Consider the following 51,924-nt stretch of genomic DNA (forward strand, 5'->3'; position numbering starts at 1 on the left):
CGGAGGACACCGCCCATTCCCGGATTTATGACCGGCTGCTTTCCATGTGCGTCCCAGTACGTTTTACCGGCGAGAATTTCCGGCAGGAAACCGCGCAGCGGAAAATGGATAGCATGAAGAAACTGATTACCGACTGAAAGGAGTATTGCCTATGAAAGAAGTCCCAATTTGGGAAAAGAGTAATTTAACCTTAGAAGAAGCTGCGGCATATTCAGGAATTGGTATCAACAAGCTGCGCGACCTTACCAGTGAGCAAAATTGTCAATTTGTTTTGTGGGTGGGGAGCAAGCGCCTGATAAAACGCCGTCTATTTGATAAATTCATTGAGCAGGAGTATTCCATTTGAAATTTGTGATGTGAAAGCAGCACTTGATATGATACAATGATTATGTCATATCAAGGCTCTTTCCATCACGGAAAGGAGTTTGACAATGTCCGAGAAACGCAAAGACCATAAAGGAAGAATCCTGCGGACAGGAGAGAGCCAAAGAAAAGACCTGATTTATCAGTACCGCTATACAGACATTCGAGGTAAACGGCAGACCATCTATTCCTCTGATTTGAAGGAACTGCGGGAAAAGGAAAAAGAAATCCAGAAGCAGCTTGATGAAGGGATTGACTATGCTGCTGGAAAGGCAACCGTGATTGCCCTTGTGGAACGCTATATCAGCTTAAAACAGGGCGTGCGCTACAATACCAAAGTCGGTTACAATTTTGTTTTGAACCTGATTAAGAAAGAAGATTTTGGCTACCGGCAGATAGGGGATATTAAGGTATCAGACGCGCAAAAGTGGATTATGAAGCTCCACAGTGACGGGAAAGGGTACAGCACCATTACCAGCGTCAGGGGTGTTGTGAAACCCGCTTTTCAGATGGCGTACAACGAGGATATTATCCGCCGAAATCCCTTTGATTTTAAATTAGTGGACGTGGTTCCCAATGACTCACAGAAGCGGATTGCCATGACGGAGGAACAGCAGGAGATTTGGATGGGCTTTATCCGGGAGGATAAAACCTATGCCAAGTATTATGATGAATTTGTCGTGCTGCTGGGAACGGGTATGCGTGTCAGTGAATTTTGCGGCCTTACAAAAAGTGATTTGGATTTTGAAAACCGGCGAATCCGGGTAGACCACCAGCTTGTCCGGGAACGGGGCGGAAAGTATTATGTCGAGAAAACCAAGACGGAGTGCGGATGCCGCTTTATTCCCATGACAGAGGAAGTCTATCAAAGTCTGAACAGTATCCTTGAACGCCGCAGGAAGATAAAGACGGAAATCATTGTAGACGGGTACAGCGGCTTTCTGCTGCTGGATAAGGACGACAAGCCCAAGGTGGCGTTGCATATCGAAAATGAAATGCGCTGGGCGATGAAAAAGTACAAGAAGCTGTACCCGGACAAGCCGCTGCCGCATATCACGCCCCATGTGTTCCGCCATACTTTCTGTACCAATATGGCAAACGCCGGTATGGATATAAAGACCTTGCAGTATGTGATGGGACACTCTGATGTGGGAGTGACGCTGAATGTCTACACTCACGCCAGCTATGACCGGGCAGCGGAGCAGATGGCGAAAATCATAGATTTCAAGGGAACTGTCACGCCGGAAAAGCAGAGAAAATCAGGCTGAAATTGAACAGAGTTACTACACCATTTGCCCGTGAATTTGCGTAGATTTACGAAGAATAACGTGAATTTAAGGCAAAACACAAAAATTGAAAAAAGCGCCGGAAAGCCCGTAATATCAAGGTTTGAAGGCTTTTGAAAGGATATAAGAGATATGATAAAAATACTATTTGTGTGCCACGGCAGGGAGTGTCATTTTTATTAAATTTCCTTATTTTATGCCGGTTTTTGGATGGTAGAAGGAATTTTACAACAAGTTTACAACTTTTGAAAGGCGTTCTGGTATGGTATTAGCAGTCTTTGGACTGTTTCAATGAAGATTGCATTATACAAAAAGATTCAATGATGGTATAATAGTTGCATTGAAATAACGAGTTTGCAAAAGAGGAAAAATATGGATGAAATAATTATACATTCGTTACAAGAGTATATTGATGTATTGGAGAAGATACCGTTAGATTTTAGTTTGTCCAGAGGACAATCATTAGATAAGAAATTACTGCCAACAGCGTTAAGAGTTGATGAAGATAACAAACGTTTATATTCAAAATCTAAAGTGAATTGCTTTTTGGAAGATTATAAAATAAATTCGGCTATTTATATGCCACAAGGGCAAGAATTAAAAAATGAATATGAATGGATGGTACACGCACAACATTTTGGCGTACCAACCCAATTATTAGACTTTACATATTCTCATATTATATCTTTAATGTTTGCTGTAGAAAAAGCATTCAGCGAAAATGATATGGATAAAAAAGCGGTTGTGTGGTTTTTAAATCCTAAAAAGTTAAATGAATATTCAATGAATAGGACAGAAATTATTAATATATCAATATTTACTAACGAACGCATGGAAGATAAAGAATATCCTATAGTAATAAGTTGTGCAAAAAAGAATAATAGAATATCTGCGCAAAATGGTGTCTTTGTTTATTTTCAACATGAAGCTGCGGCGTTAGATGAATTGGATATAGCAAATGAAATATTAAAAAAAGTAGTAATTCCGTATAAAGATTCAAAAAAAATAATGAAAAATTTGTATTTATTGGGAATGAGATTTAGTAGTTTATATCCTGAACTGTCTTCTGTATCAAAAGATATTATTTTGAAAAATGATGTAATTGAATATATGAAGGAGGGGGAAAGTGAAGATGAGTAATGTTCAAAGTAAATTTATTGTTAAGCCACAAACATTGGATCAATCAATTAAAACAATAGTTGAAGCAATAGATAAAGGATATGAATTGCAAAATAAAGAAGGAACAGGGGAGCTTACAGCAGAAGAAAGGTTAGAATATAACGATTCTATTATTTTGCAACCATTCTACCAAAGAGAGTATAGAGCCACAATAGATGATGAAAGTTCGTTAATCGAATCTATTTTGGTAGGTATACCGATTCCGCCTGTATTTTTGTCGAGTACACGCTATAGAGGAGTGCAAGTTTTAGATGTGGTAGATGGTCAACATCGTCTTAAGGCTTTTTATAGATTTAGAAAGGGACAATATGCTTTAAATAATTTGCCACTTTTAGATGAGTATAATGGGAAATATTTTATAGATTTACCGATAGAGGCTCAAGAGGATTTAATTAGTCATAAATTACCCGCATATGTATTTAGAAATTTTCCTGGGAAGAAGTTTGAGCTAGAGGTTTTTAATAGATATAATAAAGGCACAAAGGCTTTAACGCCACAAGAAATTAGGAATGCTGTTTATAATTCACCATTTAATGAATATGTAAACAAGTTTGTCAAATCATTAATGAATGGTGAAGATACAGTTTTAAAAAATGCATACAATGTTACAAAAGACAGATATTTAAAGAAAAAAGTGCAAGAAGGAATATTTACTATTCTTTGGGTATTGGAGTTTGGAATAAATACTAGTTTTAAGGATTCTACTACTTACGCTAATGAATATATGAAAGTAAAAGCAGAGGATTATGAAAAAGATCCAGACATGACATTTACAAATTTGCAGGAAGTGAAGCAGAATTTTAATATGTTTAATGAATGGATTAGAAAATGTACAAGGTATACATCTTATCCATTTTCAAAAGAGATATATGGCATATCTAGTAAGAGTTACAAATTTCAAACATCTATGGCTTTGATTCTACCAGCTGTCTATAAAAAAGAATATATTGATAATAATTGTGAGATAACCTTTGAGGAACAATTGAAAAAAATGCAAACGGCGTTAGCTAGTTCATTTTTGGAAGACGCAAGTTATAATGCTTCATCAACAAATTCAATCAAGATTAATGAATTTATTAAATCGTATTAAATCAAAAACAATTCTGTTGTTCGCATAAACGCTGGTTTTTAAACAAATATAGAAATTCAAAAATTCAATTATCTTGATTAAAAGAACCTAAATGTGACAGTTATTGAAAAAGGGAGATAGCACAAATATGAGTGTATCTCCCTTTTAATATTTAGGCTATTTCTTTATTTTGACTTCAAATTTCAATATAGCCTTTAACATAGCGGTCTGGATCTCGCCTTTCCATTCTTCATCTACCTGCATGCTGACATTGCCGTTTTCGTGATAAAACGGGCGTAAACATAGCTTGGAGATATAAGCGTCATAAAAATTTAGAATTTCCTTGATGGATGTTTCATCCCCACTTGACGCTTTACAGATAAGGTCAAAAGAGGGATAACCATAGTCTTTTGTCATTTACAATATTTCCTTTTCACTCAACATCATTTTCAATTTTTCTAAGCCTTTGTTCCGTGTATAGCCAACAGCAGAACGTGATACATGGTACAGCTTGGCAATTTCTTTATCGCTCATATCATGGAAATAGTAGAGCAGAATAAACTCTCTTTGTTTTCCTGATAATTTGTTCAACGCTGTACTGATTTTTTCATCAGATATTTGAACAGTGAAATGTAACACCGGGAATATCGTTGCATCGCAAGAATACTTATCAACATTACCTTGCTCATTCAGCTTTGCGTCGCCCATTTCACAAAATAGCACTTCCTGCTTGAAACGTCTGGCAAACAACTTTCTCTTTTGCTTCAACGTGCCTTTTATGGTTATCATCATTAAAGCGTTGAATTGTAGTCTGATGACTTCTTTAAAAGAAGATGACTTCATTCTTTCTAGTGTCCTTTATTTCTTTAAATGAAAATATTCTGAAAAACAAGAGGATGTATTGATAAGGTGATTAAAACTTCCTCTTTCTTTAATGTGACCATTTTCCATATAAAAGATTTCATCATACTTATCCAATAAATTTTGTTCTAAATGATGAGTAATTGTTATGAGTGTTAAATTTTCCATTTTTAATAATCTGTTTTCAATATCGTATGCTGTCTGCATATCAATAGCAGATGTACCCTCGTCTAATATGAGAATAGGTTTGTTTCTGATCAAAGCACGTGCAACGGCAATTCTTTGTTTTTGTCCGCCAGATAGATTAGAGCCATTTTCTCCGACCCGATATTGCAAGCCGGTTGGAAGTTCAGATATAAATTCGGTCAATCCGCTGTCCTTTATAACTTTTTCAACTTGTTCTTCTGGATAATGTTCGTGTAAACAGATGTTGTCATATATGGTTTCGTCAAACATATAGATATTCTGATGAATGATCGAGGATAACTGAACCACACTATCTTTATCCAGCATATGAAATTCCGTATCATCATATAAAATTTTGCCTTTGTATGTGGAGTAATAACCAGATAAAAGTTTAATCAATGTGCTTTTTCCGCAACCGCTTTTCCCAACAATAACGTATTTCTTACCTTTTTCAATAAGGCAGTCTATTCCGCTTAATATATCTGTTGTTCCGTCATAGGAAAAGGACAAATCTTTTGCACTTATATGAGATTGATATGTGGCTATACTTTCTTTTTGGGACAGAAATATGGAATGTTTCGATATAATTTCCAGCTTTTCTACAATAGGATGGACGCTTTTCATCTTAGGAATATTTGTAAATATCATAATAAGAGGATTTGCCAGATTACTGCTCACTTGTACCATTCCTAATAAAGTTCCCACAGTTATGCGTCCTGCGATAATAAAGTAAGCAGATAAGAATAAAACCACAATTTGAACCATAAGGGCTAGGAAAGCAGAAAGCCCCTCATTTAGTGCAAGTAATCTGTCAACGCTATATTTAGATTTGATTGTTTCGGTATTTGCCCTATCAAATCGTTGTATTACGGTTTTTGACATAGAATATGATTTGATGATTTCAAATCCAGACAGAATATCTTTTAAGCTGACTGTGAAATCTGCCAACTTTGAAGAAAACTTATTCTGTCTTTTTTCCAGTGTTCCACCCAGCAGACTTGGCACAAGGAACATAACTGCAATCGCTACTATTACGCAAAGTGTAACAATGATGTCAAAATAAATCATCAATACGAAAGATGATATAAAGATAACGGTGTATTGGACTACTTCAAATAATGGGAGTAAAAAATTGTCCTCCAACATTTTCACATCATTTGTAACGACAGATATATAATCAGCGGTATTCTTCTTTTCAAAATCTTCTATACTGTGATTGATTGTTCCTCGAAAAACATCCGAGCGGATTTGAAGCATAATCTTACAAATCACTTTTTTGCTTAGTAACGATTGGAGATAAAGAAAAAATCCCAACACTACAAAGTAGACAATAGAAAATATAACCATTCTTATAAATTGCTGGATATTTTTATCCATAGCAATATCCAATAGTTGCTGAAGCAGGACAGCCATAAAAACATACCCCAGAGAAGAGATTACGCTGGTTAAAATCGTTAAGATAAATAAGAACTTGTTTTTCTTAATATAGATACTCATAATTTCCTCCTTGTTATACATGTTGCATGTATGTATATTACTAAAAATAAAATTGCCTTTCGACAATCTTATTTTCATATGCAACGCTAAGCGTTTTCTTTGCATAACTTGACAATTTCATCATCAATTACTGGAAGCCCTAGATTATCCATAATCGATTTAATCATTAAAAATTTCTGCCATGCTTCATCATCAGTCATGGGATATATCGTAGGTATGGACCAGAAATTCGTTAAAAGGACAAATAAATCTGCTAATAATTTTGGCTGTTCTGATTTAATAGAACCGTCCTGTATTCCTTCCTCGATCAGTTCTTGATACATAGGTGCTAGTTCTTGATTACTTTCAATCAGCTTTTTTAGAAAAGCTGGACTTCCCATAAGTTGCATGGATGCCATACTTAACTGATGATGCTCTGTTTCATCAAAAGATGTTTTTAATACGAACTTCAACTTTTCTAATCCGTTCAGTTCTTTGTGGCTTTTTGCTTTCTCAAAGGGATTACTCTCATAAAAAAGTCTTTCACATAAAGCGTCAAATACTTCTTCCTTTGATTTGAAATGGTGATAAAAAGCTCCTCTCGTCAGTCCGCCCATTTCGCTTATAATATCTAATACAGTTGTTTCTTCATACCCTTTTTCTAAAAATAATTTTAAAGAAGCGTCCAATATTTTTTGAACTGTTTCTTCTGGATACTTATTACGCGGCAAAAGCTCACCCCCCCATACATACACTTTGCACGTATATAGTATCATGCAATCTGCATGTATGTCAATGAGGTTGTTTTTTGAAAATAGATTATTTTCATTGAAAAAGTTATTGACAAACTGGAAGACATACAAAACCGAACCATGGCGTTTTATAGATTTGGCTATGGCAGAGCAGCGCCGGATATGCTATACTTCAAACGTTATATCAAGACTACTTAAAGTGGAAAGAATTGAATCGTAATACAAAGTTAACATTATCAAGAAAGAGGACTTAAGGAGAAACGCGAACATGATAAAAATACTATTCATCTGCCACGGAAACATCTGCCGATCTCCCATGGCCGAATTTATATTCCGGGACATGGTACAAAAGCAGGGGCTGGGAGATCATTTCCACATTGCCTCGGCGGCTACCAGCCGGGAAGAGCTGGGAAATCCGGTTCACCGGGGAACACGGGAGAAATTAAGGCAGCATGGCATTGAAACAACAGGGAAATACTCTGTGCAGATGACAAAGAAAGATTATCAAAATTATGACTATCTTATCGGGATGGATGACTGGAATATCCGTAATATTATGAGGATCATCGGAAAGGATCCGGACCATAAGGTGCATAAACTTCTGGAATTTGCTCAAAGTTCCGATGATATTGCGGATCCTTGGTATACCGGGAATTTTGACCGGACATATGAGGATGTAGTGAAGGGATGCAGGGGATTGCTGAAAAAACTTGTGGAAGAGAAGCGGGAAGCTATGGTATAATTCAAACTAATAAATCATCTAAATAAGTGACAGAATAATTTTTGTACAGCAAAAGACGCATGCCGCGGATTAAAAATAAAAGGTCCCCGGGGTGTGCTTTTCTGTTGCAGAGAAAAAGAAAAACAAATAAAAAGAAAAAAGCAAAGGAGAAAAGGTGTGTTAACGATCAAGCAGTATGTAAAGGCGTCCAGCCTGGAGGAAGCGTATGAGCTGAACCAGAAGAAAAGCAATGTGGTTCTCGGCGGTATGCTGTGGCTGAAGATGCAGAGGAAAAATGTGGGAACCGCCATTGATCTGTCTGGTCTGGGATTAGATACGATAGAAGAGGATGAAAAGGAGTACCGTATTGGAGCGATGGCAACGCTCCGTCAGCTGGAACAGCATGCGGGCTTAAATGCCTGGACGGGGCATGCGCTGCAGGAGAGCGTGAAGCACATCGTGGGTGTGCAGTTCCGAAATATGGCGACTGTAGGCGGCAGTATTTTCGGACGGTACGGATTTTCCGATGTGCTGACGGTGATGATGGCCCTTGATGCACAGGTAGAGCTGTATAAGCGGGGACGGATTTCTGTGGAAGAATTTGCCGCTCTTCCTTACGACAGGGATATTCTGACCGGGATCGTGATCCCGAAAAAGCCGGTCAAAGCAGTGTACCTTTCACAGAGAAATACAAAAACAGATTTTCCGGTGCTGACCTGTTGTGTATCCCAGATAGAAGATGAGATTCGCTGTGTGATCGGCGCGCGGCCTATGAAGGCAGTCTGCTTAAGAGATGAAAAGGGAATCCTCTCCCAGGGGATCAATAAAGAGAGCGCCGAAAAGTTCGGAAGCTATGTTTCCGAGACTGTGGAGACAGGAACAAATCTTAGGGGAAGTGCGCAGTACAGAAAGCTGATTGCAGGTGTGCTGGCAAAACGTGCGCTTCTTGCTCTGTAAGAAAGTTTATTTTCTATATGGCAGGACTGACTCGCCAGGCAAGGTAAACCAGTAATTTGATGTGAGGATGAAAGAATGCAGATTCAATTATGGATAAATGAAAAAAAGGTGAATGCGGAAATTTCCGCTGATATGCTGCTGATTGATTTTTTGAGGGAGCAGGGGTGCTACAGTGTGAAACGGGGCTGTGAGACATCCAACTGCGGTCTGTGCACGGTTTTTCTGGATGATAAGCCGATTTTATCATGCAGCCTTTTAGCTGCCAGAGCAGACGGACATAAGGTGACTACTTTGGAAGGACTTCAGGAGGAGGCCAAAGGATTTGGCGCTTATATTGCGGATCAGGGGGCGGAACAGTGCGGCTTCTGCAATCCGGGATTTATGATGAATGGAATTGCCATGTTTCGGGAGAATCCGGATCCGACAGACGAGGAGATCAAAGAGTATCTGGCAGGGAATCTTTGCAGATGTTCCGGATATGAGGGACAGCTTCGGGGAATCCGCGCCTATATTGAATATAAGAAGCAAAATGCAAGTCAGGAGAAGGGAGGGGAAGCATAATGCCGGATAAAGTGCCAGGAATGAATTGCCGCTATGTAAATAAGCCGGTGCGAAAGAAAGACGCTATGGCTCTTGTGACAGGTCAGCCGGTTTATACCGACGACATTACTCCCAGAGACTGCCTTGTAGTAAAGATACTGCACAGTCCCTATGCTCATGCCCTTATTGAGGAAATTAATACGGATATTGCCATGAAGGTTCCGGGAATTGAGGTAATCTATACTTACAAAGATGTGCCCAATAAGAGATTTACAATGGCCGGACAGACCTATCCGGAGCCAAGCCCCTATGACAGGCTGATCCTGGATCAGAGAATGCGCTTTGTGGGAGATGCGGCTGCAATTGTAGCTGGTCAAGATGAGAAAGCAGTGGACAAGGCCCTGCGTCTGATCAAAGTAAAATATAAAGTACTGGAGCCGGTATTGGATTTCCGTACGGCAAAAGACAATAGAGTGCTTGTTCATCCGGAGGATAACTGGAAAGCTCTGTGTCCGGTGGGGGCAGATAACACCCGCAACCTTTGTGCCTCAGCAAAGGATGGACACGGGGATGTGGATAAGGTAATGGATGAGTGCGATGTGGTTCTGGAACATAAATATCACACGAAAGCCGACAGTCAGGCTATGATGGAAACGTTCCGCACTTATACCTGCATGGATCCCTATGGACGGCTTCATGTAACCAGCTCTACGCAGATTATTTTCCATGTGCGCCGTATTCTGGCAAACGCTCTTGATATTCCAAAATCCAAAATCCGTGTGTCTAAACCGCGGATCGGAGGAGGTTTCGGGGCGAAGCAGTCCTGTGTAACAGAAGTATTTCCTGCTTTTGTCACATGGAAGACAGGAAAGCCTGCCAAATTGATCTACACAAGGCAGGAGAGTCAGATCGCCGGTTCACCGCGCCATGAGATGGAAGTTAAGGTGCGGATCGGAGCGATGAATGACGGAACGATCCGGGCTTTGGACGTCTATACCCTTTCCAACACAGGGGCATATGGCGAACACGGGCCGACGACAGTAGGACTTAGCGGACATAAATCCATTCCGCTTTACAATAGTAATATGGAAGCTTACCGTTTCTGCTATGATGTTGTCTACACCAACGTGCAGGCAGCAGGAGCATACCGGGGCTATGGGGCGACACAGGGAATTTTTGCAGTGGAAAGTATCGTCAATGAGCTGGCGGATAAGCTTCATATGGATCCGGTGGCGATCCGTGAGAAGAACATGGTAAGAGAAGGCCAGACAGCCATGGCCTATTACAATGAAAAAATGACAGCCTGCGCACTGGACCGCTGCATGGCAAGAGCAAAAGAAATTACCCACTGGGATGAGAAGCCTCTTTCCTGGGATGCCGGCAATGGAAAAATCCGTGCGAAAGGCGTTGCCATGTCAATGCAGGGCTCTGGAATTTCCGGTGTGGATGTAGGTTCTGCTACGATCAAGCTCAACGATGAAGGCTTTTACATCCTTTCCATTGGAGCGGCGGATATGGGAACGGGATGTGACACTACATTGGCACAGGTGGCAGCAGAATGTCTGGAATGCAGCCTGGACAATATTATTGTTTATGGCGCTGACACAGATTCTTCTCCCTATGATTCCGGTTCCTATGCATCCAGCACGATGTATGTAACGGGAAAGGCAGTAGAGAAAGCCTGCAAGGAATTGAAAGAGAAGATCTGCCATATTGCAGCGGATTTAATGGAGTGCGCTGTAGAAGATGTCGTATTTGAAGCAGACCATGTAAGAATGGCAGACGGTTCTGCAAGCGTTTCCCTCGGACAGGTTGCTACGAAATCCATGAGCGGTAACCGGGAAGCGGTTCAGGTGACGGTTACTCATGCTTCGCCTGTCTCTCCTCCGCCTGTCATGGTAGGTATGGCAGAGCTGGAGATTGACAAGGAGACAGGAGCAGTGGAGATCCTTGACTATACAGCTGTTGTGGACTGTGGAACCCCTGTCAATCCGAATCTTACCAGAGTGCAGACAGAAGGCGGTCTGGCCCAGGGGATCGGAATGGCGCTCTATGAAGATATTACTTATAATAAAAACGGAAAAATATTAGAAGATTCTCTTATGCAGTATAAGATTCCAAGCCGTTTGGATGTAGGACGGCTCCATGTTGAATTTGAGAGCAGTTATGAAGAGACAGGACCGTTTGGAGCAAAATCAATTGGAGAGGTTGTTATTAACACCCCCGCTCCTGCAATCGCACATGCAGTCTTTAATGCAACTGGCATCTGGCATCGTGAACTTCCGATCACACCGGAGAAAATACTGATGGGGATTCTTGAAAAAGAACAATAGAGCTCAATAACAAGAAAATAGCTTCAGGCGGCGAAACCTGAAGCTGTTTTCCGTTTTAAAGGATTCTATTGTATGAAAAAAGGTTTTGATTCTTGCACAGCAGTTTTATCGGACATGACCGCTGTGAGAATACTGCGTACCTGGGACGCTGTGAAGAATATGTAGAAAGAAGCGATTGTTAAAAATATATCTATCTTCTTTCTGCATGTATCATATCATGTCAGCAGAAAATAGTAAATATCAATAGGTCACAAAGTTTTCACAGAAAAACCGGAAAAAATTGTGAATAATATAACAAGGCTGTTTTGTAACAAAAAATGGCAAGGTTGACTTGTGGACAGGCAGCAGGTAAAATAGTACAGGAAATAAAGAAAAGCGGCGCCGATGCCGCAGACAATAGGAAAAGGAATAAGATCAATGGGCTTAAGAAAAATAGCGGCCATATGGGCTGCAAAGACAGCAGAAAAGTTAAGTGTCCATATTTTTCACCGACAGGGAGTGACCTGGGCCGGGAAAATTGCACTGAAGATATATCCGCAGATTCTGGAGGATCTGGCATCCCAGGTGAGGAAAGATATTTTTGTCGTGTGCGGAACAAATGGAAAAACGACGACCAACAATATGCTCTGCGCAGCGCTGGAAGCAGAAGGAAATAAGGTTGTGTGCAATCATACCGGCTCCAATATGCTCAATGGAGTGGCAGCTGCATTTGTGCTGGCATCCGGTCTTACAGGCAGGCTGGATGCAGATTATGCTTGTATAGAGGTCGATGAAGCATCCACCCGAAGAGTATTTCCGTACTTCAAACCGGACTACATGGTGCTTACCAATCTGTTCCGGGATCAGCTGGACCGGTACGGCGAGATTGATATTACCATGAATCTTTTAAAAGAAGTGATGCAAAGCGCGCCGAAGATGAAGCTGATCGTAAACGGGGATGACGCCCTTTCGGCTTTCCTTGCCATGGATGCGGGAAATGAGTACATTACTTACGGAATCAATGAAAAAGTACTGGACGACAGCGATTCCAATGAAATCCGGGAAGGACGGTTCTGCAAGAAATGCGGAGCTGCCTTGGAGTACGAGTTTTATCATTACAGCCAGCTTGGAATTTATAAGTGCAGCCAGTGTGATTTCAAAAGACCGGATATTGACTATACAGCTTCTGGTATTGAGATCAGAAACGCCCTTTCTTTCCAGGTGGAAGGAAGGAATCTGACTGCCAATTACCGGGGATTTTACAACATATACAATATTCTTGCGGCCTATGCAGCCGGGCGGACAGCCGGACTTGACCTTGCTCACTTCCAGTCGATGCTGGAGCATTTTAATCCGGAGAACGGCCGTATGGAGCAGTTCCAGATCAAAGATACCAAGGTTGTGCTTAACCTTGCCAAGAATCCGGCTGGTTTTAATCAGAATATTTCTGCGGTGATGCAGGACGAGTCTTTGAAAGATCTGATCATTGTCATCAATGACAATGCCCAGGACGGTATTGATGTGTCCTGGCTGTGGGATGTGGATTTTGACCGGTTTAAAAAGACGGCAGTAGGTTCCATCACCGTGAGCGGCATCCGCTGCCAGGATATGCGCCTTCGCCTGAAGTATGTGGATATTCCGTCCATGCTGGAAGAGGATGTGGAAAAGGCTATTCTGGAACGGGTGGAAAACGGGTGCGGCAACCTTTATGTACTGGTAAATTATACAGCGCTTTTCAGTACAAGAAATGTGCTTAAGAAATTGGAGGGACAGAAGTAATGGAAGGGAATGAACAAAGAAAAATCACCATCGGACATCTGTATCCGGATCTTCTGAACCTCTACGGGGACAGAGGAAATATCGCCTGCCTGATGCAGCGCTGTAAATGGCGCGGTATCGAGGCGGAAACAATAGAGTTTGAGTTAAACGATGAAATTGATTTTACAAAACTGGATATTGTGCTTTTGGGAGGGGGGTCTGACAGAGAGCAGATGATCGTATGCCAGAAGCTGAAATCTATTCAGAAAGATTTTAAAGACTATGTAGAAGACGGCGGCGTGGTAATTGCTGTGTGCGGAGGCTACCAGCTTCTTGGGAAATATTACCGCACGGAAGATGGTATAATAGAAGGCCTCGATCTGGTAGACTTATATACAGAGCAGGAAGAGGGCAGACTGATCGACAACATTGTGCTGAAAAGCGACCTTTTTGACTTGCCAGTGGTGGGATTTGAGAACCATGGGGGAAGAACGTATATTAATGGAAACAAGCCTTTTGGGAAAGTGCTGTATGGGTCGGGAAACGACGGAAAAAGCGGATATGAAGGAGTTGTATATAAAAATGTGATCGGCACCTATCTGCACGGACCGTTGCTTCCGAAAAACCCGCAGGTAAGTGATTACCTGATCGCACGGGCCCTGGAACGCAAGTATGGAGATGACAGTTTGATTCCACTGGATGACAGTCAGGAAATTTCGGCCAATCAATATATTTACGACAGATTTGTAAAGAAAGCAGACGCGGACAGCTAATCCTGGTTCTTTTCCCAGAGTTCGAGAAGCTGAAGATAACGCAGAGTTTCCTCCTTAGAATGAAGGGAAAGCTGACGATACAGCTTCATGACTTTGTCATCCAGGAGACGCTCATGCTGTGTCTGCAGTACAGAAGAAGATAAAAGGGGATTATCGGTATCTTCCAGGAGATAGTCCACAGTTACACCGAAAATGGAAGCCATGTCTGCCAGCTTTTCGTGAGAAGGCTGGCGGTTTTTCGTTTCGTATCCTGTGATCGTGGTTCGGGCAAGGTTCATGCGTGATGCCAGTTCCTTCTGAGTCATATGGTGTTCGGCGCGTAGTGTTTTTAGTCTGGTTGCAAATGACATACCGTATCCTCCTTTGTAGTGATACTATATTTTACCAGTTTCGATTTTCCAGTTGGAGAAAGGTGGCAATATTCAACAAAATGTTGCGTAAATGACGCGAAAAGAGAAAATAGAAAAATGAGGTGTCTAAACCAGTGAAAGGATATCCCGTTGACAGGGGAGAGAAAACAAAATATAATTTTAAGAAAGGGGTTTCATTGAAAAATGAAATCTGAGAGGACTGAGGAAATATGTTAATAGCAAACAATAATGAAGCGGAAAGAAGCAGATTATGGAGAATTGTGATGACAGTCAGCTCTATTGTGATTATTCTGATCGCAATTTTCTTTCTGGTACGTATGTTTACTTCCAATCCTCTGGAGGGGACATGGAAAAGTGAAGATAATGATCTGGTTCTTGAGATAAATGGAAAAGATTCCCTGACGGCAAATATTCCGGAGGTTGGAGAGGCCGGCAATGTACAGGTAGAATTGGGATGTTCCATTGACAAAGAAGAAAAGACAATTGCTATCAGGGCAGATGCAGAGGAACTTACCCGGGCGGCAGAGGCATCCGGAGGAACATATACGGAAGAAAACCTTCAGAATGCTTTGACAAATCTGACGACTACCTTTTCTTACAGTGTAGATCAGCAGCAGCTTACACTGACAGAGAGAGAGTATGGAGAACAGATGATATTCGAGAAACAGTAGAGCAGGTGTATAAAGAAAAGCCCTTTATGTCATACCGGAGCATATGTCTTACGGGAAGGCAGGAGGGCTTTTAGTGGCAAAGGGCCAGATGAAAGGAAAGAAGGAAAATGTTATGACAAGGAACGAGACAAAACAGATCAGAATCGGAGACGTCTGGATCGGCGGCGGAAACAAAGTTGCCATTCAGTCCATGACAAATACAAAGACAGAAGATGTGAAAAGTACGGTGGATCAGATACATCGTCTGGAAAAGGCCGGATGTGAGATCATCCGCTGTGCAGTTCCGACGATGGAGGCTGCACAGGCACTTAAAGAGATCAAGAGACAGATTCATATTCCTCTGGTGGCGGATATTCATTTTGATTATCGCCTGGCCATTGCAGCCATTGAAAACGGGGCGGATAAGATTCGGATCAATCCGGGAAATATTGGTTCTAAAGACAGGGTGCAGGCAGTGATTGACAAGGCGAAGGAATTTCAGATTCCCATCCGTGTGGGAGTAAACAGCGGTTCTTTGGAGAAACCTCTTGTAGAAAAGTACGGAGGAGTTACGGCAGAGGGGATCGTGGAGAGCGCCATGGACAAGGTACATATGATCGAGGAGATGGGTTATGACAATCTGGTAGTCAGTATCAAATCTTCCGATGTTCTGATGTGCGTAAAAGCCCATGAGGAAATTGCGAAGGTATGTCCGTATCCTCTTCATGTGGGAATTACCGAGTCAGGGACGTTGCTCTCCGGAAATATTAAGTCTGCAGTTGGTCTTGGCATTATTCTCAACCAGGGGATCGGGGATACCATCCGCGTATCTCTTACCGGAGACCCGGCAGAAGAGATCAAAAGCGCGAAGCTGATCCTTCGCACGCTGGGCCTGCGAAAGGGAGGAATAGAAGTTGTATCCTGCCCCACATGCGGAAGAACCAAGATCGATCTGATCGGACTTGCCAATCAGGTGGAAAATATGGTGGCAGATATTCCTCTGGATCTGAAGGTGGCTGTTATGGGCTGTGTGGTAAACGGGCCCGGAGAGGCCAGGGAAGCAGACATCGGTATTGCAGGAGGAATCGGTGAGGGCCTTCTGATCAAAAAAGGTCAGATTGTGAAAAAAGTAAAAGAAGAGGAACTTTTAGACACACTTAGATGGGAGCTTATGCACTGGAATGACTAAAACGTTTTTTGAAGTATTTCCTACTTTAAAAGTAAATGAAGAGATCAGAATGATGTTTGAAGGAGTGGAGGTGACAAAAGTCGCCTCCAATTCCACGCGGGATTTTATACGTGTCTACATTTTCAGCCGTCACCTTATACAGAAAAAACGGATCTATGAAGTGGAGACGATGATAAAAGAGCAGCTCTTTGCCCGAACAAAGATCCGCATTGAAGTAAGAGAACAGTATGAGTTGTCTGCGCAGTATACTCCGGAAAATCTGATGCGGGAATATTTTGACAGTCTGCTTCTGGAGGCGGAGAGAAAAAGCGTGGTGGAAAAAAATATGCTGCAAAGTTCCACCTACTCTTTTGAAAACGGAAATATCCTCTGCCTGAAAATGGAAGATACAGTCATTGCTGAAGGCAAAAAAGATTCAGTCGTCCAGCTTCTTCAGACGGTATTCAACGACCGTTTTCATGTACCGGTTGAAGTGCGCGTGATATATGAAAAGCCCAAGGAAAGCAAGCTGAAATACAATGAGCTGAAACTTCAAAAGGAAGTAGAGGCTATTGTAGAGAAAAATCAGTCCCTTCGAAAAGAGCGGCTTCTTAGGCAGCAAAAAGCCGGGGAAGAAAAGGAAGAAAAGAAGGAAGAACAGGCAAAATCCAAGGAGCCGCGGAGCAAGGCGGGACAGGAGAACCCACGCAAAAGCGGAGGTTTCCAAAAAGGCGGCGGCTTTCCCAAACGGGAGTTTTCTTCCTTCCGGAAATCAGACGACCCGAATATCATATACGGACGGGAGTTTGACGATGAGGCCATTGAGCTGGAGAACGTGGTCGGCGAGATGGGCGAGATTACCATTCGGGGAAAAGTCATCAGCTTTGACACACGGGAAATCCGCAATGAAAAGACTATCCTTATGTATGCAGTGACAGATTTTACAGATACTATTATGGTAAAAATGTTTGTGCGCAACGAACAGCTGCCGGATATGCTGGGAGAGATAAAACCGGGGGCTTTTCTGAAGATCAAGGGTGTCACTACTATTGATAAATTTGACGGGGAGCTTACCATCGGCTCTGTGACCGGCATACGCAAGATTCCGGATTTTACTGTATCCAGGAAAGATACAGCGCCGGAGAAGCGTGTGGAGCTCCACTGTCATACGAAGATGAGCGATATGGACGGAGTGTCCGAGGTGAAGGATATCGTGAAGCGCGCCCACGACTGGGGGCATAAGGCAATTGCTATCACCGACCATGGAGTTGTCCAGGGATTCCCTGACGCAAACCATTACATAGAGACTTTGGATAAGGATGACCCTTTTAAGGTTATTTACGGAGTAGAGGCCTATCTTGTGGACGATCTGACCGATGTGGCTGTCCATGAAAAAGGACAGAATGTGCAGGATACGTATGTAGTATTCGATATTGAAACAACAGGGTTCAGCCCTGTTTCAGACAAAATTATAGAGATCGGTGCAGTGAAAGTGGAAAAAGGGAAAATTACAGACAGATTCAGTACCTTTGTAAACCCCAGAGTGCCGATTCCCTTCAGGATCACTCAGCTTACCAGTATCACCGATGCCATGGTTATTGATGCACCGGGGATTGAAGAGGCTTTGCCGGCGTTCCTCGCCTTTGTGGGGGACGCAGCTTTGGTAGCTCATAACGCATCTTTTGATGTCAGTTTTATTGAGGAGAACTGCCGCTGTCAGGGAATCCAGCCGGATTTCACTTCTGTGGATACGGTGGCGATGGCCCGGATCCTTCTGCCGACTCTGGCCCGGTTCAAACTGAATATTGTGGCAAAGGCCCTGAATATTTCTCTGGAAAATCATCACCGGGCAGTGGACGATGCAGGAGCTACAGCGGAAATATTTGTAAAATTTGTGGAAATGCTGGAGGAAAGAGGGATCCATACTTTAAAAGCCCTGAACGAATTCGGCGCCAACAATGCAGATGCCGTGAAGAAGCTGCCTTCTTATCATGCCATCATTCTTGCAAGAAACGACATTGGACGGACAAACCTTTATACACTGATCTCCAAATCTCATCTGGAATACTTTGCCCGGCATCCCCGGATTCCCAAGAGTGAATTTTCCAAATACCGGGAAGGTCTGATCCTGGGAAGCGCCTGTGAAGCGGGAGAACTCTATCAGGCTATTTTAGATGATAAATCAGAGGAGCGGATCGCAGGGATTGTAAATTACTATGATTATCTGGAAATCCAGCCGCTTGGAAACAATGCCTTTATGATCGACAGCGAGAGGATCAGCAAAGTACAGTCCAAGGAGGATCTTAAGGAGATCAACCGTCAGATCATACGCCTGGGTGAGAAGTTCAATAAGCCGGTGGTTGCCACCTGCGACGTGCATTTTCTGGATCCGGAAAATGAGGTTTACCGGAGGATCATCATGGCCGGAAAAGGATTCTCCGACGCTGATGACCAGGCGCCGCTTTACCTCCGGACGACCGATGAAATGCTGGAAGAATTTGAATATCTTGGTTCTGCCAAGGCAAGGGAAGTTGTCATTGACAATCCCAATATGATCGCTGACTGGGTGGAGAAGATATCGCCTGTGCGACCGGATAAATGTCCGCCGGTCATTCCAAACTCCGATCAGATGCTAAGAGATATCTGTTACAACAAAGCCCACGAAATGTATGGTGAGGACTTGCCGGAAGTGGTAACGGAACGGCTGGAGAGAGAGCTTAATTCCATTATTTCCAATGGGTTTGCCGTGATGTATATTATTGCCCAGAAACTGGTATGGAAGTCGGTGGAAGACGGTTATCTGGTAGGTTCCCGTGGATCGGTCGGCTCTTCTTTTGTAGCCACCATGGCCGGAATCACAGAGGTAAACCCGTTAAGTCCCCACTACTACTGCAGCCATTGTCACTACAGCGACTTTGATTCAGAAGAAGTGCGGAAATATGCCGGCGGCTGCGGGATGGACATGCCGGATAAGAAATGTCCGGTGTGCGGCGAAATGCTTAAGAAGGACGGATTTGATATCCCGTTTGAGACATTTCTCGGATTTAAGGGAAATAAAGAGCCGGATATCGACCTTAACTTCTCCGGCGACTACCAGAGCAATGCTCATAAGTACACGGAGGTTATTTTCGGAGACGGGCAGACATACCGTGCAGGAACCATCGGAACGCTGGCGGATAAAACCGCCTTCGGTTTTGTAAAGAATTATTTTGAAGAGAGAGGGGCAAGAAAGCGGATCTGCGAGATTGACCGTATCGTTCAGGGATGTACCGGAATCCGGAGAAGTACCGGACAGCATCCGGGAGGAATTATAGTCCTTCCTTTGGGGGAGAATATCAACTCCTTTACTCCGGTCCAGCATCCGGCCAACGATATGGGGACAGATATCGTAACTACTCACTTTGATTACCACTCCATTGACCACAACCTTTTGAAACTGGATATTCTGGGACACGATGATCCGACTATGATCAAGACGCTGGAGGAATTTATCAGTTCCCCGGCTATGGAAAATGAATACAATGAGACGGACAACCGTTTTGACGCTACGAAGATCCCTCTGGACGATCCGGGAGTGATGAGCCTGTTCCAGGGGACAGAGGTTCTTGGCATTAAGCCGCCAGATATTGGGGGCTGCCCGGTGGGCTGTCTTGGAATACCGGAGTTCGGTACGGATTTCGTTATTCAGATGGTGGTGGACACCAAACCCCAGACATTGTCAGATCTGATCCGTATTTCCGGTCTGTCCCACGGGACGGACGTATGGCTGAATAACGCCCAGGATCTGATCTTAAGCGGCAAGGCCACCATTTCTACTGCGATCTGTACCCGTGACGATATCATGACTTACCTGATCAACAAAGGGATGGACAGTGAGGAATCCTTTACGATCATGGAGAGGGTGCGTAAAGGGGCGGTGGCCAAAGGAAAATGTAAGGAATGGCCGGAGTTTAAAAAGGATATGACGGAGCACGGCGTTCCCGACTGGTATATCTGGTCCTGTGAACAGATCAAGTATATGTTCCCTAAGGCTCATGCAGCGGCCTATGTCATGATGGCATATCGTATCGCTTACTGTAAGATCAACTATCCGCTGGCTTATTATGCGGCTTATTTCGGTATCCGTGCAGACGCCTTTTCCTATGAGTTAATGTGCCAGGGAAAGGAGCAGCTGAATTTCTATATCAACGACTACATGAGACGGAAGGATTCCCTGAGCAAAAAAGAGCAGGATACCCTGAAAGATATGCGTATTGTGCAGGAGATGTATGCAAGAGGATTTGAGTTCGTGCCAATTGATATTTACAAGGCTAAGGCGTCCCGTTTTCAGATCGTGGACGGCAAACTGATGCCGCCTCTCTCCAGCATTGAAGGAATGGGAGATAAGGCGGCAGAAGCGGTGGAAGCCGCTTCCGAGCAGGGACCGTATTTAAGCCGGGACGATTTCCGGCAGAGAACCAAGGTAAGTAAAACAGTGATCGATCTGATGAACGATCTGGGACTTTTCGGGGATATACCGGAGAGCAACCAGTTATCACTCTTTGACTTTTAGTGTTTCTTTTCCCCATGTCCGAAAAAGAGACAGGAGAGTAAGAGACACAGAATGAAAATAGAGGCAGCAGCCGGTATCCATGGCAGAAGGTCAATCTTTTGCGCAGTATCACCGGCCAGCTGCCCATATTTTTGCGTAATTACGTAAAACGGATAGCAGGTCGGGTACAGAAACCATACTTTTGTGTTGATGAAAAGGACGCTGGGAACCATGGTGGCAAGCCCCAGGACCATAGAAAAGACGGGAGTCTTAAGGATTACGGCCAGCATCCAGTATAGAGCTATCATAGGAAGAGCGGACAAAAATACGGAAACTGCAAGTGGAAGAGCTGTCCTTAAGGGACTGGTCAGGTCGGCGCCGGTGTATACGGAGGCGATCCGGGAACAGAGAAGGTAACACCCTGTCATAAGGGCACACTGCAGTGCGGTAAGAGACAACAGCACACTGAATTTGGATAAGGAAAGGGCGGACGGATGAAGGGGGAGAGCCAGCATTTTGAGGATTCCCCGATTTGTCCGTTCCATTTGCTGCAGCATGACTGTACATACAATAATGCTGGCTGGCAGAATGAACCATACGTATCCCATAAAACTCTGGATGAGAAAATTATTTGCCGGAGAAATTCCTTCCATGACAGGTTCTGCACTCATGTGGGCGTTTATCACATTGGGAAGCCACAAAATGATGAGAGGAACCGTCAGAAGCAGCAGGATTTTAGAACGTTTGATCTTATAAAATTCCATTGTGGTAAGGGAAAGAATATTCATATGGTGTACCTCCTTCTACGAGTAAAAATAACAGCGGTTATCCCCAGGATGAGGATTTCGGCAGCAGCGCCGCCGATGTAGGAAAGAGCCTCTCCTTCTGTCTGAACCAGTGTCTGAAAGGGTGTGATGAAGGGACAGAGTCTGAGAAGAAATGGCCCTTCTGTCAGGGAGGATGCCAGAGAAAGGAAAATGACGCCGGTTCCCAGGGACACCCACATATTCTGGCAGGCAGAAGCGATCAGCAGCATAAGCAGGATACTGGGGAGAGAAAGAAACGCGCTGTAGAGTGCACTTTTTAAAAGTAATATCCAAAAATCCTCTGTGATGGTGAACCAGTGTGCCGTGCAGAAAACAAGGGCGCTGCTCTCCAGGATCAGCAGAAAGAGAAGACCAAGAATCAGAATCACGGCTTTTTGCAGGTAAAGACTTTCCGGCGTTATAGGCAGGGAAAGCATTTTGCGCAGGGCGTGTTCGGAATATTCCGTGTGGTACAGGATACAGGAACCGCAGATCATTAAGATCAGATTGAGCATGATCATCATCTGGCTGTTGGCATCCAGAAGAACGACAAGGGGAGAATCAGGCAAAGAGGTAAAAAGCTCCGTGCGAAACCAGGTGTTCAGAACAGGGAGCAGCGCCGCTGCCATACCTCCGGTCAGGATGGCCAAAATCAATCCGGTGGATTTTAATTTTTTAAGTTCGATGGAAAGTTTCATTGCATATGCCTCCGTTTCCTGTTGTCCTCATCGACGAGAGCGAGAAAAGTTTCTTCCAGATTGTCAGAAGGGAATCCCTTCATCGCAGCTTCCTCTCTTAATTTTTCCATACTTCCTTCAAACAGCAGTCTGCCCCGGTTCAGGATCCCCACATCATCTGCCATCAGTTCGATTTCCGGAAGAAGGTGGGATGATACCAGTACGGTACAGCCCAGTTTCTCCGGAAGGGAACGGATCAGAGAGCGGATCTCGTGGATGCCTACCGGATCCAGACCGTTGGTAGGTTCATCCAGAATGAGAAGGGGCGGTCTTCCCAAGAGGGCGCCGGCAAGACCGAGGCGCTGCTTCATGCCCAGGGAATATTTTTTTGCCGGACGGTTGGAAAACTGGGTCAGGCCGGTAAGCTCCAGGGCGTCGTCTACGGAATTTTTTGGAAGCTTCAGGATCCGCCGGATAATTTCCAGATTTTCCCGGCCGCTTAAATTCCCGTAAAAGGCAGGTTCCTCGATCAGCGATCCCACATTTTTGAGAATTGTCATCCGGTCTTTTGGATACTGCAGCCCATTGATCAGAAATCCTCCGGCTGTAGGACGGGTAAGGCCGAGAAACATTTTCATAGTTGTGGACTTTCCAGCGCCGTTAGGGCCAAGAAAACCGTAGACAGTTCCTTTCTTTATATGGAGGTTCAGGCGGTGAACCGCTGTGAAACTTCCGTATGTCTTTGTGAGATTGTGTGTTTCAATGATATTCATATATGATGCCTCCTTTTCTTTTGATAATCTGAGTATAGGGCTCCATCCTTACAGCATCATTTCCCCTGCCTTACATTTACCTTACATTTGCCGCATCTCTTCGCAATCGTGCCGGATATGGTATATAATTGGGAAAGAAAAACAGGAAAGGAAGACTTTAAAGTATGGGTCAGGAATATTTGAAGAGGAAACGGATCCTCCTTGTGGATGACGAGAAGGAACTTTTAGATATGGTATATTCTATTTTAAAGGAGGAGGGCTATAGCAGTATCCGCACTGCTTCCACCCAGAAGGAGGCGGTGGAGACAGCCCGTTCCTTCCATCCGGAGCTGGCTGTCCTGGATGTGATGCTGCCGGATGGAAATGGCTTTTCTCTCTTTGAAAAGTTAAGAGAGATGGAAGACTATCCGGTTCTCTTTCTCACCGCATGCGGGGAGGATGAAGATAAGTTCAAGGGACTGGGACTTGGGGCGGATGACTATCTGGTAAAGCCTTTTCTACCTAGGGAACTGACTTTGAGGATAGGAGCTATCCTTCGACGGAGCTATAGAAATGAGAATCCCCTTGTCGAGCTGAAAGGATGTCAGATTGATTTTGACCGGGCAGAAGTTTTAAAGGATGGGGAGAAGGTTGCGCTTACCGCAAAGGAGTTTGAAATCCTCGGGGCCCTGTATCGGAATGCGGGCAGGATCGTGACCATTGACGCTTTGTGTGAGGCGGCCTGGGGTGAGAATCCTTATGGTTATGAAAATTCTCTGATGGCCCATATCCGGCGTATCCGTGAAAAGATAGAAGCAGATCCCTCTCATCCGGCATCATTGATCACAGTGAAGGGGCTGGGATATAAACTGATGACGGAGGATGGGCAGAGGGGAGCGGTAAGATGAAAAACGTATTAAAACTAGCGCGAAGACTTATTTTGACTTTGCTTTGTGTATTTGGGCTTCTGCCGATCTTAAATCTTGTTGTTCTGTTTAGTGTAACATACGGCTTTCAGTCTAATGGCCGTCCTTACAGTACGGCAGAAGAGGTGGCGGCAGGGCTTACGAAGACTGCAGACGGATATCGCTTGCCGGAGGAGATAGAGAACAGGCTGAAAGAGGAACATGTGTGGGCTTTTTTCGCTGAAGATGCAACGGGGAAAGTGCTGTGGCATACCGACAATCTTCCGGAAGAGATGCCGCTGACCTGTACTCCTTCCATGGCAGCGGAACTGACAAGGGGCTACTTCCAGGACAGCCCCACTTTCCCGGCAGCAGCAGATGGAGGGCTTGTGATTATCGGATATCAAAAGCAGACATTTTGGAAACATCTTTATCCCGCCTGGGATTATAATATGGTCAAATATGCCGTTCCATTTGCTGTTATCATGATCGCTGTGAATATCGGAATTGTAATATTTATTTATCTTTTTACAGATATGAAGCTTTTGAAATCTGTGGGGCCTATTGTGGAAGGGGTAGAGAATCTGGCAAAGGGCAGGTCAGCCTATATTCCCAAGAAAGGGCTGCTTTCTGATATTGCAGGCAGTTTGAATCAGGCTTCTGAGATTCTTCAGTCCAGGAACAGGGAACTGCGGAAAAAAGAAACGGCAAGGGCAAACTGGATTGCCGGGGTATCCCATGATATCAGAACGCCGCTTTTCATGATCATGGGATATGCGGGACATCTTCTGGGAGATGCCAATCTTACGGACCGACAGAAAAAAGAGCTGGATGTGATCTGCCGCCAGAGCCAGAGGATGAAAAATCTTGTCAATGACCTGAATCTTGCCTCTAAGCTGGAATACAATATGCAGCCTACTGATTTGGAGGAAATAAATATTGTTGCGGTTGTGAGACAGACGGTAGTGGATTTTATCAATACAAATCCGGAGGAGAAATATCCGATACAATGGCTGACAGAGGATTCCCTTGGCATCTGTCTGGTAGAGGCGGACAAGGGGCTGATCGGGCGGGCAGCCGGGAATCTGCTTCAGAATAGCATCAATCATAACCCGGAGGGATGTTCCATTTATGTAACAGTAGAGAAAGACAAGGACCGGTGCCGGATCCGGGTGGAAGACGACGGTCAGGGAATTACAGAAGAACAGCTGGAGAAACTGAACCATGAGCCCCATTATATGATGTGCGATGAAAACGTGACGGGACAGCGTCATGGACTGGGCCTTCTGATCGTCCGGCAGATTGCACAGGTGCATGGAGGAACCATGCAGATCGGACACAGCAGATATGGAGGATTTGAAGTCATCATTGATCTGCCCTGCAGGACGGAAACTTCGGAACAAAGAGTTTCCTATTGAATAACCAAGAGCTGCCGCATTGAAGCGGCAGCTCTTGGTACAGCTGGAAATAGAGAAAATTTTTTTAACCTAATTGTCTGTATGTAATGAGCTTATCCAGGTTGTTTAAAAATAAAGAAGCCTGGCTGGTGATTTTCCGTTTTTCCAAAGCAGATTTACATTGTTCCAGATAGCTGTCATACATAGAATAAAGAAGCGCATAAGGAAGATCCCTGTTCTGGCTCCACTGGAACAGCAGCCAGTTCATAGCGTGAGAGAACCAGTATTGCCGGGGAATTTCACCCTGCTCCAGAACCTGTATGTGGGGATAAGCCTCACCGGCAATAGCCGTCAGCCGTTCCTCATCCGGCTCCTGTCTGCCAAAACGTTTCGGTTTCAAAAGAAGAGCGCTTTCGCTCACCAGGCCGTTCAGCTTGTTGCCGGCTTCCCAGTAAGGAGCAAAATTAGGGGACAGAGGTCTGCTTTGCTCCTCAGCTCTTTCGGCCGCTGTCTCTCTTCGGATTGGATTTCTGATGCGGCGGTCGTAAATCCGCCGGCTGTTAGGATCGCTTAAAATCCGATAAGCAGTCAGCACATTTTGTATATAAGAAGTCGTATCAAAGCTGCAATTTACATTAGCATCCGGATGCATTTTTTTCACTAAAAAATTCTTGGCGTCTGCGATTTCTTTTTCGTCTGCATCCATAGGAACACCAAGAAGATCATAATAAGTACAGTCTTTCATATACATCTCCCCTTGAAAAATCCATCTATATACTCCCACTTATTATAATACGTCACGGAAGAAGGGAAATCAACCGCAGATTTGGAAAATGGCTGGTATTTCCAAAGGGGTTGGGGTATTCTTATAGAAGAGTTGCAGTGAAAGGAAGAAGAATATGACAGAGAATCGATGTGAAAATTTTTCCCGGATTACAGATTGGTGTCATGCTCTGATCCGGTCTTTGGCACCGCGGGAGGGAAACTATATTGATGCGACTATGGGAAAAGGGAATGATACCCTCCTTCTTGCAAGGTTGGCGGGAGAACAGGGGCAGGTTCTTGCTTTTGATATTCAAAAGGAGGCGCTGGATATGACAAAGGCGCTTTTGAAAGAAAATGGTGTGGAGAACCGGGCAAAACTGATCCTGGATGGACATGAACAGATGGATCGGTATGCAAAGAAAGAGAGTATGGATGTCATCTGTTTTAATTTCGGATATCTGCCCGGAGGAGATCACAATATTGCTACCGCCGCCAAAACAAGCGTTGCAGCTGTTCAAAAAGGACTTGAGATATTGAAACATGGAGGTTTTATGAGCCTTTGCATTTACAGTGGCGGAGATACGGGATTTGAAGAAAAAGAAACCTTACTTGCTTTTTTAAAGGAGCTTTCTCCCGGAGAATATACGGTAATCCTTCAGGAATACTATAACAGGAAAAATCATCCTCCTCTGCCTGTGCTTATATTTAAAAAGTGATCTGCGTCCCTCTTGTAAGAGGAAGAAAGGGATAGTATAATAGCACTGACAATTTTTTTTGGAGGATAGGATATGCAGAGAAGAAATATTGGGCTATGTGTGGTGTTCGCCATCATCACATGCGGCATTTATATGTTTTACTGGATGTATCAGATCAATGAGACAGCCAGGAGAATCAATCCCCAGAGGTGGAATACAGACGGAGGAATGGTCATTCTCTTTACAATTATTACATGCGGCATTTACGGGTATTACTGGAATTACCAGATGGGAAAAGCGTTTCAGGTATTTCCGGATGTAACGGATAACAGTATTCTGTATCTGATCTTAAGCATTCTTAATCTGGATATTGTAAACTATTGTCTGATCCAGAATGATATTAACCGTTATACGCCGGAATAGGAGGGGAAAACATGAGAAGACCAAAACGTGAGATCAAAGATTTAAAAGATATTCAGGAGATTATAAAGGAATGTAAGGTGTGTCGGATCGGTATGCAAAGCCAGGGGAAGATTTATATTGTTCCCATGAATTTCGGCTGTGAATATGAGGACGGCCAACCGGTATTCTATTTTCACAGCGCAAAGGTGGGACGCAAGATTGAAACCTTTCGGGAGGAGCCGGAAGTTTGCGTGGAGCTTGATTGCCGCCATGGCTTGATGGAAGCGGAAAAGCCCTGTGATCACAGTTATTATTTTGCCAGCCTGATCGGAACCGGGAAAGCAAGAATGATGCAGACACCGGAGGAAAAACTGTACGGTCTGAAAGTAATTATGCGTCACCAGACGGGAAAGGACTTTGATAACTTTGATGAAAAGTGGATCAATGCGGTGGAAGTGATCAAGGTTAAGTTGGAAGAATATGCCTGCAAGCATCATGACGGGACGAACTGATTTTGTGAAACGGATATGAGAGGGAAAGCCGCTGGCTTTCTCTTTTGTGGTTGAAAGGAAATTTTAAAACAATCCTGTTCTGGAAAATTTTACAGCTGATATATATTAGCACTATTACAAAAAAATTTATTTTTCGCAAATTAATGCTTTAACTCGCGAAAGTAATGTGCTATAATATCCGCGTAGGCAATGAGCCGTGCAGAAATACAAGAAGACAAAACGCCTGCTTGCAGGCGGAGTTGGCGTCTTGTATTTCTATAGGGCGAAGCCCGTGAACGAGAACTCGGAGAGTTCGAGGGGCAAGGCGAATGGTAAAAAACCATGAAGGCGAAGCCCGTGAACGAGAACTCGGAGAGTTCGAGGGGCAGGGCAAAGTACTACAAAAGGATCAAGATTCTCAAAAAAGGAGGAACAGTCATGATTTGGGCAAAGGAAGAGACTCTGCCAAGAAGTGAAATAGAAGCAATCCAGTTAAAAAAATTGAAAGAGACAGTTCATTATATTTATGAGAAGGTTGCTCCTTATCGAAAAAAGATGGATGAAGCAGGGGTGAAGCCGGAGGATATCCGTACTTTGGAAGATCTGACGAAACTGCCCTTTACATATAAAGCGGATTTCAGAGACAATTATCCGATGGGACTTTTTGCAGTGGACAAAAAAGATCTTGTACGATTCCACGCAAGTTCCGGGACAACAGGAAAGCCGACCGTTGTAGGTTACACAAGGCATGATCTGGATGTATGGCTGAATAATGTTGCACGTATTGCCTGTATGGGAGGGGCGTCGCCGGACGATGTGGCACAGATTTCTTTCGGCTATGGAACATTTACCGGAGCGCTGGGTCTGCATGGCGGACTGGAGAAGATAGGCGCATCAGTGATTCCCATGTCATCAGGAAATACAAAAAAGCAGATCATGTTTATGCAGGATATGGAAGTAACACTGCTTGTGGCAACACCGTCCTATGCATTGCATTTAGGAGAGGAAATCCGGGCAAGAGGAATAGACCCCGCAAAGGATCTTAACGTACATATTGGTCTGTTTGGCGGAGAAGGAATGACGGAACCTATGCGGGATGAAATGCACAAGGTATGGGGAGAACAGTTCCTGTGCACGCAGAATTACGGTATGAGCGAGCTGTGCGGGCCGGGAGTGGCCGGAGAATGTGAGCAGCTTGCGGGAATGCATGTCAATGAGGATTGGTTTATTCCGGAAATTGTTGATCCAAAAACCGGAGAAGTTCTGCCCCCGGGAGAGAAGGGGGAACTGGTTGTTACCTGTCTTGGGAAGGAGGCTCTTCCGCTTGTGAGATACCGTACCGGGGATCTTACAAGGCTGATGTATGAACCGTGCAAATGCGGAAGAACAACGGTCCGCATGGAAAATCTTTCCGGACGTGCAGATGATATGCTTGTCATCAGAGGAGTCAATGTATTCCCGACGCAAATAGAGGAAGTACTTTTCCAGATTCCGGAGATCGGACCTCATTATGAAATCCTTGTGGAGAGAAAGAACCGACTGGATGTTATGACGATCACAGTAGAGCTTGTAGATGACAGACTGCTTGACAGCTACTCCATGTTAAGCGAGCTGGAGGCAAGAATAAAGAAAGGGCTGAAAGCCCAGCTGGGACTTGCCACTCAGATTAAGCTGGTAGCGCCTTATTCGCTTCAGAGATTTGAGGGAAAGGCAAAGAGAGTAACAGATTTGAGAAAGGATGGACTATAAAATGTCAGAGTCAAAGAAAGTAATCATGCTCGGCAACGAGGCGATTGCCAGGGGAGCATACGAAGCGGGAGTGAAGGTGTCAGCTGCTTATCCCGGAACACCGAGTACAGAAATCAGTGAATATCTGGTACAGTACAAAGACGATCTGTACTGCGAATGGTCACCTAACGAAAAGGTGGCAACCGAGGTGGCGATCGGAGCTTCTGTTGCCGGGACAAGAGCTATGTCCTGTATGAAGCATGTAGGATTTAATGTAGCAGCAGATCCGGCCTATACCGTTTCTTATATGGGAGTTAACGGAGGGCTGGTTATTATTGTGGCAGACGATCCGGGACTTTACAGTTCCCAGAATGAACAGGATACCCGTATGGTGGCAAGAGCAGCGCAGCTTCCTGTTCTGGAGCCGTCCGACAGTTCGGAAGCAAAAGAATTTATGAAGATGGCCTTTGATTTAAGTGAAAAATTTGACCGTCCTTTTGTTTTCCGTACGACAACAAGGCTGGCACATTCCCAGGGAATCGTAGAGCTTCATGAAAGAGAAGAAATCCCGGATAAACCCTATGAGAGGAATATTGCAAAAAATGTTATGATGCCCGGCAACGCAAAGGGACGTCATGTGGAAATTGAAAAGAGAAACAATGAACTTGCGGAAGAAGCAAATAGATTGCCAATTAACCGAGTGGAGATGGGAGATACCAAAATCGGCGTTATTACCAGCGGGATTCCTTACCAGTATGTAAAAGAAGCTTTGCCGGAAGCGTCCGTTCTGAAACTTGGTATGGTGAATCCGCTTCCAAGAAAGATGATCGAGGAATTTGCTTCCAAGGTTGAGAAACTCTATATTGTAGAAGAATTGGATCCGGTTATCGAGGAACAGGTGAAATCCTGGGGAATCCAGGCAGTGGGAAAAGAGATTTTCACTGTTCAGGGCGAATACAGTGCCAATATGATCCGGGAGGCAATTCTGCATGAAAATCTGGAGCTTTCTGCTCCTGCAGCAGTGCCGGGACGTCCGCCGATCCTCTGTCCGGGATGTCCTCACAGAAGTGTATACTATGTGCTGAATAAGTTGAAAATCCATGCGGCGGGAGATATCGGATGCTATACGCTGGGAGCAGTGGCGCCCCTTAGTGTTGTGGATACCACTGTCTGTATGGGAGCCAGCATTTCCACCCTTCATGGTATGGAGAAGGCAAAGGGGAAAGAATACATTAAGAACTGGGTGGCAGTGATCGGCGATTCCACGTTTTTACATACAGGAGTTAATTCCCTGATGAATATGATGTACAACAAGGCTACAGGAACCGTCATTATCCTGGATAATTCCACAACGGGAATGACGGGGCATCAGGATCATGCCGCAACAGGGAAAACGCTTCAGGGAGATCCTACTTATGCTATCGATATTCCGGGACTTTGCCGAGCCCTCGGCGTAAAACATGTCCAGGAGATCAATGCGTTTGATATTGAAACACTGGAAAAGGCAATTAAGGAAGAGGTAGCACGGGATGAAGTTTCCGTTATTATCACAAAGACACCGTGCGTTCTCCTTTCAAAGGAGAAGAAACCTCTGTATATTGCACATCCGGATAAATGTAAGAAGTGCGGGATGTGTATGAAACCGGGATGTCCGGCTATGACAAAGAATGAAGATGGAACCATCCATATTGACGATACGATGTGCACCGGATGCGGACTGTGCGATTCTCTGTGCAAGTTTGGTGCGATTGAATTAGTAAAGGAAGGTGACAGATAATGGCAGTAAAAAATATTATGATCGTAGGCGTCGGAGGCCAGGGAACTCTTCTTACCAGCAGAGTTCTGGGAGGACTTGCCATTGCAGGGGGATATGACGTAAAGCTGTCAGAGGTACATGGAATGGCCCAAAGAGGCGGAAGTGTTGTGACCTTTGTGCGCTATGGAGAAAAAGTGGCAGAGCCTATTGTAGAAGAAGGCCAGGCGGATGTCATTATCGCTTTTGAAAGATTAGAGGCAATGCGGTATGCTCATTTCCTGAAAAAGGACGGAGTACTTGTTATCAATGACTGGAGGATCGATCCCATGCCGGTGGTGATCGGAGCAGCCAAATATCCGGAAGGTATTCTGGAAGAGCTGAAAAAAGACCATAAGGTTTATGCGGTGAATGCTACAGAAGAATCTAAAAAACTGGGCAATCCGAAAGTGTTTAATATGATCGTACTGGGTGTGGCGGCACAGCATATGGATTTCTCAAAGGAAGACTGGTACAAGGTAATTGAAAGTACTGTACCACCAAAGACCATTGAGATCAACAAAGCCGCATTCGATGTGGGATATCACCTTGTTTCAAGATGATATAGAATTAAAGGAACCAAGAAGGAGGTGTCACATGCTAAAGCAACTATCAGTATTCGTGGAGAATAAGCCGGGCAGCCTTATGGAAGTTACATCCAGGCTTACAGAAGCTCATGTAAATATCCGGGCGGTCGCGTCTTTTGATACTCCGGAGTTTGGTATCCTTCGTCTCATAGTCGATAAGCCAGCAGAGGCGAAGGGTTATCTTACTGAACGGGGATTTGTTGTAAGAGTCAGCGACGTGATCGGCGTAGAGCTGGAAGATAAAAAAGGCAATCTCAATCAGATGTTGGCAATACTTGCAGAGAATCACATCAATGTAAGTTACATCTACTCATTTGTAATCCGCGAAGGACGCGCTCCGGTTCTGGTATTTAATACAGACGATTATCAAAAAGCAGCTTCCATTCTTAAGAGTGCAAATGTGAAGACAGTAGATGAATCCGATCTTTAGAACTGGTTTTATACCAGAAGAAATTAAGAATAGGAGTAAAATAAATATGGCAGGAGTATCATTAGAAAATTGGCAGGAAAGGATCAGAGATCCGAAAATTGAGTGTATGAGCAGGGATGAAATGTCAGCCCTGCAGAGTAAAAAACTGGTAGATCTGGTGCACAGAGTATACAATAATGTGGAATTTTACCGAAAGAAAATGGATGACCTCGGTATAGAGCCAGGGGATATCAAGGGAATTGAAGATATTGGAAAACTTCCCTTCACAACAAAGGAAGATCTGCGAGACAACTATCCATTTGGACTTCTTGCAGTTCCGCAAAAGCAGATTGCCCGTGTTCAGGGAACTTCCGGAACAACAGGTAAGCTGACCCTTGCTTCCTATACCCAGAAAGATGTCGAGGTGTGGGGAGAATGTGTAGCAAGAGCGCTGACTATGGCGGGTCTTACAGCAGAAGACCGTATCCATGTTTGCTACGGCTATGGACTTTTCACAGGAGGAATGGGACTGGACCTGGGTGCACAGGCTTTGGGAGCAATGGCAATTCCAATGTCGGCAGGAAACACACAGCGTCAGATGATGTGTATGGAAGATTTCGGCGCTACAGCATTTGCCTGCACGCCGTCCTATGCTGTTTATCTTGCAGAGTCTATTCAGGAGGCAGGCCTTGTAGATCATATGCAGTTGAAAGCTGGTATTCACGGCGCTGAGCCATGGACAGAAGAGATGAGAAAAAAGATAGAGGATATTCTCCATATCAACTGCTTTGATATTTATGGCCTGTGTGAGATTACCGGACCGGGTGTTGCGCTGGATTGCATCCACCATGAAGGTCTTCATGTATATGAGGATCATTTCTATCCGGAAATACTCAATCCGTCAACTCAAGAACCATGTGCAGATGGAGAGACAGGGGAACTTGTATTTACAACACTTTCCAAAGAAGGAATGCCTCTGCTTCGGTACCGCACGAAAGATCTTACAAGTATTGATCACAGTACCTGCAAATGCGGCAGAACACTGCCGAGGATCAGCAAGTTTACAGGACGTACTGATGATATGAAAGTTATCCGCGGTGTCAACGTATTCCCGACTCAGGTTGAAACGGCACTTCTGTCCATGGGCGGCGGAGTAGCTCCTCACTATCTGATGATCGTTGACCGGGAAAATAATATGGATGTTCTGACTGTCATGGTAGAGGTAGATGAACGGTACTTCTCCGATGAGATCCGGAAGCTGGATGAACTGAAAAATAAAGTCGGCGCAGTTTTGAAGCAGGCGCTGGGAGTGTCTGTACGGGTGAAACTGGTTGAACCTAAGACGATCCAGAGAAGCGAAGGCAAAGCCAAACGTGTGATTGACAACAGGCAGATGTAAGAAGGAGGGGAATATCATGGGTATTAGTAATACAGTACAACAGTTATCAGTATTTCTGGAAAACAGAGAAGGGCGTCTGGACGAAGTGCTTGACACACTGGCAAAAGGCGGTGTCAATATTGTGGCCTTAAGTCTTGCAGACACTTCTGAATATGGTATGCTCCGTATGATCGTATCAGAACCTCATAAAGGAAGAGCAGTTCTGAAAGAAGCAGGCATTACAGCAATGCTTACAGATGTGGTTGCTCTTAGAGTACCGCATGCAACAGGCTCTTTGAGCAGGGCAATGCATCAGCTGGTCGATGGCGAAGTCAATATTGAGTATATGTATGCCTTCGCAAATGGAAGTGATGCGGCTGCAGTTTTAAAAAGCGATGATCCGGGAAGAGTGATAGATATTTTGAAAGGCAGCGGATTTGATGTATATACTGCCGATGAGGCTTACCGGGCAAATGTTTAGTAAAAGAATCGAAAAATAATCAGTAAATGAGACTGTGTATATGCACAGTCTCATTTTATCTGTGAAGGATACTTTGAGGGGACCGGAGAGTGATAAAAGGAAGGCCTGATGTTAAGATTGTGCGAAGAATGAGGTGAGCGGTTTGACGGCAAGTGTAAAATCCGATATAATTACTAACATGGTTAGTAAAATGAAAGGTGATTTTGTATGTGTTTTGACAAATTGGCAGAGGAATTTATTGATACAGAAATGGTATTGTGTCATATTCCGGAAAATCAGCAGCTGATTAAAGCAATACATGGGGAAATGTTTGTACTGGGATATCTGTCTGAGCATGGAAAACGCGCCTATCCTAAGGAGTTAAGTAAAGCGCTGGATGTCAGTACAGCAAGAATTGCCAGGATGCTGAACCATATGGAGGAGAAAGGACTTATTGTACGCCAGGTGGACGGACAGGATATGAGACAGAAGATCGTCATTCTTACAGAGAAGGGAGATTCTTTGAGTGTGATACAACATAAGGAAGCAGTCGAGGCGGCCAGAAGGATTCTGGAAAGACTTGGCTTTGAGGATGCCTGCGAATTTCTCCGGATACAACGAAAAATGATTGACAGCATTGCGTGGGAAGTAACGCAGATGCAGCAATAAAGTAGAAAGGGGCAGTTTTTTGAGCAAAAGCAATCTATCACACACAGAAGCAAAGTTTCACAGGATAGAATTGAAACAAAATTTGAAAGAGAAATGTAAAGAAGCAGTAAGTGCAGTTGTGCCAATTATGGTTATCGTGCTGTTACTGTGCTTTTCAATCGCGCCTATGTCACCCAGTATTATGCTGGAGTACATAATAGGGGCAGTGATGCTGGTCATCGGAATGATGTTCTTTACACTGGGGGCAGAGATGGCGATGACCCCCATGGGGGAGCGGGTCGGCAGCAGTATGACCAGATCAAAAAAGCTTTGGATCATGGTGGTTCTGGGATTTGTTCTGGGCTTTATTATTACGATATCCGAACCGGATCTTCAGGTTTTGGCAGAGCAGGTACCATCGGTGCCGAACATGGTCATTGTCATAGCAGTAGCAGTTGGAGTGGGGATTTTTCTTGTGGTAGCTCTGCTGCGTATTTTGTTTTCTGTTCCGCTGCCGCCTCTTCTGGTGGTATTCTATGCGGTAGTTTTCGGGCTTGCACTTTTTACTCCAAAGGAATTTCTTGCAGTGGCTTTTGATTCCGGAGGTGTAACCACGGGACCAATGACAGTCCCGTTTATTATGGCCCTTGGTATCGGTATTTCTTCTATACGAAGCGATAAGCATGCGGCAGACGACAGCTTTGGGTTGGTGGCTCTTTGTTCTATCGGCCCTATTCTTGCGGTTCTTCTTTTAGGTATGATTTACCAGTCTGACGGAGGATATTACACAGCCAGCAGAATTACGGAGGTAGGGGATTCTGTGGAATTGGGTCAGTTATTTCTCCATGCTTTGCCGGAGTATTTTCAGGAAATTGCAGTTTCCTTACTTCCTATAGTAGTATTTTTTGGGCTTTTTCAAATTTTTTCTCTGCGACTCAAAAAAAGATCGCTCATTAAAATTCTTGTAGGTCTTTTTTATACTTATATTGGCCTTGTACTATTTCTTACAGGAGTAAATGTAGGATTTATGCCGGCCGGAAATTATTTGGGACAGCTTATAGCGCAGCTTCCATATCGCTGGATCATTATCCCCATTGGTATGTTGATCGGATATTTCATTGTTATTGCTGAGCCGGCCGTCTATGTACTGACGAAACAGGTAGAGGAGCTGACGGACGGGGCAATATCGGGAAATGCGATGAAGACAGGGCTTTCTATTAGTGTTGCGGTTTCTGTAGGGCTTGCCATGCTGAGAGTTCTCACGGGAATCTCTATCTTCTATCTCCTTGTACCCGGTTATGCGGCGGCGATTTTGTTATCTTTCTTTGTCCCGAAAATTTTTACAGCTATTGCTTTTGACTCGGGTGGTGTGGCATCAGGCCCTATGACAGCGACGTTTTTGCTGCCCTTTGCTATCGGGGCATGTACATCTGTAGGCGGGGATGTGGTAACAGATGCATTTGGTGTAGTTGCTATGGTGGCTATGACACCATTGATTACTATACAGGTAATGGGGTTGATCTATAAGCTGCAGGGAAAGAGTACGGAAGGATTGTCAGAGATGGAGCCTGCGCTTGGTCTGGATGCCCTTCCGGATGATGCAATCATCGAATTATAGATGAAAAATGGCAAAGGGAGATATGTGTATGAGTGAAGTATTTATGATGGTAACGATTACAGATCGAAAGCGGGCACCGGAATTTCTGGAATTTTATAAAGAAAATAAGGCAGAGGTCAGTATTGTTACCTTAGGAAAAGGTACGGCCAATGATGAGGTGCTGGATTATCTGGGACTGGAAGTGGCAGAAAAAACCGTGATTTTAAGTATAGTGACGGACAGTGTATGGAAAATGCTGAAAAGAGGTCTGCAAAGAGAACTTCAGATTGATGTGCCGGGAGTAGGGATTGCATTTATTGTTCCGGTAAGCAGTATTGGCGGAAAACGAGAACTGATGTTTTTAACAGAGAATCAGGATTTTGAGAAAGGTGAGGAGACAATATTGAAAGAGACCACACATGAATTGCTTGTTGTGATTGCAAATCAGGGATATAACGAGATGGTAATGGATGCGGCGAGAAAAGCGGGGGCGGCAGGAGGCACTGTGCTTCATGCCAAAGGCGTAGGTATGAAGCGGGCAGAAAAGTTTCTGGGAGTTTCTCTGGTATCGGAGAAGGAGCTTGTTCTGATTGTTACAAAGACAGAACAAAAAAATGAAATTATGAGGGCGATTATGAAAGAGGCAGGAATGGAGACAAAAGCTAAATCACTTGTTTTCTCGCTGCCTGTAACGAGCACAGCAGGGTTAAGACTGATAGAGGAAGAGGAAGAATAGAAATATAAAAATACCGGGACAGTATGCTGTCCCGGTGCCTTTTTAATCGCATTCGCATGTATTGCTTTTAAATATCTAAATCGGAATTGCTATTTATAATAAATAAAAGGTACATCTTACTCTCGATTAATTTTTAACCACTAAAGCTTTACTACATTGACAGCCTGTGGTCCTTTTGCGCCTTCGGTCACCTCAAATTCTACCGCCTGGCCTTCTTCCAATGATTTAAAACCATCCATGACAAGTCCGGAATAATGAACGAATACGTCATTTCCTGATTCATCGGAGATAAATCCATAGCCCTTCTGGTTGTTAAACCATTTCACAGTACCTTTGTTCATTGTACTACCTCCATAAAATAATAAAAAAATAAATTGGAATATGTGCAATCTACAGAATTGTCTGGAAATTGTACTCTCTAACACTAACATATATCAGAGGAAAAGTCAATGGAGACAGGCCGGAGTTTCCAAAGATTTTACCTTGTCTATACGAAAATTATCCTTTATAATAGACACGTATTTACAGGAGAACTGATTTTTATAATAAGGAGGCAGAAAATCACATGGGCGGTTTTTTTGGTGTTGCATCAAAGAAAGATTGTATATTGGAATTGTTTTACGGAGTGGATTACCATTCACATTTGGGAACAAGACGCGGAGGAATGGCGGCTCACGGAGCGGGGGGCTTTTGCAGAGCGATACATAATATTGAAAATTCTCCGTTTCGTACAAAGTTTGAGCGGGATGTAGAAGAGATGGAAGGAAATCTGGGAATAGGCTGTATTTCAGATTATGAGCCGCAGCCGCTTCTGATTCAGTCCCATCTTGGAAGTTTTGCCATCACTACGGTAGGAAAGATCAACAATCTGGACGAGCTTTTGAGAAAGGCTTATGAGGACGGACATTCTCATTTTCAGGAAATGAGCGGAGGGCAGATCAACGCTACAGAACTGGTGGCCTCTCTGATCTGCAGGAAGGCTTCCTTTGTGGAAGGAATACGGTACGCACAGGATATGATAGACGGGTCCCTTACGCTTATGCTGATGACAAAAGACGGCCTGTATGCGGCAAGAGACAAATATGGAAGAACGCCTGTTGTGGTAGGAAAGAAAGAAGATGGATACTGTGTGTCCTTTGAAAGCTTTGCTTATATTAACCTTGGATATACAGATTACAAGGAACTGGGACCGGCGGAAATTGTTTATATTACGCCGGAGCATGTGGAGACAGTGGCGCAGCCCGGAGAAAAAATGAGGATTTGTTCTTTCTTGTGGGTATACTACGGCTATCCGACTTCTTCCTATGAGGGAGTCAATGTGGAAGCGATGCGTTACAAGTGCGGAAGCATGTTGGCAAAACGCGACGGAGACAGTGTGCATCCGGATATTGTTGCGGGAGTGCCGGATTCCGGCATTGCTCATGCAGTTGGATATTCCAACGAATCGGGAATCCCTTATGCAAGGCCTTTTATTAAATATACCCCCACATGGCCGAGATCTTTCATGCCCCAGAATCAGAGCCAGAGAAATCTGATCGCCCGCATGAAACTGATTCCGGTAAAGGAGCTGATCGTGGATAAGAAACTGCTTTTGATCGACGATTCCATTGTACGCGGTACCCAGTTAAGAGAAACTACAGAATTTCTTTATAAGAGTGGGGCAAAGGAAGTGCATGTCCGCCCTGCATGTCCGCCGCTTGTGTACGGGTGTAAATATCTGAATTTCTCCCGTTCCAAATCAGATATGGAACTGATCACAAGAAGGATGATCCGGGATATGGAGGGAGAGGACTGTTCCGATCAGGTGTTGGAAGAGTATACAGATCCGGACAGCTGCCGCTATGCAAAAATGATCGAGGCAATACGGAAGCAGCAGAATTTTACAACACTTCGCTATCACAGGCTGGATGATCTGATTGCTTCTATTGGAATAGAACCCTGCAAACTCTGTACCTATTGCTTTAATGGGAAAGAATAGTCTATGAAGATATCTACAAAAGGAATTTATGCACTGGAGATCGTGGCAGATCTGGCAGTGCATACCGGCAATGGAAAGCTGGAGAGTCTGGGAAATGTTGCGCAGAGGAGAGCACTGTCGGAAAAGTACCTGGAACGGATTGTAAAGTCTCTGAAGGCTGCAGGAATTGTGGAAAGCACACGGGGAGCACATGGGGGATATGCCCTTAAGTGCTCCCCGGATCAAATTTATGTAAAAGATGTGCTGAATGCTGTGGAAGGATCTCTGGCACCGGTCGAATGTCTGACCCGCCCGGCAGACTGCCAGATAGATTGTGATGTCTGTCCTACAAGGGGGACATGGCAGCAGATATGGGATTGTATCCTGGACGTGACTGAAAAAGTACGTATCTCGGATATTATGAAAGAAATGGAAAAGATGAAAAAAGATATTGACAGTCAGGAAAAAGCATAGTATAACTTAAAACATATAATATATATAAGTTTAGTAGGAATAAAAGGCGAAAGATATAAGGAGCAAAAGAAATATGAAAGTTTCAACAAAGGGAAGATACGGTCTTCGCGCTCTTGTAGACCTGACTGTCAGTACGATAGATGCGCCTGTTCCTCTGGCGGATATTGCCGGGAGACAGAATATTTCCCTCAATTATCTGGAGCAGGTATTTGGCCAGCTAAGAAGGGCAGGAATCGTAAGAAGCATCAAAGGATCAGGCGGAGGATATCGGTTGGCGAAAGATGCCCGACAAATTACAGTAAAAGAAGTTTTGGAAGCTTTGGAAGGCCCTTTTTCTATTGCGGAAGATTCCGGGAATCCGGCAGACCCTCTGCAAAGAGCGATACGGCGTCTTGTCTGGGATGAGATCGACCGGCAGGTCAACAGTTTTCTGGAAGAAAAAACGCTGGATGATCTGGCAAAAGAATATGAGAAGTCCCGGCAGGACGGAATGATGTATTATATTTGAAATTTTTATTTACGTATAAATCCTACTAAATTGATATAATATGTTATAAATACAGTGGTCCGAAAATTTGTATCAGACACAGACAAAAGGAGAAGACAACATGAGAAAAGACTATCGTTTTGAAACATTGCAACTTCATGCAGGACAGGAACAGCCGGATCCCGCCAGTGACGCGAGAGCAGTACCTATTTATCAGACAACTTCCTATGTGTTTCACAGTTGCCAGCATGCGGAGGATCGGTTTGCTCTGAAAGAACCTGGAAACATTTATGGAAGACTGACGAACTCGACACAGGACGTGTTTGAACAGAGAATGGCAGCTTTGGAGGGGGGAACAGCAGCCCTGGCGACGGCGTCAGGCGCGGCCGCAGTTACCTACACCTTTCAGAATCTGACCAGAGCAGGGGATCATATTGTAGCCAGCAAATACATATATGGAGGAACCTACAATCTTCTGGAACATACACTTCCTTCCCAGGGAGTGACGGCAACTTTTGTAGATCCCGATGAAGAAGGATCCTGGGAGGCAGCCATCCGGGAAAATACGAAGGCGCTTTTTGTGGAAACAATTGGAAATCCCAATGCGAATCTGGTGGATATGGAAAAGATTGCCGAGATCGCTCACAGACACGGGATCGTGCTTGTGGTGGACAGTACCTTTGCCACCCCCTATCTCTATCGCCCTTTTGAACACGGAGCAGATATCGTGATACATTCTGCGACAAAGTTTATTGGAGGACATGGGACAGCAATTGGCGGAGTGATCATAGAAGGAGGCAGATTTGACTGGAAAGCGTCCGGAAAGTATCCTGCACTGACCCAGCCGGATCCAAGCTATCACGGAGTTATATTTGCAGACGCTGCAAAAAATGCGCCTTTTGTTACAAGGATCCGGGCGGTTCTTTTAAGAGATACCGGAGCAACGGTAGCCCCTCTTCATGCATTTTTATTTTTGCAGGGACTGGAAACATTGTCTCTTAGAGTGGAAAGACATGTGGAAAACACCCGTAAGGTGGTAGAGTATTTAAGCAGCCATCCGCAGATTGAAAGAGTCAATCATCCTTCTCTTCCGGACAATCCCTATCATGAACTTTATAAAAGAGATTTTCCAAGAGGGGGAGCGTCTATTTTTACCTTTGAAGTAAAGGGAAGCGAGGAGGAAACCCGGCAGTTTATCGACAGTCTGGAGATCTTTTCCCTTCTTGCCAATGTGGCGGATGTGAAATCTTTAGTGATCCACCCGGCAAGCACCACTCATTCACAGATGACGGAAGAAGAGCTGAAAAATTCAGGAATTAAAAGAAATACTGTCCGTGTCTCCATTGGAACAGAGCATATTGATGACATTTTGGATGACTTGGGACAGGCGCTTCGTATATTAAGCAAATAAGAATAGATAATATGAACAATGAAGAAAGGAGAGCGCCGGATTTAGGCGGCGCAGACAAAGTTATGGGAAAAATATATACAAGTATGGAAGAAATGATCGGAAAAACACCTCTTATGGAAATACAGAGGATAGAGAAAGAGGAAAATTTAAAAGCCAGGATTCTGGTAAAACTGGAGCTGTTTAACCCGGCAGGGAGTATTAAGGACAGAGCAGCTCTTTCCATGCTGCTGGATGCGGAAAAAAGGGGATTGATCAAACCGGGAGATACCATTATAGAGCCGACCAGTGGGAATACCGGCATCGGGCTGGCTGCTGCGGCTGCCTCAAGAGGGTATAAAGCAATCTTTACTATGCCTGAGACAATGAGTGTGGAGAGACGAAAGCTTCTTGCGGGATACGGAGCCAGGATCGTGTTGACAGAAGGCGCAAAGGGAATGAGAGGAGCCATTGAAAAAGCAGATGAGCTTGCCAGCACTATGGAAGGCGCAATTGTACTTGGACAGTTTGTAAATCCGGCCAATCCCAAGGCACACATGGAAACGACGGGACCGGAAATCTGGGAGGATACAGATGGAAAAATTGATATCCTGGTGGCAGGCGTCGGAACCGGAGGAACTATCACCGGGACGGGAGCTTATCTGAAAGGGAAAAATCCGGATATCCGTATTGTGGCGGTAGAACCGTCAGATTCTCCGGTACTTTCCGGCGGTGTGCCGGGACCTCACGGTCTGCAGGGAATCGGAGCGGGATTTGTTCCGGATATACTGGATACAGAAATCTATGATGAAATTGTGAAAGTAGAAACGCCGGATGCCTATGCAGCGTCCAGAAAACTGGCGTTTTCACAGGGGATTTTGACAGGCATCAGCTCCGGTGCAGCCCTTCACGCTGCCATGGTTCTTGCAAAACGGCAGGAAAATCAGGGAAAGACTATTGTGGCGGTGCTTCCTGACACGGGAGAGAGATATCTGTCCACTCCGCTTTTTGAGGAATCATCAGGAGTTTAATATCTTGATCAATGGCTTGACTCATCAATTTTTGAGGACTTGACTGGAAGGGCACCAGCGTGTAAAGTAAAAGTAATGTAATATACAAGTTTAGAAAAGCAGGAGAAAAGAATGATTACTTTAACAGGAAAAAGAGTGTCTGAAGGAATTGTCATAGGGCGTCTTGTATTTTTTAACAGGGGTGAAAGAGAGATCCGTAAAATTTATGTAGAGGATGCGGAAAAAGAGCTGGTCCGGTTCCAGAAAGCGCGAAAAAGAGCAGCGTCAGAGCTGCAGGAGCTTTACGATGAGTCGGCGGGCGAGTTGGGTGAGGCCAATGCGATGATATTTGAAATGCAGCAGATGGTCCTGGAGGACGAGGAGTTTATCAATCCTGTGATCCGCACGATTACAGAACAGAAACTGAATGCGGAGTATGCGGTTAAAGTTTCCATAGAAAATTTTCTTAAGGTCTTTTCTTCCAGAGCAGAAAGTTATGTTCGCGGTCATGAAGCGGATATTCATGATGTTGCCGCCAGAGTGTTAAGGATTCTGTCAAGAAGCCGAAAAGACAGAATGTTTATGGATGAACCATTTATCATGGCGGCCAGAGACCTCTACCCCAGTGAGGCTGTGAGGCTGGATAAATCGAAGGTTCTGGGATTTGTTACCATGTATGGTTCTATTAATTCTCATACGGCAGTGCTTGCCAGGACAAAGGGGATTCCATCTGTGATCGGAATCGGAGAAGCCCTGAAAAAGGACTATGAAGGAAAGATGGTCATTATTGACGGGTTTGACGGAAAGCTGTATATCGAGCCGGATCAGACAACAATGGAGAAGATGAAAGAAAAGAAAAAGCAGAATCTTCAGAAAGTAGAAACGCTGGAACGGCTGAAGGGGAAGGAAAATATTACACAGAGCGGTCAGAAAATAGACGTATGTGCCAATATCGGAAACCGTGAGGATATCGAAAAAGTATTGAGAAATGATGCCAATGGGATCGGGCTGTTCCGAAGTGAATTTCTTTACATGGAGTCAGGAGGACGTATGCCTACAGAGGAACAGCAGTTTCAGACATATAAGCTGGCAGCAGAAGCTATGGGAATGAAAAAAGTCATTATACGGACAGCTGATCTGGGAGGGGACAAACAGGCAGAAAGTCTGGATCTTTCCGGAGAGGGCAATCCGATGATGGGATACAGAGGCATAAGAATTTCTCTCGATAAGGAAGAAATGTTTAAAACTCAGCTTCGTGCTATTCTTCGTGCGTCAGCTTTTGGCAATCTTGGCATTATGTTTCCGATGATCACATCTCTTGAGGAAGTGATAGCTGCCAAGAAAGTGTTGCAAAAGGCAAAGGATGAATTAAAGGAAGAAAAAACCGCTTACGACCAAAATATTAAAGTAGGTGTTATGATTGAAACACCGGCAGCCGTCATGATCAGCGGTGAACTGGCAAGAGAGGTGGATTTTTTCAGCATAGGTACAAACGATCTGACTCAGCATACTCTGGCCATGGACAGGACAAACCGGCGTCTGGCTGGATATTATAATCCGTACCATCCGGCTCTGATCAAGATGATACGTATCGTCACTAATAATGTACATCTTGAAGGAAAGCACATCAGTATATGCGGAGATCTTGCAGCAGACACTTCTATGACGGAAACCTTTATTCAGATGGGAGTGGATGAGCTTTCGGTGTCTCCGGGTAAGGTTCTTCCGCTCAGGAAAAAGATCCGGGAGATCCGGTAATAAATATTGATTATTATTTTTAACAGATGGGTCCGTTTACTTTACGGACCCTTTTTGTTACACTAAAGAGGTCAAATCTCTGAAGCAGACAACAGTTTACTTTGTGATTTGTGTGATACTAAAGGAAGAAAGAGAAGGAGGAGAAATATGTTAGAGAAGTTATTTAAGCTTCAGGAAAATGGAACAGATGTAAAAACAGAAATTCTTGCCGGTATTACGACATTTATGACAATGGCATATATTCTTGCCGTAAATCCCAGTATTCTGGCGGCAGCCGGAATGGATCAGGGGGCAGTATTTACAGCCACAGCGTTGGCGGCGTTGATCGGAACCCTTTTGATGGCAGTCTTTGCCAATTACCCCTTTGCGCTTGCACCGGGAATGGGGCTGAATGCTTATTTTGCCTATACGGTTGTTCTGGGAATGGGGTATACGTGGCAGGTTGCTCTGACAGCCGTTTTTGTAGAGGGAATTATTTTTATCATTCTGTCCCTGACCAGTGTGCGGGAGGCGATTTTTAATGCGATTCCGCAGAATTTAAAAGCAGCTGTCAGCGTGGGAATCGGACTTTTTATTGCCTTTATCGGCCTGCAGAATGCTAATATTGTAGTAGGCGGCTCTACGCTGCTGGAACTGTATTCCCTGGACGGATACAATGCAGCCAACGGGGCGGAGGCGACGTTTCATGATGTGGGGATTACAGTGATCCTTGCCATTGTGGGCATCATTATTACAGGTATACTCGTGATCAGAAATATCAAAGGAAATATTCTCTGGGGAATACTTATTACCTGGATTTTGGGAATCATCTGTCAGATGACAGGAATTTATGTTCCAAATCCGGAAGCAGGATTTTACGGACTTCTCCCGGATTTCAGCAGCGGACTTTCCGTGCCGAGTCTGTCTCCGATTTTTGCAAAGATGGAATTTGAGGGTGTTTTTTCTCTGAATTTCCTTGTTGTTATTTTTGCATTCCTGTTTGTAGATATGTTTGATACTATTGGAACTTTGATCGGTGTATCTTCCAAGGCAAATATGCTGGATGAAAACGGAAGGCTGCCCCGCATTAAAGGAGCGCTGCTGGCAGATGCGGTGGCAACGACAGCAGGAGCTGTTCTTGGTACTTCTACAACAACAACCTTTGTAGAGAGCGCTTCCGGTGTAACAGAAGGAGGAAGAACAGGGCTTACCGCCTTTACAACAGCTATTTTGTTTGGGCTTGCCTTATTCCTTTCGCCGATCTTTCTTGCCATTCCATCGTTTGCTACAGCTCCGGCTCTTGTAGTGGTAGGATTTTATATGCTGACTAATGTAGTCAATATTGATTTCAATGATCTAAGCGAAGCAATTCCCTGCTATATCTGTATTGGAGCAATGCCGTTTTTCTACAGTATATCAGAAGGGATTTCCATGGGAGTTATCTCTTATGTGGCGCTGAATCTCCTTTCCGGAAAAGTGAAGGAAAAGAAACTTAGCATATTGATGTACGTTCTTTCGGTTCTGTTTATTTTAAAATATATTTTCCTGTAGGAGAGAAATGTTATCATGAGGTATATGAAACCATCTTACTATGACAGTTTTCGCTGTCTTGCAGATCAGTGCCCTGCTTCCTGCTGTGAGGGCTGGCAGATTATGATTGACGAAAAGTCCCTTAAGAGATACTGGAATTGGGACGGAAAACTTAGAGGGCGGCTTATCAACTCTATTGACTGGGAAGAAGGAGCTTTTTTGCAGTATGACAGGAAATGTGCCTTTTTAAATGAACAATTTTTGTGTGATCTCCAGGCAGAAGCAGGAGAAGAAGCACTGTGCAGCACATGCAGAGAGTATCCGAGACATGTGGAGGAATTTGAGGGAGTAAGAGAATACTCCCTCTCTTCGTCTTGTCCGGAGGCGGCGCGGATCATGCTGACTGAAAAAGGGAAAAGTTCCTTTGTCCAGTGGGAGGACGAGAAGGAGGATGAGTTTGAGGAGGACTTTGATTTTCTCCTTTATACGAGACTTTTAGAGGCAAGAGAAATTCTGTTTTCTGTGATGGAAAAAGAAGAGGTCTCCTTCTCTGTGCGTATGGAAGAATGTCTGTTTTTTGCCGAAAGACTGCAGAAACTCCTGGAGGAGGGGGATTTTGCCGCTCTGGAAGAATGGACGGAAGGGTTTGCCTTTGACTGTAACAGAGGGAAAAATAGCATGGAAAAAAGGAAAGCGAAGCGGTTTGAGAATATGCAAAAAGTCTGGCAGATCCTTATGGAACTGGAACATCTGGAAATTTCCTGGGAGAAAAGGCTGCAGGATGTACAGAAGCGCTTATACCGGAAAGGAAAAGAGAGCTACGATGCATGTTATGAAAGCTTTTGCAAGGCAAGAGAGCAGGAAGACTTCGGAAGCCGTGAATGGGACAGGATGATGGAAAAGATTGTAATTTTTTTCATTTATACCTATTTCTGCGGAGCTGTCTATGACGATGCAGTATATTCTAAGGTACTTCTGTCAGCCTTTTCTGCAGCGTGGATCGAGGAGTGTCTGATGGCAGAGTATAAAGAAAAAGGTAGGCTGCCAAAAGAGGAAGAGGTCATTCGTATGGCTTATCAGTATGCCCGGGAGATCGAACACTCCGATCAAAATCTGAACGCACTGGAAGACTGGTTCTGGCAAATTTCTCACTAATTCTTTTAGATGGATAGTTTTTCTGGAAAAAGACAACTTTTTTTGGAAAATTATGATAAAATAGAGTTGTCAGAAAAAACGGAGAATGGAGGAAGTGCTGGAATGGAAAAAGAATATATGAAATTGCCGGTTGTGCAGGAACTTGCAGCAGCCAAACAGACTGCATGGATCAATCCGAAGCTGCAGCCCTTTTCTGAAGTACGTCAAGAGATAGGCATGGCTGAAATTGACGATGCAAAAAGCAGACTGGACAGGTTTGCTCCCTTTATCAGGAAATGTTTTCCGGAAACAGAAAAAGACGGAGGAATTATTGAATCTGCTTTAAGACCAATTCCGGAAATGCAGGAATACCTGGAGCATACCTTTCATACTTCCATTCCGGGACGGCTTCTGTTAAAACAGGACAGCCATCTGGCCGTTGCGGGTTCCGTAAAAGCCAGGGGAGGCATATATGAAGTGCTGAAGCATACAGAAGATCTGGCGCTTCAGGCAGGGATCCTAAAACCTGGCGATGATTACGGGAAGCTGGCAGAGCCGGAGGCGCGGGAATTTTTCTCACAGTATAAAGTGCAGGTGGGATCTACCGGAAATCTGGGGCTCAGCATTGGAATGGCCAGCGCTGCTATCGGTTATCAAGTGATCGTTCATATGTCTGCAGATGCAAAACAGTGGAAGAAAGATATGTTAAGATCACATGGCGTAACGGTTATGGAGTATGAGTCAGATTACAGTGAAGCGGTAAAAAACGGCAGACGTCAGTCGGATATGGATCCCCAAAGTTATTTTATAGACGATGAAAATTCAGTAGATCTTTTTATGGGATACGCTGTGGCGGCTAAAAGGTTAAAGGGACAGCTGGAGCAGCTGAATGTGGTTGTGGATGAGGATCATCCGCTGTTTGTATATATTCCCTGTGGCGTGGGAGGAGCGCCGGGCGGTGTTTCCTTTGGAATGAAACAGCTGTGGAAGGACAATGTGCATTGCTTTTTCGTGGAGCCTGTACAGGCACCATGCATGCTTCTTGGAATGGCTACAGAGCTTCACAATAAGATCAGTGTCCAGGATATCGGCCTTACAGGTCTGACCCATGCAGACGGGCTGGCAGTGGGACGTCCTTCCGGTTTTGTGGGACAGGTTATGGATCCTCTGCTTAGCGGTGAATTTACAGTAGATGACAAATGGCTGTATGAATATATGAGAGGACTCTTGAATACAGAAGGGATCTTTTTGGAACCGAGTGCATGTGCATCCTTTGAGGGACCGATCCAGTTATTAAAGTATGAAGAAACAAAAAAATATCTAAAAGAACATAATCTTGAAGGTAAGTTGGAAGATGCGGCGCATATTGTATGGGCTACCGGAGGCCGGCTTGTGCCGGAAGAAGAGAGGGAAAAGTATAAAAATACTTATCTGTAGTGAGTTGTAAAAGAAAAGATTGAGGAAAAACAGAAGAGAGCATCCTGGTTGCAGGACGCTCTCTTCTGTTCAGTGAGAGTTCTATGGATGGAACTCTTTTTAACGGGAAAAAATTCTTCTTAAAATGCAGCTGATGATTCCGGCGATGCACAGAGGAATCAAAGTGGCAGACAGGCTTCCGAAGATTACCACAGCTCCGCTAAGTCCCGTGAGAGGTGCAGGAGAAGCCGGAATCAGCCCGGCAGTCATTCGCGCCAGATAAGAACCGGCACCAGTGAGGATGAAGACAGACATGCCTCGGCCTGTATCTGCCTGATAACTTCTTCCATTTTTGGAGGAGACCCGGGGACCGCTTAGGGACCAGAAAAAAGACAGAATTTCAAACAGTAGTACAAATACAGCAAAGGCGGCATAAGCTGCCATGACGTAGTTCTTTTCAGAAATTGCTGTGGAAGGGTTTCCATAGCTGGTAAGTCCTTCAAAGAAATGTGTTGCCAGTATATAGATGATCACAGCCAGTATAACAAGAGAGGCAATTTTGCAGATCATCCGGATGATGCTGGATACGGCTTTTGCTCCTGTTTGTACTGTCTTTTTAACAGGAGAAACGACATTAGGCCGGCGCCGGGATTTTTTCTTTTTGCTGTTACTGCTTTCTATATCATCATCCCAGCCATCCTCTGTATCATCATCCCAAGTGCTGTCGTAATCATCCGCCCATTTATCTGTTATGTCATCCCATTCATTATCCAGAGAGCCGGTATCCTTTTCGGGAAAAGTATCATTAGGACGGATTGGGGGAAGTTCTTCTTCATAAACGACTTCAAAATCGTCTCCAAAAAGGTCATCGTATGTTTTATGGGAAGGATTTTCATATCTGTTTCTACTCATCGATAAAGCCTCCTGTATTGTCCTTTTTATTCCATATATTTTATCGGCTTTTCAAAAGGGAATCAAGTCGGGAAGAAAAGCTTTAGAAAGATATAAGAAATTCTTTAGAGTTAGAACATGACCGTAATCTGAAGCAAAAGAATGTCCGCAAAAAAGAGTACTTCAATCTATTTGAAGCACTCTTTGTGTGTTTTTTCTGAAGCAGTCTTGTCCAAAATGAAATGCGTCCCGCCTTCTATTTATTAATTCTTTCAAATACCATATCGTATCCGTCATTTCCATAATTCAACGAACGGTTTACTCTGCTGATCGTTGCAGTAGACGCACCTGTCTTTTCAGCAATTTCCAGGTAAGTTTTCTGATCTCTCAGCATTTTGGCAACCTCAAATCTCTGGGACAATGAAAGAAGTTCATTGATAGTGCAGATGTCTTCGAAGAAAGTATAGCATTCTTCCTTATCTTTCAAACTTAATATAGCGCTAAACAGATAGTCAACAGCTTCTGTTCTGATTTTTTTATTCATATAATCTCTCCTCCGAACAAGAAATCATTTCCTATACATTTTAGCACACTAAATTCATAAAGTCCATAGCTGATAAGGAATATTTCCTGGTTTCTCATGATGCGGAATATTTCTGGTTTCCTACCGATTTCTTTTCAGGATCCTGAGTAATTTTTCAAGAGAAGTGTTGGCGATCAGTTCCACAGGGAAATCAGCAGCCTTTAGTACCTTGTCGGAATATTCGGTATTTGCAATATCTACGTCAATATGAGCATCACTTCCGAGGGTAACCATGGTCCCATATTTTTTGCAGTATTTTAAAATTTCCAGGGCATTTTCCTGTGTGTTTGTGCGGTAACCACCCGGTCTTAGGGAAGAATTATTAATTTCCAGCAAAGTACCGGTCTCTTTGGCTGTTTTTGCCAGGATTTCATAATCAGCAGGAAATCTTCCATCATCAGGATGACCTATGATATCGATATAATCCTTATGCATGGCATTGACATAGGCTGCAGTATTTTGCTGAAGGCCGGCATCTTTGCCATAACATGGCGGGTGGATACTTGCGATTGTAATGTCGAGAGATTTTATTGTGCTTATTGGAAGGTCTACGTTTCCATGCTCATCCATAATATTTAATTCTGCTCCCAGCAAAAGTGGAATTTCATAGCGTTTCCGGGGAACAACTTTCAGATTTTGAAAATAATAAAGACAGCAGCTTCCCGGCATTTCCGGAGCGTGTTCCGTGATCGCAAGAGCTTCCAGCCCTTTTTCCAATGCTGTCTCCGCCATTTCCCTCATGGTGTTGTAGGCATGCCCGCTGGCAAGAGTGTGGGTGTGAGTATCTACTTTTATCTGCATTTCTTTTCTCCTTTATGAAAATTAGAATATGTTAAAATATGTAATGAATAATATATGGAAATTTTTTCAGTTTTTATTATGCATGAATTTTTTGGGGTATGTCAAGATTACAAGATGAGAAAACAGTCCCTAAAAGCCTGCATTTATGGTCTGTTTTCCCGCTTTATGTATATTTTCCGGCAGCAGGGAAAAGATGATAACAGAGAAATTATAAGAATACAGGAGAAATGGCATATGATAGAACATGAACAGAAAATGAATGCAAAAGAACAGGCAAAGAAACAAGATGTTTCCGGCAGGTGCTTAGAGGATCGGAAGAAAAAAGAAGAGCAGCGCCGGAATCGCCGGATCATTGATTCGTATGACTATTTGAGCAGCGCAGCATCGGCGCAGGACTGTACAGGACTGATCCCGGCAGAACCAGAGACAGAGGCGGAGAGGGAGTCTTATCAGGATCTCTATGAATATCAGTATCTGCCGCCTAAATTTCCACCGGAAAAGAAGGTATTTTAAATCCGGCTGCGACAGACACATTCCACTTTTTTATGCATATAGTAAGGAAAAAAGGAATGTGATTATTATGGCGCAACAGACCCTTGTCCCGATCAGCGGGATCATTCAGCGTATAACCCCTATTTCCCAGGACTGCTGTTCCTGGCAGGTATCCATTGTGAACAATAACGGAATAACAAATTTTGTAGTCAGTCCTGTTACGTATGTGATTCAGGAGGTGCGGCTGCGCCCCGGTATGCAGGTGACAGCATTTTATGACAGCAATCTGGCAATCCCTCTCATCTATCCGCCGGAATATCAGGCAGTGATCATTGGAAGAAAAAATGCAAATGAGACGATCTACGCAGGATATTTTGATGACAATCTGGTAGCGGAAGATCGGTCACTGAAACTCAATATAGCACCGAGTACAGAAATTATGACGTCCAATGGACAGAGATTCACCTGCAGCCTGGGCGGACAGCTGCTGGTAGTTTACTATTCTGCTACGACGAGGAGTATCCCGCCGCAGACTACACCAAGGCGGATTATAGTGATGTGTTGACAGTTTAGGACGTAACACTTTTTAAAAGTGTTACGTCCTAAACTGCATTAAACCCTGTGCAAAACTGCGAAAAGCGGTGGGTAAAAATGACTTTTCTTTTATTTGTATCTATACAAACTAGCGTAAAGATTTTATATTAGATATAAGGAGGAATGTCATGAGGGAAAAAGCAGGAAAAATTTTACTATATACTTTGGCTGTTGTATTTGCGGCACAGATCAGCATGACTGTGTTTATTGTGGATTTCCAGATTTCGATGGGTGTTATTCTGCTTGCAGCCTT

General features: G+C 44.1%; 51 protein-coding genes and 1 pseudogene. 39 read left to right on the forward strand and 13 right to left on the reverse strand.

From position 1 onward, the window contains the following. From WJ238_RS04830 to WJ238_RS04850, 5 genes and pseudogenes are all read left to right on the forward strand, one after another. A pseudogene (locus WJ238_RS04830) lies at positions 1-137 on the forward strand (ATP-binding protein); the annotation flags it as partial. 14 nt (positions 138-151) lie between these two features. Next, positions 152-346, forward strand: coding sequence for an excisionase (locus WJ238_RS04835; RefSeq protein ID WP_150310285.1), 195 nt, complete (start codon positions 152-154; stop codon positions 344-346). A gap of 85 nt (positions 347-431) precedes the next feature. Beyond that, a complete protein-coding gene (locus tag WJ238_RS04840; RefSeq protein WP_227706238.1) occupies positions 432-1,631 on the forward strand; it encodes a site-specific integrase in 1,200 nt (399 codons plus the stop codon). Positions 1,632-2,021: 390 nt separating this feature from the next. Next, positions 2,022-2,789, forward strand: coding sequence for an FRG domain-containing protein (locus WJ238_RS04845; RefSeq protein ID WP_337606297.1), 768 nt, complete (start codon positions 2,022-2,024; stop codon positions 2,787-2,789). Continuing rightward, positions 2,782-3,918, forward strand: a complete 1,137-nt coding sequence (locus tag WJ238_RS04850; protein ID WP_337606316.1) for a DUF262 domain-containing protein — start codon at positions 2,782-2,784, stop codon at positions 3,916-3,918. Before WJ238_RS04845 ends, WJ238_RS04850 begins: the two co-directional genes overlap by 8 nt. Before the next feature lie 156 nt (positions 3,919-4,074). Here the strand turns inward: WJ238_RS04850 and WJ238_RS04855 are convergent, their stop codons facing one another. The 4 genes from WJ238_RS04855 to WJ238_RS04870 form a co-directional block, all read right to left on the reverse strand. Next, positions 4,075-4,314, reverse strand: coding sequence for a helix-turn-helix domain-containing protein (locus WJ238_RS04855; RefSeq protein ID WP_337606298.1), 240 nt, complete (start codon positions 4,312-4,314; stop codon positions 4,075-4,077). Further along, entirely contained in the window at positions 4,315-4,689 is a 375-nt protein-coding gene (locus tag WJ238_RS04860; RefSeq protein WP_524536989.1) for an RNA polymerase sigma factor, read from the reverse strand. Between the two features lie 66 nt (positions 4,690-4,755). Next, positions 4,756-6,441, reverse strand: a complete 1,686-nt coding sequence (locus WJ238_RS04865; protein ID WP_337606300.1) for an ABC transporter ATP-binding protein — start codon at positions 6,439-6,441, stop codon at positions 4,756-4,758. An 86-nt stretch (positions 6,442-6,527) separates the two neighbouring features. After that, complete coding sequence (locus WJ238_RS04870; RefSeq protein WP_337606301.1) at positions 6,528-7,151, reverse strand: TetR/AcrR family transcriptional regulator; 624 nt, start codon at positions 7,149-7,151, stop codon at positions 6,528-6,530. A 289-nt stretch (positions 7,152-7,440) separates the two neighbouring features. Here WJ238_RS04870 and WJ238_RS04875 point away from each other — a divergent pair, with 289 nt between their 5' ends. From WJ238_RS04875 to WJ238_RS04900, 6 genes are all read left to right on the forward strand, one after another. Continuing rightward, complete coding sequence (locus tag WJ238_RS04875) at positions 7,441-7,914, forward strand: low molecular weight protein-tyrosine-phosphatase (RefSeq protein ID WP_337606302.1); 474 nt, start codon at positions 7,441-7,443, stop codon at positions 7,912-7,914. Between the two features lie 156 nt (positions 7,915-8,070). After that, positions 8,071-8,850, forward strand: a complete 780-nt coding sequence (locus tag WJ238_RS04880; protein WP_337606303.1) for an FAD binding domain-containing protein — start codon at positions 8,071-8,073, stop codon at positions 8,848-8,850. Positions 8,851-8,925: 75 nt separating this feature from the next. Beyond that, positions 8,926-9,411, forward strand: coding sequence for a (2Fe-2S)-binding protein (locus WJ238_RS04885; protein WP_256193130.1), 486 nt, complete (start codon positions 8,926-8,928; stop codon positions 9,409-9,411). Further along, positions 9,411-11,723, forward strand: a complete 2,313-nt coding sequence (locus tag WJ238_RS04890; protein ID WP_337606304.1) for a xanthine dehydrogenase family protein molybdopterin-binding subunit — start codon at positions 9,411-9,413, stop codon at positions 11,721-11,723. The genes WJ238_RS04885 and WJ238_RS04890 overlap by 1 nt, the downstream gene beginning before the upstream one ends. Positions 11,724-12,140: 417 nt before the next feature. Beyond that, positions 12,141-13,481 (forward strand): MurT ligase domain-containing protein, encoded by a 1,341-nt coding sequence (locus WJ238_RS04895; RefSeq protein WP_337606305.1) that lies wholly within the window; start codon positions 12,141-12,143, stop codon positions 13,479-13,481. Beyond that, entirely contained in the window at positions 13,481-14,233 is a 753-nt protein-coding gene (locus tag WJ238_RS04900; protein ID WP_230106723.1) for a type 1 glutamine amidotransferase, read from the forward strand. Before WJ238_RS04895 ends, WJ238_RS04900 begins: the two co-directional genes overlap by 1 nt. Here the strand turns inward: WJ238_RS04900 and WJ238_RS04905 are convergent. After that, positions 14,230-14,583, reverse strand: a complete 354-nt coding sequence (locus tag WJ238_RS04905; RefSeq protein WP_256193124.1) for a helix-turn-helix domain-containing protein — start codon at positions 14,581-14,583, stop codon at positions 14,230-14,232. The two genes, WJ238_RS04900 and WJ238_RS04905, sit on opposite strands and share 4 nt — an antisense overlap. Positions 14,584-14,813: 230 nt before the next feature. On the opposite strand from WJ238_RS04905, the gene WJ238_RS04910 reads away from it, so the two are divergent. The 3 genes from WJ238_RS04910 (at position 14,814) to WJ238_RS04920 (ending at position 20,974) form a co-directional block, all read left to right on the forward strand. Then, a complete protein-coding gene (locus WJ238_RS04910; protein WP_230106721.1) occupies positions 14,814-15,275 on the forward strand; it encodes a hypothetical protein in 462 nt (153 codons plus the stop codon). Between the two features lie 88 nt (positions 15,276-15,363). Continuing rightward, positions 15,364-16,443, forward strand: a complete 1,080-nt coding sequence (ispG, locus tag WJ238_RS04915; protein WP_337606317.1) for a flavodoxin-dependent (E)-4-hydroxy-3-methylbut-2-enyl-diphosphate synthase — start codon at positions 15,364-15,366, stop codon at positions 16,441-16,443. Further along, positions 16,436-20,974: a PolC-type DNA polymerase III gene (locus WJ238_RS04920; protein ID WP_337606306.1), complete on the forward strand. Its 4,539-nt coding sequence runs from the start codon at positions 16,436-16,438 to the stop codon at positions 20,972-20,974. The genes ispG and WJ238_RS04920 overlap by 8 nt, the downstream gene beginning before the upstream one ends. Here WJ238_RS04920 and WJ238_RS04925 read toward each other — a convergent pair. From WJ238_RS04925 to WJ238_RS04935, 3 genes are read right to left on the reverse strand one after another with little or no spacing between them, the layout of a single operon-like run. After that, complete coding sequence (locus WJ238_RS04925) at positions 20,971-21,741, reverse strand: ABC transporter permease (protein ID WP_316268392.1); 771 nt, start codon at positions 21,739-21,741, stop codon at positions 20,971-20,973. The genes WJ238_RS04920 and WJ238_RS04925 overlap by 4 nt on opposite strands. Then, positions 21,738-22,457 (reverse strand): ABC transporter permease, encoded by a 720-nt coding sequence (locus WJ238_RS04930; RefSeq protein WP_316268393.1) that lies wholly within the window; start codon positions 22,455-22,457, stop codon positions 21,738-21,740. The genes WJ238_RS04925 and WJ238_RS04930 overlap by 4 nt, the downstream gene beginning before the upstream one ends. Beyond that, positions 22,454-23,209, reverse strand: a complete 756-nt coding sequence (locus WJ238_RS04935) for an ABC transporter ATP-binding protein (protein ID WP_230106717.1) — start codon at positions 23,207-23,209, stop codon at positions 22,454-22,456. The genes WJ238_RS04930 and WJ238_RS04935 overlap by 4 nt, the downstream gene beginning before the upstream one ends. A 164-nt stretch (positions 23,210-23,373) precedes the next feature. Between WJ238_RS04935 and WJ238_RS04940 the strand changes: the two genes are divergently transcribed. Continuing rightward, positions 23,374-24,096 (forward strand): response regulator transcription factor, encoded by a 723-nt coding sequence (locus tag WJ238_RS04940; protein WP_230106716.1) that lies wholly within the window; start codon positions 23,374-23,376, stop codon positions 24,094-24,096. Beyond that, positions 24,093-25,511 (forward strand): sensor histidine kinase, encoded by a 1,419-nt coding sequence (locus WJ238_RS04945; protein ID WP_337606307.1) that lies wholly within the window; start codon positions 24,093-24,095, stop codon positions 25,509-25,511. The genes WJ238_RS04940 and WJ238_RS04945 overlap by 4 nt, the downstream gene beginning before the upstream one ends. Positions 25,512-25,575: 64 nt before the next feature. Here the strand turns inward: WJ238_RS04945 and WJ238_RS04950 are convergent, their stop codons facing one another. Next, positions 25,576-26,235, reverse strand: coding sequence for a J domain-containing protein (locus WJ238_RS04950; protein ID WP_230106714.1), 660 nt, complete (start codon positions 26,233-26,235; stop codon positions 25,576-25,578). A gap of 154 nt (positions 26,236-26,389) precedes the next feature. On the opposite strand from WJ238_RS04950, the gene mnmM reads away from it, so the two are divergent. From mnmM to WJ238_RS05010, 12 genes are all read left to right on the forward strand, one after another. Next, complete coding sequence (gene mnmM, locus WJ238_RS04955; protein ID WP_337606308.1) at positions 26,390-26,971, forward strand: tRNA 5-(aminomethyl)-2-thiouridylate-methyltransferase MnmM; 582 nt, start codon at positions 26,390-26,392, stop codon at positions 26,969-26,971. A 72-nt stretch (positions 26,972-27,043) separates the two neighbouring features. Further along, positions 27,044-27,373 carry a DUF4234 domain-containing protein gene (locus WJ238_RS04960; protein ID WP_230106712.1) on the forward strand — a complete coding sequence of 110 codons (330 nt, stop codon included), beginning with the start codon at positions 27,044-27,046 and terminating at the stop codon, positions 27,371-27,373. Positions 27,374-27,384: 11 nt separating this feature from the next. Then, the gene (locus tag WJ238_RS04965) at positions 27,385-27,864 is read left to right on the forward strand and encodes a pyridoxamine 5'-phosphate oxidase family protein (protein ID WP_230106711.1); all 480 of its coding nucleotides are present in this window, start codon (positions 27,385-27,387) and stop codon (positions 27,862-27,864) included. A 417-nt stretch (positions 27,865-28,281) separates the two neighbouring features. Further along, a complete protein-coding gene (locus WJ238_RS04970; RefSeq protein ID WP_230106710.1) occupies positions 28,282-29,592 on the forward strand; it encodes a phenylacetate--CoA ligase family protein in 1,311 nt (436 codons plus the stop codon). Between the two features lies 1 nt (position 29,593). Beyond that, entirely contained in the window at positions 29,594-31,348 is a 1,755-nt protein-coding gene (gene iorA / locus WJ238_RS04975; RefSeq protein WP_316266515.1) for an indolepyruvate ferredoxin oxidoreductase subunit alpha, read from the forward strand. Then, positions 31,348-31,926 (forward strand): indolepyruvate oxidoreductase subunit beta, encoded by a 579-nt coding sequence (locus WJ238_RS04980; RefSeq protein WP_316268398.1) that lies wholly within the window; start codon positions 31,348-31,350, stop codon positions 31,924-31,926. Before iorA ends, WJ238_RS04980 begins: the two co-directional genes overlap by 1 nt. A gap of 34 nt (positions 31,927-31,960) precedes the next feature. Further along, on the forward strand, positions 31,961-32,380 hold the full coding sequence (locus tag WJ238_RS04985; protein WP_230106707.1) for an ACT domain-containing protein: 420 nt from the start codon (positions 31,961-31,963) through the stop codon (positions 32,378-32,380). Between the two features lie 46 nt (positions 32,381-32,426). After that, a complete protein-coding gene (locus WJ238_RS04990) occupies positions 32,427-33,758 on the forward strand; it encodes a phenylacetate--CoA ligase family protein (protein ID WP_230106706.1) in 1,332 nt (443 codons plus the stop codon). Between the two features lie 16 nt (positions 33,759-33,774). Next, positions 33,775-34,218, forward strand: coding sequence for an ACT domain-containing protein (locus WJ238_RS04995; RefSeq protein WP_230106705.1), 444 nt, complete (start codon positions 33,775-33,777; stop codon positions 34,216-34,218). 207 nt (positions 34,219-34,425) lie between these two features. Then, a complete protein-coding gene (locus tag WJ238_RS05000; RefSeq protein WP_230106704.1) occupies positions 34,426-34,866 on the forward strand; it encodes a MarR family winged helix-turn-helix transcriptional regulator in 441 nt (146 codons plus the stop codon). Positions 34,867-34,993: 127 nt separating this feature from the next. Continuing rightward, complete coding sequence (locus tag WJ238_RS05005; protein WP_256195790.1) at positions 34,994-36,463, forward strand: DUF1538 family protein; 1,470 nt, start codon at positions 34,994-34,996, stop codon at positions 36,461-36,463. A 28-nt stretch (positions 36,464-36,491) separates the two neighbouring features. Continuing rightward, positions 36,492-37,178, forward strand: a complete 687-nt coding sequence (locus tag WJ238_RS05010) for a P-II family nitrogen regulator (protein WP_230106703.1) — start codon at positions 36,492-36,494, stop codon at positions 37,176-37,178. A 140-nt stretch (positions 37,179-37,318) separates the two neighbouring features. Here WJ238_RS05010 and WJ238_RS05015 read toward each other — a convergent pair whose 3' ends face one another. Further along, positions 37,319-37,519, reverse strand: coding sequence for a cold-shock protein (locus WJ238_RS05015; protein ID WP_230106702.1), 201 nt, complete (start codon positions 37,517-37,519; stop codon positions 37,319-37,321). Between the two features lie 224 nt (positions 37,520-37,743). Here WJ238_RS05015 and WJ238_RS05020 point away from each other — a divergent pair, with 224 nt between their 5' ends. The 9 genes from WJ238_RS05020 to dsdA all read left to right on the forward strand — a co-directional run bounded on the left by WJ238_RS05020 (position 37,744) and on the right by dsdA (position 48,331). Next, positions 37,744-39,156 carry an amidophosphoribosyltransferase gene (locus WJ238_RS05020; protein WP_337606310.1) on the forward strand — a complete coding sequence of 471 codons (1,413 nt, stop codon included), beginning with the start codon at positions 37,744-37,746 and terminating at the stop codon, positions 39,154-39,156. A 3-nt stretch (positions 39,157-39,159) separates the two neighbouring features. After that, on the forward strand, positions 39,160-39,609 hold the full coding sequence (locus tag WJ238_RS05025) for an RrF2 family transcriptional regulator (protein ID WP_316268400.1): 450 nt from the start codon (positions 39,160-39,162) through the stop codon (positions 39,607-39,609). 73 nt (positions 39,610-39,682) lie between these two features. After that, positions 39,683-40,117 carry an RrF2 family transcriptional regulator gene (locus WJ238_RS05030; RefSeq protein ID WP_230106699.1) on the forward strand — a complete coding sequence of 145 codons (435 nt, stop codon included), beginning with the start codon at positions 39,683-39,685 and terminating at the stop codon, positions 40,115-40,117. Between the two features lie 100 nt (positions 40,118-40,217). Then, positions 40,218-41,507, forward strand: coding sequence for an O-acetylhomoserine aminocarboxypropyltransferase/cysteine synthase family protein (locus WJ238_RS05035; protein ID WP_337606311.1), 1,290 nt, complete (start codon positions 40,218-40,220; stop codon positions 41,505-41,507). Positions 41,508-41,569: 62 nt separating this feature from the next. Beyond that, positions 41,570-42,514, forward strand: a complete 945-nt coding sequence (gene cysK / locus WJ238_RS05040) for a cysteine synthase A (protein WP_256195788.1) — start codon at positions 41,570-41,572, stop codon at positions 42,512-42,514. 111 nt (positions 42,515-42,625) lie between these two features. Beyond that, positions 42,626-44,251: a phosphoenolpyruvate--protein phosphotransferase gene (gene ptsP / locus WJ238_RS05045; RefSeq protein WP_230106697.1), complete on the forward strand. Its 1,626-nt coding sequence runs from the start codon at positions 42,626-42,628 to the stop codon at positions 44,249-44,251. Between the two features lie 147 nt (positions 44,252-44,398). Beyond that, a complete protein-coding gene (locus tag WJ238_RS05050) occupies positions 44,399-45,781 on the forward strand; it encodes an NCS2 family permease (protein WP_230106696.1) in 1,383 nt (460 codons plus the stop codon). Positions 45,782-45,796: 15 nt separating this feature from the next. Continuing rightward, positions 45,797-46,915: a flagellin lysine-N-methylase gene (gene fliB, locus WJ238_RS05055; protein ID WP_337606313.1), complete on the forward strand. Its 1,119-nt coding sequence runs from the start codon at positions 45,797-45,799 to the stop codon at positions 46,913-46,915. Between the two features lie 102 nt (positions 46,916-47,017). After that, a complete protein-coding gene (gene dsdA / locus WJ238_RS05060) occupies positions 47,018-48,331 on the forward strand; it encodes a D-serine ammonia-lyase (protein ID WP_337606314.1) in 1,314 nt (437 codons plus the stop codon). Between the two features lie 99 nt (positions 48,332-48,430). On the opposite strand, the gene WJ238_RS05065 is transcribed toward dsdA, so the two are convergent. The 3 genes from WJ238_RS05065 to WJ238_RS05075 all read right to left on the reverse strand — a co-directional run bounded on the left by WJ238_RS05065 (position 48,431) and on the right by WJ238_RS05075 (position 50,585). After that, a complete protein-coding gene (locus WJ238_RS05065) occupies positions 48,431-49,222 on the reverse strand; it encodes a hypothetical protein (RefSeq protein WP_337606315.1) in 792 nt (263 codons plus the stop codon). 235 nt (positions 49,223-49,457) lie between these two features. Further along, the gene (locus WJ238_RS05070) at positions 49,458-49,745 is read right to left on the reverse strand and encodes a YerC/YecD family TrpR-related protein (protein WP_230106692.1); all 288 of its coding nucleotides are present in this window, start codon (positions 49,743-49,745) and stop codon (positions 49,458-49,460) included. A 120-nt stretch (positions 49,746-49,865) separates the two neighbouring features. Further along, positions 49,866-50,585 (reverse strand): phosphatase, encoded by a 720-nt coding sequence (locus WJ238_RS05075; RefSeq protein WP_230106691.1) that lies wholly within the window; start codon positions 50,583-50,585, stop codon positions 49,866-49,868. Between the two features lie 234 nt (positions 50,586-50,819). Between WJ238_RS05075 and WJ238_RS05080 the strand changes: the two genes are divergently transcribed. Then, the gene (locus tag WJ238_RS05080) at positions 50,820-51,098 is read left to right on the forward strand and encodes a hypothetical protein (protein ID WP_230106690.1); all 279 of its coding nucleotides are present in this window, start codon (positions 50,820-50,822) and stop codon (positions 51,096-51,098) included. Between the two features lie 67 nt (positions 51,099-51,165). After that, positions 51,166-51,642, forward strand: a complete 477-nt coding sequence (locus WJ238_RS05085) for a hypothetical protein (RefSeq protein WP_316268410.1) — start codon at positions 51,166-51,168, stop codon at positions 51,640-51,642. Positions 51,643-51,924: the final 282 nt, after the last annotated feature.

It is taken from the genome of Claveliimonas sp., assembly GCF_037273965.1.
Taxonomy (GTDB): Bacteria; Bacillota; Clostridia; order Lachnospirales; family Lachnospiraceae; genus Claveliimonas; species Claveliimonas bilis.

Coding starts and splice junctions, on each gene's coding strand:
- WJ238_RS04940 (WP_230106716.1), top strand. CDS start 23,374: ATGGGTCAGGAATATTTGAAGAGGAAACGGATCCTCCTTGTGGATGAC.
- WJ238_RS04980 (WP_316268398.1), top strand. CDS start 31,348: ATGGCAGTAAAAAATATTATGATCGTAGGCGTCGGAGGCCAGGGAACT.
- WJ238_RS05015 (WP_230106702.1), bottom strand. CDS start 37,519: ATGAACAAAGGTACTGTGAAATGGTTTAACAACCAGAAGGGCTATGGA.
- ptsP (WP_230106697.1), top strand. CDS start 42,626: ATGATTACTTTAACAGGAAAAAGAGTGTCTGAAGGAATTGTCATAGGG.
- WJ238_RS05025 (WP_316268400.1), top strand. CDS start 39,160: ATGAAGATATCTACAAAAGGAATTTATGCACTGGAGATCGTGGCAGAT.
- WJ238_RS05020 (WP_337606310.1), top strand. CDS start 37,744: ATGGGCGGTTTTTTTGGTGTTGCATCAAAGAAAGATTGTATATTGGAA.
- WJ238_RS04900 (WP_230106723.1), top strand. CDS start 13,481: ATGGAAGGGAATGAACAAAGAAAAATCACCATCGGACATCTGTATCCG.
- WJ238_RS05005 (WP_256195790.1), top strand. CDS start 34,994: ATGGTTATCGTGCTGTTACTGTGCTTTTCAATCGCGCCTATGTCACCC.
- WJ238_RS04850 (WP_337606316.1), top strand. CDS start 2,782: ATGAGTAATGTTCAAAGTAAATTTATTGTTAAGCCACAAACATTGGAT.
- cysK (WP_256195788.1), top strand. CDS start 41,570: ATGGGAAAAATATATACAAGTATGGAAGAAATGATCGGAAAAACACCT.
- WJ238_RS04965 (WP_230106711.1), top strand. CDS start 27,385: ATGAGAAGACCAAAACGTGAGATCAAAGATTTAAAAGATATTCAGGAG.
- WJ238_RS05050 (WP_230106696.1), top strand. CDS start 44,399: ATGTTAGAGAAGTTATTTAAGCTTCAGGAAAATGGAACAGATGTAAAA.
- WJ238_RS04875 (WP_337606302.1), top strand. CDS start 7,441: ATGATAAAAATACTATTCATCTGCCACGGAAACATCTGCCGATCTCCC.
- WJ238_RS04930 (WP_316268393.1), bottom strand. CDS start 22,457: ATGAAACTTTCCATCGAACTTAAAAAATTAAAATCCACCGGATTGATT.
- WJ238_RS04860 (WP_524536989.1), bottom strand. CDS start 4,689: ATGATGATAACCATAAAAGGCACGTTGAAGCAAAAGAGAAAGTTGTTT.
- WJ238_RS04935 (WP_230106717.1), bottom strand. CDS start 23,209: ATGAATATCATTGAAACACACAATCTCACAAAGACATACGGAAGTTTC.
- WJ238_RS04920 (WP_337606306.1), top strand. CDS start 16,436: ATGACTAAAACGTTTTTTGAAGTATTTCCTACTTTAAAAGTAAATGAA.
- WJ238_RS04840 (WP_227706238.1), top strand. CDS start 432: ATGTCCGAGAAACGCAAAGACCATAAAGGAAGAATCCTGCGGACAGGA.
- WJ238_RS04865 (WP_337606300.1), bottom strand. CDS start 6,441: ATGAGTATCTATATTAAGAAAAACAAGTTCTTATTTATCTTAACGATT.
- WJ238_RS05085 (WP_316268410.1), top strand. CDS start 51,166: ATGGCGCAACAGACCCTTGTCCCGATCAGCGGGATCATTCAGCGTATA.
- mnmM (WP_337606308.1), top strand. CDS start 26,390: ATGACAGAGAATCGATGTGAAAATTTTTCCCGGATTACAGATTGGTGT.
- WJ238_RS04910 (WP_230106721.1), top strand. CDS start 14,814: ATGTTAATAGCAAACAATAATGAAGCGGAAAGAAGCAGATTATGGAGA.
- WJ238_RS04835 (WP_150310285.1), top strand. CDS start 152: ATGAAAGAAGTCCCAATTTGGGAAAAGAGTAATTTAACCTTAGAAGAA.
- WJ238_RS04905 (WP_256193124.1), bottom strand. CDS start 14,583: ATGTCATTTGCAACCAGACTAAAAACACTACGCGCCGAACACCATATG.
- fliB (WP_337606313.1), top strand. CDS start 45,797: ATGAGGTATATGAAACCATCTTACTATGACAGTTTTCGCTGTCTTGCA.
- WJ238_RS04990 (WP_230106706.1), top strand. CDS start 32,427: ATGGCAGGAGTATCATTAGAAAATTGGCAGGAAAGGATCAGAGATCCG.
- iorA (WP_316266515.1), top strand. CDS start 29,594: ATGTCAGAGTCAAAGAAAGTAATCATGCTCGGCAACGAGGCGATTGCC.
- WJ238_RS05010 (WP_230106703.1), top strand. CDS start 36,492: ATGAGTGAAGTATTTATGATGGTAACGATTACAGATCGAAAGCGGGCA.
- WJ238_RS05080 (WP_230106690.1), top strand. CDS start 50,820: ATGATAGAACATGAACAGAAAATGAATGCAAAAGAACAGGCAAAGAAA.
- dsdA (WP_337606314.1), top strand. CDS start 47,018: ATGGAAAAAGAATATATGAAATTGCCGGTTGTGCAGGAACTTGCAGCA.
- WJ238_RS04855 (WP_337606298.1), bottom strand. CDS start 4,314: ATGACAAAAGACTATGGTTATCCCTCTTTTGACCTTATCTGTAAAGCG.
- WJ238_RS04970 (WP_230106710.1), top strand. CDS start 28,282: ATGATTTGGGCAAAGGAAGAGACTCTGCCAAGAAGTGAAATAGAAGCA.
- WJ238_RS05070 (WP_230106692.1), bottom strand. CDS start 49,745: ATGAATAAAAAAATCAGAACAGAAGCTGTTGACTATCTGTTTAGCGCT.
- WJ238_RS05000 (WP_230106704.1), top strand. CDS start 34,426: ATGTGTTTTGACAAATTGGCAGAGGAATTTATTGATACAGAAATGGTA.
- WJ238_RS05030 (WP_230106699.1), top strand. CDS start 39,683: ATGAAAGTTTCAACAAAGGGAAGATACGGTCTTCGCGCTCTTGTAGAC.
- WJ238_RS04995 (WP_230106705.1), top strand. CDS start 33,775: ATGGGTATTAGTAATACAGTACAACAGTTATCAGTATTTCTGGAAAAC.
- WJ238_RS04945 (WP_337606307.1), top strand. CDS start 24,093: ATGAAAAACGTATTAAAACTAGCGCGAAGACTTATTTTGACTTTGCTT.
- ispG (WP_337606317.1), top strand. CDS start 15,364: ATGAAAGGAAAGAAGGAAAATGTTATGACAAGGAACGAGACAAAACAG.
- WJ238_RS05035 (WP_337606311.1), top strand. CDS start 40,218: ATGAGAAAAGACTATCGTTTTGAAACATTGCAACTTCATGCAGGACAG.
- WJ238_RS04845 (WP_337606297.1), top strand. CDS start 2,022: ATGGATGAAATAATTATACATTCGTTACAAGAGTATATTGATGTATTG.
- WJ238_RS04885 (WP_256193130.1), top strand. CDS start 8,926: ATGCAGATTCAATTATGGATAAATGAAAAAAAGGTGAATGCGGAAATT.
- WJ238_RS04950 (WP_230106714.1), bottom strand. CDS start 26,235: ATGAAAGACTGTACTTATTATGATCTTCTTGGTGTTCCTATGGATGCA.
- WJ238_RS04895 (WP_337606305.1), top strand. CDS start 12,141: ATGGGCTTAAGAAAAATAGCGGCCATATGGGCTGCAAAGACAGCAGAA.
- WJ238_RS04985 (WP_230106707.1), top strand. CDS start 31,961: ATGCTAAAGCAACTATCAGTATTCGTGGAGAATAAGCCGGGCAGCCTT.
- WJ238_RS04925 (WP_316268392.1), bottom strand. CDS start 21,741: ATGAATATTCTTTCCCTTACCACAATGGAATTTTATAAGATCAAACGT.
- WJ238_RS04960 (WP_230106712.1), top strand. CDS start 27,044: ATGCAGAGAAGAAATATTGGGCTATGTGTGGTGTTCGCCATCATCACA.
- WJ238_RS05075 (WP_230106691.1), bottom strand. CDS start 50,585: ATGCAGATAAAAGTAGATACTCACACCCACACTCTTGCCAGCGGGCAT.
- WJ238_RS05065 (WP_337606315.1), bottom strand. CDS start 49,222: ATGAGTAGAAACAGATATGAAAATCCTTCCCATAAAACATACGATGAC.
- WJ238_RS04890 (WP_337606304.1), top strand. CDS start 9,411: ATGCCGGATAAAGTGCCAGGAATGAATTGCCGCTATGTAAATAAGCCG.